This is a genomic window from Pseudocalidococcus azoricus BACA0444 (genome assembly GCF_031729055.1).
GTDB lineage: Bacteria > Cyanobacteriota > Cyanobacteriia > Thermosynechococcales > Thermosynechococcaceae > Pseudocalidococcus > Pseudocalidococcus azoricus.
Genome location: NZ_JAVMIP010000016.1, coordinates 1 through 56,657, shown reverse-complemented (window position 1 = coordinate 56,657; position 56,657 = coordinate 1). Strand labels below are relative to the sequence as shown.

Annotated in this window: 57 protein-coding genes (1 of these 57 running past the window's edge); 27 read left to right on the top strand and 30 right to left on the bottom strand. The window is 49.3% G+C overall.

Annotated features, from left to right (window positions below; genetic code table 11):
• From aspS to RIF25_RS13280, 5 genes are all read right to left on the bottom strand, one after another.
• On the bottom strand, positions 1-1,752 hold the 5' portion of the coding sequence (gene aspS / locus RIF25_RS13300) for an aspartate--tRNA ligase (protein WP_322879020.1). It extends 39 nt beyond the left edge of the window; only the first 1,752 of its 1,791 coding nucleotides appear in the window; the start codon lies at positions 1,750-1,752; the stop codon falls past the left edge of the window.
• Positions 1,753-1,878: 126 nt separating this feature from the next.
• Positions 1,879-2,760, bottom strand: coding sequence for an Rpn family recombination-promoting nuclease/putative transposase (locus RIF25_RS13295; RefSeq protein ID WP_322879019.1), 882 nt, complete (start codon positions 2,758-2,760; stop codon positions 1,879-1,881).
• 49 nt (positions 2,761-2,809) lie between these two features.
• Positions 2,810-3,376: a protoporphyrinogen oxidase HemJ gene (hemJ, locus tag RIF25_RS13290; protein ID WP_322879018.1), complete on the bottom strand. Its 567-nt coding sequence runs from the start codon at positions 3,374-3,376 to the stop codon at positions 2,810-2,812.
• Between the two features lie 164 nt (positions 3,377-3,540).
• Positions 3,541-4,467 carry a CoB--CoM heterodisulfide reductase iron-sulfur subunit B family protein gene (locus tag RIF25_RS13285; protein WP_322879017.1) on the bottom strand — a complete coding sequence of 309 codons (927 nt, stop codon included), beginning with the start codon at positions 4,465-4,467 and terminating at the stop codon, positions 3,541-3,543.
• A gap of 72 nt (positions 4,468-4,539) precedes the next feature.
• Complete coding sequence (locus tag RIF25_RS13280) at positions 4,540-4,974, bottom strand: nucleoside deaminase (protein ID WP_322879016.1); 435 nt, start codon at positions 4,972-4,974, stop codon at positions 4,540-4,542.
• 207 nt (positions 4,975-5,181) lie between these two features.
• Here RIF25_RS13280 and RIF25_RS13275 point away from each other — a divergent pair, with 207 nt between their 5' ends.
• On the top strand, positions 5,182-5,679 hold the full coding sequence (locus RIF25_RS13275) for a CGLD27 family protein (RefSeq protein ID WP_322879015.1): 498 nt from the start codon (positions 5,182-5,184) through the stop codon (positions 5,677-5,679).
• A 65-nt stretch (positions 5,680-5,744) separates the two neighbouring features.
• On the opposite strand, the gene RIF25_RS13270 is transcribed toward RIF25_RS13275, so the two are convergent.
• The 4 genes from RIF25_RS13270 to pyrE all read right to left on the bottom strand — a co-directional run bounded on the left by RIF25_RS13270 (position 5,745) and on the right by pyrE (position 8,918).
• Positions 5,745-5,993 carry a helix-turn-helix domain-containing protein gene (locus RIF25_RS13270; RefSeq protein WP_322879014.1) on the bottom strand — a complete coding sequence of 83 codons (249 nt, stop codon included), beginning with the start codon at positions 5,991-5,993 and terminating at the stop codon, positions 5,745-5,747.
• 68 nt (positions 5,994-6,061) lie between these two features.
• Positions 6,062-7,408 (bottom strand): Fe-S cluster assembly protein SufD, encoded by a 1,347-nt coding sequence (gene sufD / locus RIF25_RS13265; RefSeq protein ID WP_322879013.1) that lies wholly within the window; start codon positions 7,406-7,408, stop codon positions 6,062-6,064.
• Positions 7,408-8,190: a Fe-S cluster assembly ATPase SufC gene (sufC, locus tag RIF25_RS13260; RefSeq protein ID WP_322879012.1), complete on the bottom strand. Its 783-nt coding sequence runs from the start codon at positions 8,188-8,190 to the stop codon at positions 7,408-7,410. The genes sufD and sufC overlap by 1 nt, the downstream gene beginning before the upstream one ends.
• A gap of 170 nt (positions 8,191-8,360) precedes the next feature.
• Entirely contained in the window at positions 8,361-8,918 is a 558-nt protein-coding gene (gene pyrE / locus RIF25_RS13255) for an orotate phosphoribosyltransferase (RefSeq protein WP_407682421.1), read from the bottom strand.
• 225 nt (positions 8,919-9,143) lie between these two features.
• Here pyrE and RIF25_RS13250 point away from each other — a divergent pair, with 225 nt between their 5' ends.
• The 3 genes from RIF25_RS13250 (at position 9,144) to RIF25_RS13240 (ending at position 11,781) form a co-directional block, all read left to right on the top strand.
• Positions 9,144-10,052 carry a DUF6515 family protein gene (locus tag RIF25_RS13250; protein ID WP_322879010.1) on the top strand — a complete coding sequence of 303 codons (909 nt, stop codon included), beginning with the start codon at positions 9,144-9,146 and terminating at the stop codon, positions 10,050-10,052.
• 185 nt (positions 10,053-10,237) lie between these two features.
• The gene (cbiQ, locus tag RIF25_RS13245; RefSeq protein ID WP_322879009.1) at positions 10,238-11,062 is read left to right on the top strand and encodes a cobalt ECF transporter T component CbiQ; all 825 of its coding nucleotides are present in this window, start codon (positions 10,238-10,240) and stop codon (positions 11,060-11,062) included.
• Entirely contained in the window at positions 11,050-11,781 is a 732-nt protein-coding gene (locus RIF25_RS13240; RefSeq protein ID WP_322879008.1) for an energy-coupling factor ABC transporter ATP-binding protein, read from the top strand. Before cbiQ ends, RIF25_RS13240 begins: the two co-directional genes overlap by 13 nt.
• Before the next feature lie 18 nt (positions 11,782-11,799).
• On the opposite strand, the gene hmpF is transcribed toward RIF25_RS13240, so the two are convergent.
• Positions 11,800-13,446, bottom strand: coding sequence for a pilus motility taxis protein HmpF (hmpF, locus tag RIF25_RS13235; protein WP_322879007.1), 1,647 nt, complete (start codon positions 13,444-13,446; stop codon positions 11,800-11,802).
• Positions 13,447-13,845: 399 nt separating this feature from the next.
• On the opposite strand from hmpF, the gene speA reads away from it, so the two are divergent.
• The 6 genes from speA (at position 13,846) to RIF25_RS13205 (ending at position 19,822) form a co-directional block, all read left to right on the top strand.
• Entirely contained in the window at positions 13,846-15,849 is a 2,004-nt protein-coding gene (gene speA, locus RIF25_RS13230; RefSeq protein WP_322879006.1) for a biosynthetic arginine decarboxylase, read from the top strand.
• 119 nt (positions 15,850-15,968) lie between these two features.
• Complete coding sequence (locus RIF25_RS13225) at positions 15,969-16,193, top strand: hypothetical protein (protein WP_322879005.1); 225 nt, start codon at positions 15,969-15,971, stop codon at positions 16,191-16,193.
• Between the two features lie 161 nt (positions 16,194-16,354).
• The gene (locus RIF25_RS13220; RefSeq protein ID WP_322879004.1) at positions 16,355-16,588 is read left to right on the top strand and encodes a hypothetical protein; all 234 of its coding nucleotides are present in this window, start codon (positions 16,355-16,357) and stop codon (positions 16,586-16,588) included.
• A 39-nt stretch (positions 16,589-16,627) separates the two neighbouring features.
• On the top strand, positions 16,628-17,116 hold the full coding sequence (locus RIF25_RS13215; protein WP_322879003.1) for an RNA recognition motif domain-containing protein: 489 nt from the start codon (positions 16,628-16,630) through the stop codon (positions 17,114-17,116).
• A 94-nt stretch (positions 17,117-17,210) separates the two neighbouring features.
• The gene (locus tag RIF25_RS13210; RefSeq protein WP_322879002.1) at positions 17,211-18,401 is read left to right on the top strand and encodes an FAD-dependent oxidoreductase; all 1,191 of its coding nucleotides are present in this window, start codon (positions 17,211-17,213) and stop codon (positions 18,399-18,401) included.
• A gap of 626 nt (positions 18,402-19,027) precedes the next feature.
• A complete protein-coding gene (locus RIF25_RS13205; protein WP_322879001.1) occupies positions 19,028-19,822 on the top strand; it encodes an E3 ubiquitin ligase family protein in 795 nt (264 codons plus the stop codon).
• Between the two features lie 88 nt (positions 19,823-19,910).
• Here the strand turns inward: RIF25_RS13205 and apcB are convergent, their stop codons facing one another.
• The gene (apcB, locus tag RIF25_RS13200; RefSeq protein WP_322879037.1) at positions 19,911-20,420 is read right to left on the bottom strand and encodes an allophycocyanin subunit beta; all 510 of its coding nucleotides are present in this window, start codon (positions 20,418-20,420) and stop codon (positions 19,911-19,913) included.
• Positions 20,421-21,027: 607 nt separating this feature from the next.
• On the opposite strand from apcB, the gene glnA reads away from it, so the two are divergent.
• Entirely contained in the window at positions 21,028-22,446 is a 1,419-nt protein-coding gene (gene glnA, locus RIF25_RS13195) for a type I glutamate--ammonia ligase (RefSeq protein WP_015125643.1), read from the top strand.
• A gap of 78 nt (positions 22,447-22,524) precedes the next feature.
• On the opposite strand, the gene RIF25_RS13190 is transcribed toward glnA, so the two are convergent.
• Genes RIF25_RS13190 through RIF25_RS13175 form a run of 4 tightly spaced genes read right to left on the bottom strand, consistent with a single transcriptional unit; the run spans position 22,525 to position 26,028 of the window.
• Positions 22,525-23,718 carry a serine hydrolase gene (locus RIF25_RS13190; protein ID WP_322879000.1) on the bottom strand — a complete coding sequence of 398 codons (1,194 nt, stop codon included), beginning with the start codon at positions 23,716-23,718 and terminating at the stop codon, positions 22,525-22,527.
• Positions 23,719-23,764: 46 nt separating this feature from the next.
• A complete protein-coding gene (locus tag RIF25_RS13185) occupies positions 23,765-24,505 on the bottom strand; it encodes an RNA methyltransferase (RefSeq protein ID WP_322878999.1) in 741 nt (246 codons plus the stop codon).
• Between the two features lie 6 nt (positions 24,506-24,511).
• Entirely contained in the window at positions 24,512-25,459 is a 948-nt protein-coding gene (gene murQ / locus RIF25_RS13180) for an N-acetylmuramic acid 6-phosphate etherase (RefSeq protein WP_322878998.1), read from the bottom strand.
• Positions 25,456-26,028: a VOC family protein gene (locus RIF25_RS13175; protein ID WP_322878997.1), complete on the bottom strand. Its 573-nt coding sequence runs from the start codon at positions 26,026-26,028 to the stop codon at positions 25,456-25,458. The genes murQ and RIF25_RS13175 overlap by 4 nt, the downstream gene beginning before the upstream one ends.
• A 68-nt stretch (positions 26,029-26,096) precedes the next feature.
• On the opposite strand from RIF25_RS13175, the gene ruvC reads away from it, so the two are divergent.
• Positions 26,097-26,573 (top strand): crossover junction endodeoxyribonuclease RuvC, encoded by a 477-nt coding sequence (ruvC, locus tag RIF25_RS13170; RefSeq protein WP_322878996.1) that lies wholly within the window; start codon positions 26,097-26,099, stop codon positions 26,571-26,573.
• A 10-nt stretch (positions 26,574-26,583) separates the two neighbouring features.
• Here the strand turns inward: ruvC and RIF25_RS13165 are convergent, their stop codons facing one another.
• From RIF25_RS13165 to RIF25_RS13155, 3 genes are read right to left on the bottom strand one after another with little or no spacing between them, the layout of a single operon-like run.
• Positions 26,584-26,703, bottom strand: coding sequence for a photosystem II protein Y (locus RIF25_RS13165; RefSeq protein ID WP_322878995.1), 120 nt, complete (start codon positions 26,701-26,703; stop codon positions 26,584-26,586).
• A gap of 56 nt (positions 26,704-26,759) precedes the next feature.
• Positions 26,760-27,590 (bottom strand): EcsC family protein, encoded by an 831-nt coding sequence (locus RIF25_RS13160; RefSeq protein WP_322878994.1) that lies wholly within the window; start codon positions 27,588-27,590, stop codon positions 26,760-26,762.
• Between the two features lie 42 nt (positions 27,591-27,632).
• Complete coding sequence (locus RIF25_RS13155; protein ID WP_322878993.1) at positions 27,633-28,376, bottom strand: Uma2 family endonuclease; 744 nt, start codon at positions 28,374-28,376, stop codon at positions 27,633-27,635.
• 100 nt (positions 28,377-28,476) lie between these two features.
• Between RIF25_RS13155 and RIF25_RS13150 the strand changes: the two genes are divergently transcribed.
• The 5 genes from RIF25_RS13150 to RIF25_RS13130 all read left to right on the top strand — a co-directional run bounded on the left by RIF25_RS13150 (position 28,477) and on the right by RIF25_RS13130 (position 32,451).
• On the top strand, positions 28,477-29,004 hold the full coding sequence (locus RIF25_RS13150; RefSeq protein WP_322878992.1) for an adenylyltransferase/cytidyltransferase family protein: 528 nt from the start codon (positions 28,477-28,479) through the stop codon (positions 29,002-29,004).
• A 4-nt stretch (positions 29,005-29,008) separates the two neighbouring features.
• Complete coding sequence (locus RIF25_RS13145; RefSeq protein WP_322878991.1) at positions 29,009-29,710, top strand: GUN4 N-terminal ARM-like repeat domain-containing protein; 702 nt, start codon at positions 29,009-29,011, stop codon at positions 29,708-29,710.
• Positions 29,711-29,716: 6 nt separating this feature from the next.
• The gene (locus RIF25_RS13140; RefSeq protein ID WP_322878990.1) at positions 29,717-30,295 is read left to right on the top strand and encodes a chromophore lyase CpcT/CpeT; all 579 of its coding nucleotides are present in this window, start codon (positions 29,717-29,719) and stop codon (positions 30,293-30,295) included.
• Between the two features lie 11 nt (positions 30,296-30,306).
• Complete coding sequence (locus RIF25_RS13135; RefSeq protein ID WP_322878989.1) at positions 30,307-31,803, top strand: aminotransferase class I/II-fold pyridoxal phosphate-dependent enzyme; 1,497 nt, start codon at positions 30,307-30,309, stop codon at positions 31,801-31,803.
• Positions 31,804-31,905: 102 nt separating this feature from the next.
• The gene (locus tag RIF25_RS13130; protein ID WP_322878988.1) at positions 31,906-32,451 is read left to right on the top strand and encodes a hypothetical protein; all 546 of its coding nucleotides are present in this window, start codon (positions 31,906-31,908) and stop codon (positions 32,449-32,451) included.
• 168 nt (positions 32,452-32,619) lie between these two features.
• On the opposite strand, the gene RIF25_RS13125 is transcribed toward RIF25_RS13130, so the two are convergent.
• Both RIF25_RS13125 and RIF25_RS13120 read right to left on the bottom strand, forming a co-directional pair.
• Positions 32,620-33,771, bottom strand: a complete 1,152-nt coding sequence (locus RIF25_RS13125) for a hypothetical protein (RefSeq protein WP_322878987.1) — start codon at positions 33,769-33,771, stop codon at positions 32,620-32,622.
• A gap of 409 nt (positions 33,772-34,180) precedes the next feature.
• Positions 34,181-35,716, bottom strand: a complete 1,536-nt coding sequence (locus RIF25_RS13120; protein WP_322878986.1) for a YifB family Mg chelatase-like AAA ATPase — start codon at positions 35,714-35,716, stop codon at positions 34,181-34,183.
• 199 nt (positions 35,717-35,915) lie between these two features.
• Here RIF25_RS13120 and RIF25_RS13115 point away from each other — a divergent pair, with 199 nt between their 5' ends.
• Positions 35,916-36,386 carry a YbjN domain-containing protein gene (locus tag RIF25_RS13115; protein WP_322878985.1) on the top strand — a complete coding sequence of 157 codons (471 nt, stop codon included), beginning with the start codon at positions 35,916-35,918 and terminating at the stop codon, positions 36,384-36,386.
• 37 nt (positions 36,387-36,423) lie between these two features.
• Here RIF25_RS13115 and RIF25_RS13110 read toward each other — a convergent pair whose 3' ends face one another.
• Both RIF25_RS13110 and tyrS read right to left on the bottom strand, forming a co-directional pair.
• Positions 36,424-37,437, bottom strand: coding sequence for a sulfate/molybdate ABC transporter ATP-binding protein (locus RIF25_RS13110; protein ID WP_322878984.1), 1,014 nt, complete (start codon positions 37,435-37,437; stop codon positions 36,424-36,426).
• 158 nt (positions 37,438-37,595) lie between these two features.
• On the bottom strand, positions 37,596-38,822 hold the full coding sequence (gene tyrS / locus RIF25_RS13105; RefSeq protein WP_322878983.1) for a tyrosine--tRNA ligase: 1,227 nt from the start codon (positions 38,820-38,822) through the stop codon (positions 37,596-37,598).
• A gap of 232 nt (positions 38,823-39,054) precedes the next feature.
• Here tyrS and RIF25_RS13100 point away from each other — a divergent pair, with 232 nt between their 5' ends.
• Positions 39,055-40,968, top strand: a complete 1,914-nt coding sequence (locus tag RIF25_RS13100; protein WP_322878982.1) for a transglycosylase domain-containing protein — start codon at positions 39,055-39,057, stop codon at positions 40,966-40,968.
• Between the two features lie 200 nt (positions 40,969-41,168).
• On the opposite strand, the gene psbM is transcribed toward RIF25_RS13100, so the two are convergent.
• A complete protein-coding gene (gene psbM / locus RIF25_RS13095) occupies positions 41,169-41,276 on the bottom strand; it encodes a photosystem II reaction center protein PsbM (RefSeq protein WP_015125662.1) in 108 nt (35 codons plus the stop codon).
• A 79-nt stretch (positions 41,277-41,355) separates the two neighbouring features.
• Positions 41,356-41,652 (bottom strand): 2Fe-2S iron-sulfur cluster-binding protein, encoded by a 297-nt coding sequence (locus RIF25_RS13090; protein ID WP_407682420.1) that lies wholly within the window; start codon positions 41,650-41,652, stop codon positions 41,356-41,358.
• A 318-nt stretch (positions 41,653-41,970) separates the two neighbouring features.
• On the opposite strand from RIF25_RS13090, the gene psbB reads away from it, so the two are divergent.
• Positions 41,971-43,503, top strand: a complete 1,533-nt coding sequence (gene psbB, locus RIF25_RS13085) for a photosystem II chlorophyll-binding protein CP47 (protein ID WP_015125664.1) — start codon at positions 41,971-41,973, stop codon at positions 43,501-43,503.
• A 21-nt stretch (positions 43,504-43,524) separates the two neighbouring features.
• Entirely contained in the window at positions 43,525-43,623 is a 99-nt protein-coding gene (locus tag RIF25_RS13080) for a photosystem II reaction center protein T (protein ID WP_015125665.1), read from the top strand.
• Positions 43,624-43,742: 119 nt separating this feature from the next.
• On the opposite strand, the gene ybeY is transcribed toward RIF25_RS13080, so the two are convergent.
• From ybeY to RIF25_RS13065, 3 genes are all read right to left on the bottom strand, one after another.
• Positions 43,743-44,258: an rRNA maturation RNase YbeY gene (gene ybeY / locus RIF25_RS13075; protein WP_322878980.1), complete on the bottom strand. Its 516-nt coding sequence runs from the start codon at positions 44,256-44,258 to the stop codon at positions 43,743-43,745.
• Positions 44,258-44,485: a DUF3285 domain-containing protein gene (locus RIF25_RS13070; protein WP_322878979.1), complete on the bottom strand. Its 228-nt coding sequence runs from the start codon at positions 44,483-44,485 to the stop codon at positions 44,258-44,260. Before RIF25_RS13070 ends, ybeY begins: the two co-directional genes overlap by 1 nt.
• Before the next feature lie 116 nt (positions 44,486-44,601).
• Entirely contained in the window at positions 44,602-45,612 is a 1,011-nt protein-coding gene (locus RIF25_RS13065; protein ID WP_322878978.1) for a hypothetical protein, read from the bottom strand.
• Between the two features lie 411 nt (positions 45,613-46,023).
• Here RIF25_RS13065 and RIF25_RS13060 point away from each other — a divergent pair, with 411 nt between their 5' ends.
• Both RIF25_RS13060 and asnS read left to right on the top strand, forming a co-directional pair.
• Positions 46,024-46,797 carry an FHA domain-containing protein gene (locus tag RIF25_RS13060; RefSeq protein WP_322878977.1) on the top strand — a complete coding sequence of 258 codons (774 nt, stop codon included), beginning with the start codon at positions 46,024-46,026 and terminating at the stop codon, positions 46,795-46,797.
• A gap of 159 nt (positions 46,798-46,956) precedes the next feature.
• Entirely contained in the window at positions 46,957-48,342 is a 1,386-nt protein-coding gene (gene asnS, locus RIF25_RS13055) for an asparagine--tRNA ligase (RefSeq protein ID WP_322878976.1), read from the top strand.
• A gap of 151 nt (positions 48,343-48,493) precedes the next feature.
• On the opposite strand, the gene RIF25_RS13050 is transcribed toward asnS, so the two are convergent.
• From RIF25_RS13050 to petH, 3 genes are all read right to left on the bottom strand, one after another.
• Positions 48,494-50,431, bottom strand: a complete 1,938-nt coding sequence (locus RIF25_RS13050) for a DICT sensory domain-containing protein (RefSeq protein WP_322878975.1) — start codon at positions 50,429-50,431, stop codon at positions 48,494-48,496.
• 89 nt (positions 50,432-50,520) lie between these two features.
• Positions 50,521-51,612 carry a cell division protein FtsZ gene (gene ftsZ / locus RIF25_RS13045; protein WP_322878974.1) on the bottom strand — a complete coding sequence of 364 codons (1,092 nt, stop codon included), beginning with the start codon at positions 51,610-51,612 and terminating at the stop codon, positions 50,521-50,523.
• Between the two features lie 316 nt (positions 51,613-51,928).
• On the bottom strand, positions 51,929-53,125 hold the full coding sequence (petH, locus tag RIF25_RS13040) for a ferredoxin--NADP reductase (RefSeq protein ID WP_322878973.1): 1,197 nt from the start codon (positions 53,123-53,125) through the stop codon (positions 51,929-51,931).
• A 485-nt stretch (positions 53,126-53,610) separates the two neighbouring features.
• On the opposite strand from petH, the gene RIF25_RS13035 reads away from it, so the two are divergent.
• From RIF25_RS13035 to RIF25_RS13020, 4 genes are all read left to right on the top strand, one after another.
• A complete protein-coding gene (locus RIF25_RS13035; RefSeq protein ID WP_015125674.1) occupies positions 53,611-53,922 on the top strand; it encodes an HU family DNA-binding protein in 312 nt (103 codons plus the stop codon).
• Between the two features lie 8 nt (positions 53,923-53,930).
• Positions 53,931-55,001, top strand: a complete 1,071-nt coding sequence (cobD, locus tag RIF25_RS13030) for a threonine-phosphate decarboxylase CobD (RefSeq protein WP_322878972.1) — start codon at positions 53,931-53,933, stop codon at positions 54,999-55,001.
• A gap of 74 nt (positions 55,002-55,075) precedes the next feature.
• Positions 55,076-56,074, top strand: coding sequence for a ribose-phosphate pyrophosphokinase (locus tag RIF25_RS13025; RefSeq protein ID WP_322878971.1), 999 nt, complete (start codon positions 55,076-55,078; stop codon positions 56,072-56,074).
• 37 nt (positions 56,075-56,111) lie between these two features.
• The gene (locus RIF25_RS13020) at positions 56,112-56,645 is read left to right on the top strand and encodes a macro domain-containing protein (protein WP_322878970.1); all 534 of its coding nucleotides are present in this window, start codon (positions 56,112-56,114) and stop codon (positions 56,643-56,645) included.
• Positions 56,646-56,657: the final 12 nt, after the last annotated feature.

The window sequence follows — 56,657 nt, the reverse complement described above, 5'->3', positions numbered from 1 at the left end:
TTCTTTGAGTTGTTGACTAGCAACATTTGCAGGTGCTCCCGTAAGTAAACACCGGGCCTGTTGGGTTTTGGGGAAGGCAATGGCATCGCGAATCGAGTCTTCACCCGCCAAAAGCATGACTAACCGATCCAGGCCATAGGCAATGCCGCCGTGGGGAGGGGTGCCATATTCAAAGGCTTCCAGTAAAAAGCCAAATTTATCGTGGGCTTCTTCCGGGCTGAGGCCAATGGTTTCAAAGACCTGTTCCTGTAACTCGGCCTGGTAAATCCGTAAACTACCGCCGCCAATTTCAAACCCATTCATGACCAAATCGTAGGCCTGGGCCTTGGCGGTTTTGAGATCGTTAATATCTTCCGGGCGGGGGGCAGTAAAGGGATGGTGCAGGGCTTCGAGGCGTTTTTCGGTTGGGTTCCATTCAAACATCGGAAAATCCACCACCCACAGCAGATCGTTACGACTTGGATCAATTAAGCCAAATTCTTTCCCGACCACCTGCCGCAGCCGATCTAGGGTTTTATTGACCGTATTTGTATCTCCGGCCCCAAAGAGTAAGAGATGCCCCGCTTGGGCCCCAGTGCGTTTCAGGAGTTCCGCTTTTTGTTCCGGGCTGAGGTTATCTTTAATCGCGCCAATGGTGTCAATTTCGCCGTTTTCCCGCACCCGGATATAGGCCAGGCCCTTAGCTCCGGCGGTTGTGGCTTCTTGGAATAAATCACCACCGGGCTTAATGCGAACATTGGAGATTTGCTCATTCCCGCCAGGAATTGGGAGAATTTTGACGATTCCACCACTGGCCACGGCCTGGGCAAAGACCTTAAAACCAGAATCTTTGAGAATATCCGAGACATCCACCAACTCCAGGCCAAAGCGGGTATCCGGTTTATCTGTGCCATAGCGATCCAGGGCTTCAGCATAGGTTAGGCGTGGAAAGGGGCGGGGCAGTTTAATCCCTTTAACGGTTTCAAAAATGTGACAGACCAGGCCCTCATTCAGTCCCAGAATCTCCTCCTGATCGAGAAAACTCATCTCCATATCCAGTTGGGTAAATTCCGGTTGACGGTCGGCCCGGAGATCTTCATCCCGGAAACAACGGGCAATTTGGTAGTAGCGATCACACCCCGAAACCATGAGTAATTGCTTAAACAACTGCGGGGATTGGGGCAGGGCAAACCATTCACCTGGATTGACGCGACTGGGTACTAGATAATCCCTGGCCCCTTCTGGTGTGGAGCGAGTTAAGAGGGGGGTTTCAACTTCTAAAAACTGTTCCTGATCTTCGAGATAACGGCGCATGGCTTTGACGACTTGGTGGCGTAGTTGCAGGTTTTGGGCCATCCGTTCTCGGCGTAAGTCTAAATAGCGATACCGTAACCGCAGTTCTTCCCGCACCGATTCATGTTCCGCACTGGACACCTGAAAGGGTAGTTGTTTGCGGACGGGGTTGAGGAGTTCAATACTTTCGGCATAAATTTCAATTTCCCCGGTGGGTAGCTTCGGATTAAGGGAATCTACGGGCCGTTGCCTGACTTTGCCAATCACCTTGACAACATATTCACTGCGAAGTTTATCGGCCTGGGGGTAGGATTCTGGTGTGCGCTGGGGGTCACTGACAATTTGCACCAGGCCAGTCCGGTCGCGTAAATCTAAAAAAATCACCCCGCCATGATCCCGCCGCCGATCCACCCAACCAAATAGGGTAACAATCTGGTCAACATCGGCAACACGTAAATCAGCACAGTAATGGGTTCGCATGGGAGTTGGGGCCTGGAAAATGGAACAAGCTCAAAATCTGGACAGCCTTTCTATTATCGCAACTGAGCAAGCAAAACACGGGTAAACTCTTTAATTTATTGAAAACATCTCCAGGCCAGTAGGTTTTTAAGAATGGGGCTGCTCTAGCCAGTTGGTCAGGTCTGCGGCGGTTTGAAAGTCTAATAAGCTCTCGGCCAGGTTTTCGAGTTGGGAAATGGATAAATTGCGAATTTGCTGGCTGATCTCCTGGGACTGGGGCCCAAATTTGTGTTGCAGGAGTCGCAGGGTTAGCAAAACTTCCCCTTCTTGTCGTCCTTCTTGTCGTCCGCGCTGCATCCCTTGTAGAACACCTTCTTGTCGCCCGCGTTGCTCACTGGTCTCAACTAACTCTCGATAGGTGACGGATTCTCGCATAATTTCCTCCCGCAATAGTTGCTTTAACATCTCTTTCCTAAACTTTAGCCCACCCAACAAATAGGTGTAAGTCGTTAAACTCAGTCGCTCGTCTTGGCGTTCTAAGCTTTCTAATCGTTGGGCTACCTCCGCTAAAAGGCGTTCAGGATTTTCGGATTTTGCTAAGATTGCCAGGGGCCAGAGGGTGGGAAAGGGTAAAAGGTCTGAGGCTTCGACTTCCCATAATCGAATGACTTGATAGCGATGGATTGTATTTTCAGTTTCAAACGTGTTGACTTGGGCCTGGGGTGAAGTGGTTGCTCTGAGAAACAAGACGATTTGCTTGACGGGGCGGCGATATTGACGATAAAGCCTGGTGTAGTAGTCCAACATTCTTAAGGGCATTTCAGCATCGGCTTGGGTCTGAAATTCCAAGTGTAAGATCTGACTGCCTATGTCTAAGAAACTGACAAAATCGGCTCGGATGGGTTCTACGGAAAGTTCGGTTTTGAGAATGGTGATCTGACTGTTGCGGACAGATTGACCTAAAAGCCAAGTCACAAATGGCCTGGGGTTGCTTTCTACAAGAGACTTACAGAGGTTGTCGTGGCTCATTGAGTTATGGTTAAGTTTGATTGAGCCAGTTGTCCAGGCCTGGGGGGATTTAGGCCGGGGTGTCTAAGTTCTCAGTTTGAAGATCAAGGCGGCGTTTACGGGCATAGAGTTGGATAATCACCCCAAAGGCAATAATCGTCGCGCCTACCCCCAGAACCGTGGCATTGAGCGGTAACGTATTTTTGAAAATGGCCAAGAGGACAATCAAAAGCAGCAGAATCGTGGGAATTTCATTGATCCGGCGCATTTGAATACTGTTAAAGGGGCAAGTACCGGAGTCCAGTTGTTTGATCAGCCGTCCGCACCAGTGATGAAAGCCTAGTAATAAAACCACGAACAACAGTTTAATGTGCAGCCAAGTTTCATGGAGTAAGGAGGTTTGGATCACAATCATGCCAATGGCCATCGCAATCGTGAAAATCATCGCCGGATTCATGATCAGCTTATAGAGCCGCACTTCCATCCGGTTATATTCTTCTTTGAGGGCAGATTTAATCGGTTCCGGTTTTTCTTGGGCTTCAATGTGATAGACAAATAACCTGGGGAGGTAAAACAATCCGGCAAACCAGGCTACGAATCCTAAAATATGAAACGACTTGAACCACAAATAGGCCATATCTCAGCACTCCCAACAACACCAGCAAGACTGTTTGACTCTTTTTTAATCTGTTGATCTAAAAGATGCCCTTGGATCCTATCAAACTCGGCCTGGGAGACTTCCGGGACTCAGCAATTATTTACAGATCACCTTGAGCTTAGTATTGGCCGCCATACATAGCCTTAGAGGAGTCCCAATTTAGCTAAGACTGGTTTGGTACTGACGATGTGTTTGCCCAGGCCCAGTTCATCGGGTGAGACTCCTAAGGCCAAGGCGACTAATTGGGGTAAATGTAAAATCGGCAAATTTAGTCTTTCGCCAATGGCCCGTTCAATTTCCGGTTGCCGTGAATCTAAGTTGAGATGACACAAGGGGCAAGGCGTAACAATACAATCGGCTCCGGCAGCAATAGCAGCTTTCAAACGGGATCCGGCCATCGCGAATGATTCAGCAGTGGCATAACTGGAGAGGGGCCAACCACAACATTGGGTCCGTCCGTCATAGTCCACCACCGTTGCCCCAACTGCCCTAAACACATTCTCTAAAGACTGGGGATGAATGGGGTTATCAAAGGGTAAGGTTTTCTGAGCGCGCAGAAGATAACAGCCATAAAATGAAGCACAACGTAATCCTGTTAAGGCCCGCGTCACTTTTTGAGCCAATACCTCCAGGCCCAGATCCCCGACCAAGGCCCAGAGAATATGCTTGACTTCTGTGGCACCGCGATAGGGACTACAGCCCTGTTCTTGCAGTAAGCCATTAATTTGGGCCACATAGTCCGGTTGGCTGGTTTGCATCTCCTTGAGCCGTTCATCCACATGGCCAATCACCCCCTGACAGGTGCTGCAATGGGTCAATAAAGGCAAATTCAGATCTTCAGCTAGGGCAATATTGCGGGCATTGACCGTATCTTCCAGGAGCCAGGAGTTTTCTTTGAAAGTCCCAGACCCACAGCAGGAGGCTTGCTTCAGTTCAATCAGTTCAATCCCTAAGGCCTGGGCTAAGGAAAGGGTGGATAAATGCAGTTCTCGACAAGCCCCCTGAGCCACACAACCTGGATAGTAGGCATAACGCAGCGTCACCACAGTCGGGGTAGTCATCACAGTCATAGCAGGGGCCTGGCAGAGGAATCTTTAATTATCTTAGTCTGGCCGCTTCCCTGGAGACTTCAGGATGGGGTGCTAGAGTTCGCCAATATCCTCCGACCACAGTGCGGGATTAGCCGTAATAAAGTCACCCATCAGTTGTTTACATTCCGCTAAGTCCAAATCAATCACCTCAACCCCGTGGGCTTCCATAAACTCCCTGGCACCCGGAAAAGTGGCTGATTCTCCGGCGATGACTTTTTTAATCCCAAACTGGACAACAGCCCCAGCGCAGAGATAACAGGGCATCAGGGTGGAGTACAAAACCGTATCTCGATAATGGCCAATCCGCCCGGCATTTTGGAGGCAATCAATTTCCGCATGAATAATCGGACTCCCCCCTTGTACCCGTTGATTATGCCCCTGGCCAATGATTTCTCCATTACGCACTAGGACTGAACCAATGGGAATTCCCCCCGTTGCCAACCCTTGGCGGGCCTGGTCAATTGCGGCGGCCATAAACTTGTCCATGTCCGTAAACTCCCTCGATAAAGCCAAGATTCTAGTTGATGAGTGACAAGCAACCCTGAAATTTGTAGGAATATTTTATGACAGTCTGCGCCAACTCGGTGGTCATTTGGCTAGGGGCGATCTGCAACCTGATTGTCAGGCCTGGAACCGAACCGATACAACTAAAGTAACCCCTGCATCAATTTTAAGTAGTCTAGGAAATCATCTGTGTCTGTCACTATTTGTCCTGTCCCCCCAGATCAACGCCCGATCAACGAATTCCAGGCCCTTCAGGAATCATGGTTTTTTGGTTGGTCAACCACGGGAGATTGGAAATTTTGGCGGTGGATGCTTCTGCTCTGGATTTTACCTTGGTTAATTTCTGCACCTGTCGCGGCCAGTAGTTTTCCCTGGGAAGATTATCCGTTGATCTTTTTGTTAACAGCAGCAGCAGGGGCCAATGTGGCCTTGAGTTTGGTGGTCTTACGGCTCTATTTAGGCTGGGGCTATGTGGGTAAGCGGCTCTGGGAGGAAACGGTTATCTATGAAGAAACAGGGTGGTATGACTGCCAGGCCTGGGAGAAACCCCCGGAAGAACTTGCTAAGGATCGGCTGATTTTCACCTATCAAGTCAGTCCAATCCTGAAGCGGTTAGGGCAGGTGTTACTGAGCATAGGCGTGGTGACTTTAAGCGAAATTGGCCTGGTGTTCTGGCTTTACCCCTAATTTCTACCCCTTAAGTTCAGAACAATAATCTTTAATATGAAACACTGATTTCTTATTAATAAGTTTTAAGTTGGCTTGGATTCAATTGGCTTTACATAAACAAGCTCTTTGCCTGAAATTGAAACATACCAAGCAATTGCAGCAGCATCAGGTAAGGCCTGTGAAATACGCTGAAACGTATCGAGGTTCATATTTCCTCCATGTCGATAGCGATTCATTGTTTGCTGAGTAATTCCAGCACGCCTAGCAATAGATGCTCCGGTAATACCAAAACGCTTAAGGATAGCATCCAAGGCTAATCCGGGATTGGGCATATTCTCTCCTTGTCAATCTTTGATCCCCATATACATCGGTGAATTATTACTTGTTAATGATAAATAGATTAGGCTTCAGTTACTTGATGAATATGGCTCAAAATATTCTGAGCTAACTCTTTGGCCAGGGAGGGAATTTGGAACCCATCCAGCAATTCCACCGCAAAGGCTCGGATCAGCAAATCTCTGGCTTGTTGTAAATCTAAGCCCCGACTTTGGAGATAGAAAACATCATCTTCCGCTAATTGACTCACAGTGGCCCCGTGGGAGCATTTGACATTATCGGCGACAATCTCCAGTTGGGGTTTAGTATCAATGCGGGCCTTGGGGGACAGGAGTAAGTTGCGGCTCAATTGAGAGGCATCGGTCATTTGGGCGGCCTGGGGGACAACAATTTTGCCATTGAACACGGCTCGGCCCCGCCCGCCAACAATGCACTTATTCACCTGTTGGCTACTGCAATGGGGCGCAGAAAAGATTAAACCGGAATGGGTATCGGCCAGTTGAGTTCCGGTGGTGACTGTCAGGCCTTCCAAAATGGTTGTGGTTTCCGGGCCATTGCTGTGGACATCCCAATTGTGCCGTGAGAGTTGGCCGCCCCAGGCAATGGCATGGCCGCTGTATTGACTGTGCTGGGCCTGGGAAATGGCTGTTTTACCGATGTGGAGAGCGGTTGGGGCCTGGCGTTGGATGCGAGTGTGATCCAGTTCGGCCTGGTTGCCCAAATAAATTTCGGTGACGGCATTGGTTAAGGAGGTATCCGTTTCCCCAGAAATATAATCTTCCACAAGGGTTAAGGAACTGCCAGGTTGGAGAACAACTAACACTCTCGGATGAATGACTGTGGCCTGGGTTGCGGTACTGAGAAAAACCAGATGGATGACAAAACCCGGACAAACTTTTGCACCGACTTCAATGGTTAACACATCGCTACAGGACGCAGTATTTAGGGCGGTAAAGACTTCCTCCCGGCCGGGGAGTTGGCCCAAAAGGGCTAGGGTTTCTGGGCGAGCTTGGGCTAGATTACCGACCATTACCCCAGCGTGGGAGTTCCCCATATCTGACAAGTCCGGGGCATAAACCCCATTCACTAGCACCATCCGCAGATGTTTCTCAGCAATCCGCTGGGTGGGTAATGTGGCTAAATCTGGGGGGGAGACCGGGGGAAAAAACGGGGCCTGGGTGATGGGGCTTAAATCCGTAAACCGCCACTCTTCTTGTCGGGTTGTGGGGATAAACTGCTCATGTAAAGCATCCTCTGCCCCTTGCCGTAATTGCCTGAGGGTGGCCAGGCCTGCTTGCCCCAAAACAACTTCATCTAGCTCTTGTCGAAGCTTTAACAAGTCCCCTAATTGGGTCACGGTTTTATGGGCCGTTGTGGTTGAACTATCGGAATTAGCGATAACATGCAGCATTAGGACACCACCGCCTCTTCTTCCCGAACCCAATCGTAACCCCGTGCTTCCAGTTCTAAGGCTAATTCCTTCCCGCCAGTGAGGATAATTCGCCCTGCTTCCATCACATGAACATAGTCAGGCACAATGTAATCCAGTAAGCGTTGATAGTGGGTAATCAAAAGAATGCCATTCTCCGCTGTTGCCAGGTGATTCACCCCGTTGGCGACAATTCGCAGCGCATCAATATCCAGGCCGGAGTCGGTTTCATCCAAAATTGCCAAGGTGGGTTCTAACAGAGCCATTTGGAGGATTTCATTGCGTTTTTTCTCACCCCCGGAAAAGCCCTCGTTCACGCCCCGATTGAGGAAGCTGGGATCCAATTTCACCACTTCGAGGCGTTGACGGACTAAATCATCAAAGTCAAAAATATCCAATTCTTCCAGGCCCTGATGTTTCCGCTTGGCATTATAGGCCACCCGCAAGAAATCCAGATTGCTGACCCCCGGAATTTCGAGGGGATATTGAAAGGCCAAAAACACCCCTGCCCTAGCCCGTGCTTCCGGTGGTAGTTCGAGCAGATTTTGCCCCTGATAAATCACTTCACCACCCGTGACGGTATAGTCTGGATGGCCGGCGAGAATTTTGGAGAAGGTGCTTTTCCCAGAACCGTTCGGCCCCATAATGGCATGGACCTCCCCAGCCCGGATTTCTAGATTTAAGCCCTTGAGAATCGGGGTATCTTCCACATCTGCGGTTAACTCACGCACCGATAAAATGACGGGACTATCAGGACAAATCACGGATTAACCTCCAAACCAGGCCTGGGAAATCACTTGGCCCGCAAATTAAAGCCAGCAATAATAAATTTCCCTTAGATCATTAGTGTATCCCAAGAACTGGAGTCGTTTTCCCCGGCCGACTTTGTTAGTTTCCTGACGTTTCCATAGGTTCCATCAATGGTTACGGTGACTCAACGGGTTTGGAACTCGCCAATTGTAAACAACGCCTTAAAGTCCAGCCCATGGTTAGCAAATAGCTCTTGTCCACCACAGTCGCGATCGACAATTCCCAAAACTAGCTTGACCCCATAGCCAGCCTCCCGGAGCCGTTCTACCGCCTTCAGAGCCGATCCCCCCGTGGTGACCACATCCTCGAGCACGGCAATTTCAGTCCCCGCAGGCAAAACCGGACCCTCAATATAGGCGCGGGTTCCATGGGATTTTGTTTCTTTACGAATAATCAAGGCAGGTAATTGGGCGGCTGGGGGATATTCATAGGCCGAAACCACGCTCACCGCCGTCACAATTGGATCTGCCCCGAGGGTGAGACCTGCTACGGCCTGGGTACTAGGGGGTAATTCGGCCAACAGCAACCGGCCCACCAATAAGGCTCCTCTCGCAGAGAGTGTCACGGGTTTGCAGTTGATGTAGTAGCTACTTTTTTGTCCAGATGAAAGGGTGAAATCTCCCTCCCGATAGGCCTGGGTGCGGAGAAGTTGGAGTAGTTCGGATCGCAGTTCTGAGGTCATGGACATTGAGGATGGGGATGGGTTCAGATCTACCACGTTCTTGCCAAGCCTGGCCTGGTTTCCCTTGAGGCAGTGAAAAGTAGAGGTGGCAATTGTGGCTGTCATTGGTTCGGTAAAATGCATCCATTAAGTTATTTCTAATTTCATCAAGTTTAGTGCTGAAACCAGGCCTGAAATAATTTCCATAGGCTCTAATAAAAGTATCCTCATGACTTTCCTCTGTCTATGTCTCGCCGCGATATTCCCCTCACAATTTTGTTCGCCACTTTTCTGATTGTGACCAATATGGGAGTCGGATTAGTGGTTCAAGCCAGGCCTGGGGGGGGTGGACGGCCCTCTGGGGGAAGTGTCAATCGTGGCAGTGTCGGGAGTAGTGGCCGGAGCGCAAATGTTCGCCAATCTGGAAATTTTTCCGGCAACCTGCAAAACTCGGGTAACTTTGGTAGCCGGCCAACAACACGCCCCTCTAATCCCAGTACTGCGACTCGGCCTTCTAACCCTGGAACCATTAACCGTCCGTCTAATCCGGGAACGGCCAATCGCCCCTCTAATCCCGGAACCATTAACCGGCCTGGAACTCAACCTGGTGGGGACATCAATCGCACCCCTGGAAATATTACTAACGTTGGCAACCGTACCCCCGGCAATATTAATTCTGGTAGCGTCACCAATCGGGGCGGCAATACGGTCAATAACATCAGCGGTAACGAGGTTAATATTGATCGCACTACAAATATCAATCGCAACACAGCAGTGAATACGGGCGGGGCCTGGCGGGGAGGTGGTTGGTATGGTGGCGGCTATTATGTCCCACCGGGTTGGGGTTGGGGGGCCGCAGCCTTTGCTGGTGGGTTGGCCATTGGAGCAGCAATCAATTCAGCCCCTCCCTACTACACCAATATCTATGTGGGCGGCAATCCTTACATCTACTCGGATGGGGTGTATTTAACCCAGCAGGGCAGTTCCTATATTGTTGTTGCACCACCCGTGGGGGCCGTTGTCTCTTACTTGCCAGAGGGATGCCAGGCCTTTACCCAAGATGGTTCCCAATACTTTGACTGTAGTGGTGTGATTTATCAGCCCTATTATGACAGTGGTGCTCTTGCCTATATGGTTGTCGGTGGTGGTTCCTAGGCCCCAAGCTCTGGTGGGATTGTTGGCCAGGGTTTTAACCCTTTAACTTAACCGTTGAAGAGGGCTAGACCCGGAATTTAGAGCGGGTTTTAGATATTGACCCAGAGTTTTGGGCCAGGGACTGTATCTCTGCCTAAAGGCTCTAAACTACAATAACTTCACTCCTAGGTTGTAACTGTATTGCTGTGGGAACCCATCTCCATCTAGATACCCTGGCCCATCAAAATCGTTTACGTCATTTGCCACCCCAGCAAAAATTAGGCTTTGGCCTGGGAATTTTAATTTTAGTTTTCCTCTCCCATTGGCCGGTGCAGTTACTTTGCTTGGCCTGGGTCAGTGTTTGGATTCTGGTCTATGGGGGGATCCCAAGTTGCCTCTATGTCCGGTTACTGAGCATTGCCTCTGGGTTCTTACTGGTGGGCCTGGTGGCATTAGTGATCAATAGTGTCCCGCTGGCAGCTTGGCCCCAAGTCGGTTCAGATGCTCTTGTGGGGATGCCTTGGGGCGGTTGGTATAGTTATCTCAGCCAGCAGGGAATTACCCAGGCCTGGATCATTCTTTGTCGTTCCTTGGCCGCCATGACCGCATTTTTATTTATCCTCTGTACGACTCCCATCACCGACCTGTTACAGGTGTGGCGGGCCTGGCGGTTGCCGATGGTGCTGGCTGATTTAATGCTGTTAATGTATCGGTTTATTTTCCTGACCTTTCGGACATTGGAGGAGCTAACCCTGGCCCAACAGGCTCGCCTCGGCTATGGTTCCTGGTCTTGCCAATGGCACAGTGTCAAACTCTTGGGGGGGCAACTCCTGATCCGTTCTTTACAGAATTATCAGGCCTTCTCTTTGGGGTTAGCCACCCGAGGTTTTACGGGCGAATTTCAGGTTTGGACGGGGCGACAGTATCGGTTTTCGGCCCGCTACGGTTGGGAAGCAAGCTTGGGTGGATTAATCTTGATTGGCCTGGAAATTGGCTATCGGTATCACCGGGGGCGTGGATGGCACTTTTGACATTTCAGGATGTCTCCTATCGTTATCCCTGTACCGAGGCTGTTATCCTCAAGCACCTAAGTTTGGATATTCCTGCCCATAAAAAGACGATCATTCTCGGCCATAATGGCTGCGGTAAATCAACCTTGTTATGCCTGGCCAATGGTCTTTATCGGCCGCAAACGGGAATCCTGCTCTGGCGGGGGCAACCCTTGGGATATGGTTCACAGGAACTCCGGCAATGGCGGCAACGGGTCGGGCTGGCCTTTCAGAACCCTGAACACCAATTGGTCGCGGGCACGGTAGCCGAGGATATTTCCTATGGTCTTTGTAATCTCAAGCTGCCCAAAGCCCAGATTGTATCCCGATTATCCCAGGCCTTGGAGGATTTTGGCCTGGAAGCCCTCAGTGAGCGGCCCTTACATCAACTGAGTTTGGGACAAAAAAGACGGGTTGCCTTGGCGGGGGTGATGGCCTTACAACCAGAACTTTTGCTTTTGGACGAACCCATGGCCTTTTTAGACGGCCGCCAAATCCGCCGCCTCTTGGGGGAACTGACCCGGATTGCCCAGGCCGGAACGACCATTCTCATGGCGACCCATGATTTACACTTGGCCCAACGGTGGGCGGATTGGCTGGTAATTCTCCATCAAGGGCAGGTTGCCTTGACCGGGCCGCCCCCAGAGGTTTTCAGCAAAGTCACTGCTTTACCCGAGTTGGATCTGTATCCCCCCTATTAATCATGGTCAAGGTATGGCTTAGGCGGCCGTGAGGGCATTCACCACCTGATGAAGTTCCCCTAAGAGGTGCTTATAGTGCCCGTTACTCCGGCTTTCCTGCTCCTGCTGAAGAATTTCTCGCAGCCGATTCACTTGCTCTTGGATGTCGAGCACTATCTGGTGATAGGCTGTTGCCTGTCCTTGCCGTTCCCAAAACGTGGTTTGATCCTGATGGAAATTCTTTTCCTGTTCTTGCAGGTGATGGTGCCATTGTTCCAATTCTCCTTGACGTTGGGCATAATGGGCTTGGAGTTCCCCCAACTGAGCCTGGCTGCTTTGGCATTGTTGATAAACGGCCTCGAATAGGGTCTGGAGTTGCTGGAGTTGCCCCTTCGCTTGCTGGGATAGGGCAGGGAAATCGACTTGATGGAAGTTAGGTTGCTCTTGGCGACGATGGAGGATGTCTTCGTGTTTTTTCAAGCTATATTGCTTTTCGTAGAGGCGTTGACGTTGTCCAATTAGGGTTTGATTCAGGAGTTGATAGCTTTGCTCCTCCGATTCCAAATCCCCGGCCAACTGTAAGCGTTCAAACTCACTGACATGGCTCATTTTCAGGCGTAGTTCCTCAATGGTTTGGCGGACAACGGCCAATTCTTCTTCTTGATCATCAACAAAGGAGGTCATGTTTTTTAGTTCTTTGCGGATGACTTCCACCAGGGCCTCCAGTTCATGGAGCGGCATGTGCAGGAGTTCGGCAAATTCAGTCCCCCCCTGCTGCTCGGCGGCTTGCTGTAATTCCTGACTGAGTTGCTCCAAGGTTTGTACCTGAGTTTGTAATCGCTGTTGCCAGTCAGTCTGTTGTTGAAGGAAGTCCCGTTGACTGTGGATTTGCTGTTGGAGTTTAACCTGCTCCACCTGGGCCTGATGCCAACGTTGCCATTCTTCTTTGAGGGCTTCGCTGCGATGGTGGAGTTCTCCTTGAGCCTGATCCGGGGGGGCGTTCTCTTCGAGCCACTGCCAGGCCTGGGTGAGTTTATCCTGCTGCTGTTGAATGATCTCTAAACAGCTACTGAGGGCGGGGGAACTGGTCAAACTGGCCTGGAGTTTTTGCACCACCTGATCGACCTGTTGGATTTGCTCAGGAGATAGGCCAGTTCCTTGACTGGCTTTGAGTTCTTCCCAGCGTTGCCGCTCGGCTTGAAACTCCTGACGGGCATTGGCGAGGGCCTGCTGTTCCCGACTGATTTGTTCCTGGAGAGGGGTAATTTCTTCCCGGAGACGATCCAGTTCTTCCCGTTGTTGGACAAATTCTTGGGCCTGCTGCTCGAGATCGTAGAGTTCTTCTTCCCGCCGGGTTAGCTCCTGGGCCTGGTACACCAAAGACTGTTTCCACCCTTCAATTTCTTCTTCCTGAGTCCGAAACCGCTCCCGCAACCGAGAAAAGTTTTGGAGAATCCCCACCAAGGGTCGGCCCGCTTCTTGCAGATGCTGGACTTGGCGGTTCGCACTCACCTCAACCAAGACGAGGGCCCCTTGGGCATATTCATTACCACCGTCCACAGGGACAACATCATCACCAGGGACAGGATTCCAACTATGCTCTGCTTGCTGGCGCGCTAAAAGTTTAAGTTCTGTGCGAGTGCCCATGAAACCTGTTTTTTTCTGCACTTCTGCCAGATATAACACGCTCTATCCCTCTGTCATCCAGGTCTGCACGTCCGCTTTGATGAAAATCTCTACCCGTATCATTTAGATAGCAATCGACATTAAAGGTTGCTGCGATCCGTTGGCTTTTGTAGGTAGTGACTTCAAGTTAAGCATCTTCCCCCTGATCCTAACTTAGATGTCAAGACCTGTTAATAGTTCTTTGATGTTTTTAGTAAAAAGTAGTGATGAGGTTTGTCCAGGCCTGAGAGATCCTGGGGTAGCGCGCAAGGGAGATGTGGATTGGGTAATTTACTATTGGAAATAAAATTAAAAGATAAGCTCTTGCCATATTTAGTTTTTCCCGGTGGTATTGGAACGAGTCCCTTGCTTAAGCAAATTCGGATTAAGATAAATCCGGCTGATGAGAGGCATGATTGTATGGCGGGAAAAATTGCAGAAAAAATCAAGCAGACCTCTGACACCCCCAAACTAGAGCTACCGTTGGAGCCGGCCCTGGCCTGGACAGTGGAAGACAGTGAAAATCTTTATCGGATTACGGGTTGGGGTGAGCCTTATTTTGCCATTAATGCTGCTGGCCATGTCACAGTGTCGCCTAAAGGGGATCGGGGTGGGGCCTTGGATTTATATGAACTGGTCAACTCGCTCCAACAACGAAATATTGGCCTGCCGATGCTCCTGCGCTTTTCGGATATTCTCCAAGACCGGATTGAACGCCTCAATGCTTGTTTTGCAAGGGCAATTTCTAAATATGGCTATTCCGGAAGTTATAAAGGTGTTTTCCCTGTCAAAGTCAATCAACAACGGCATTTAATCGAAGCTCTCGTGCAGTTTGGTCAGCCCCACCAATTTGGCCTGGAAGCGGGATCAAAGCCAGAGTTAATGATTGCCCTAGCCACGTTGAATACCCCCGGAGCGTTGTTAATTTGTAATGGCTATAAAGACCAGGCCTACATTGAAACAGCGATTCTGGCTCGTCGTCTGGGTCATACCCCGATCATTGTCTGTGAGCAACCGGAAGAAGTGGAAATGGTGATTGCCGCCAGTCGTTCTCTCGGAATTGCACCCATTTTGGGAGTCCGGGCCAAGCTGAGTAGTAAAGGCATTGGGCGGTGGGGAACCTCTGCGGGAGATCGGGCCAAGTTTGGGCTGACGATTCCGGAAATTCTGACTGCGGTTTCTCAATTGCGCCAGGCCGGGATGTTGGATTGCCTACAATTGCTGCACTATCACATTGGCTCCCAAATTTCAGCGATCAGTGTAATTAAAGACGCGATCCGGGAAGCCAGCCAGATCTATGTGGAATTAGTCAAATTAGGCGCAGGAATGCAGTATATGGATGTCGGTGGGGGCCTGGGGGTGGATTATGACGGCTCTAAGACCAACTTCCATGCCTCGAAAAACTACAATATGCAGAACTACGCCAATGATGTGGTTGCGGAAATCAAAGAGGCTTGTCAAGAGCGACAGATTCCAGTACCCACCTTAGTCAGTGAAAGCGGCCGGGCCATTGCCTCCCATCAATCGGTGTTAATTTTTGATGTTCTTGGAACCAGCCACGTCCCCCAGGCCCTGCCAACCCCAGCCCAAGACTCCGAGCATTTAATTATTCGCAATCTTTATGAAACCTACCAGGCCATTGATGTCAATAACTATCAAGAAGCCTATAACGATGCAATTCAGTTCAAAGACGAAGCCATTAGTTTGTTTAATTTTGGCTATTTGAGCTTAGAGCAACGCAGCCGGGCCGAGTGCTTATTTTGGGCCTGCTGTACCCAGATTTTAGCCATTGCCCGCCAACAGGACTATGTGCCAGACGATCTCGAAGACCTAGAAAAGATCATGGCCACGATTTACTACATCAATCTCTCGGTATTCCAATCAGTGCCGGATAGCTGGGCAATTGATCAACTGTTTCCAATTATGCCGATCCACCGCCTGGATGAAGAACCAACCCAACGGGGCATTTTAGCGGACTTAACCTGTGATTCCGATGGCAAAATTGACCAGTTTATTGATCTGCGGGATGTGAAATCCGTTTTAGAACTACATCCGTTTGAACCCAGCCAACCCTACTATTTGGGAATTTTTCTGAATGGGGCTTATCAGGAAATCATGGGGAATCTGCATAATCTGTTTGGGGATACCAATGCCATCCATATCCGCCTCACCCCAAAAGGCTATGAAATTGAGCATCTTGTGCGCGGTGACACCCTAAAAGAAGTTCTCAGCTATGTCCAATACGATGGAGAAGATTTACTGGAGCAAATTCGCCGCCAAACAGAACAGGCCCTCGCCAATCAACAAATCACCCTGGCCGAAGCCCAACATTTACTCGAACACTACGACCAGAGTTTACGCAGCTATACCTATCTGAAAGTCCAGGCCCCGGATCCGACAATTGCTGTGACCCCAGAGGCTTAAGGACATTGGCTGGCCTGGAACCAGGGGCAAAGACCGGCCAAAATTGTCAAGTTTTGTGTGTTTTAGCAGCGAAATCTTAAGTTAGGATTTTAGTAATCCCCCCCTTTGCGGCCGCCCCAATGCAGTTTTTTCGTCAATATATTGCCCCCTTCGTTGCCGTCCTGATTTTTGCCCTTGCCTTGGTGATTGTCAGTGCCCGAATTTTTCTACCTGAGGATATGTCTCAACCGGCTCCAGTGGTGGAAACGGAACCTGTGCCGCAACCGGGAGATAAAATTACCCTCCTTCTCCGGGGCTTACCGCCAGAACCAGCCTGGATCTCTCTCCCCTCAATCCGGCCCTGAGCCACTGTCCCCACAGCAGTTGAGTCCCTTCATTGGCAGGTTGGTCTTGGAGAGATGGCCAGGCCCAGTCAGCATCACCAAATTAAATTGGCCTAGCTCATTGTTACCCAGGCCACCGCGATTAAAACTTAGGTTAGAATTTATCGGGTTTGACTTCCCTAATGGTGAACTTCAGTGATACCTTAAGACATGAAGCATCACGCATTTTTTCCGATTCACTCAATTGTCTTCATGCCGAACTTCTGTTTTATGCCGCTGGTTTTACCAATTCATGCTTAGACACCACGGCCACAGGTTTTTTTATCTATGAATCTTTCCATAGTTTCTGGGATAGTTCTGGCGGTTTACTGCGGTCAGACCGGGGTAATGCCAAGGTTAAGTTCGACTTGCGATAAATTTATTCTTTAGGATTTACTTTTGGAGGTTTCTTAATCATGTCTATTCGTTTATATGTTGGTAATTTGCCCCGGGAAACCAGTCGGGAAGAGTTAGATTCATTACTCACATCAGAAGTGGGCGATATTGGTTCTGCCAAGTTGATTACGGATCGCAAAACAGGCAAATGTCGCGGCTTTGGCTTTGTGACTGTGGAAACGGAAGATCAAGCTGATACGGTGATTGAAAAATTGAATGGTTTTGTGTTTAAGGAAAATACCCTCAAGCTGGAGAAAGCCAACGACAAACCTAAGGCGGAAGAAGACTCTGCCCAACCCAGTGAAGCCTCTGCTAATCCTCGCCCCAGTGGTAATCGCCGCCCCAGCAACAACAACAAGGCTAAAAATCGCCGTCCCCAAGCCAACAACAATGGTCAAGATGTGGAATTTACCAGTAACAGTACAGGTGATTTTGCTCCCGATCCCCGTTGGGCCGGTGAATTAGCCAAATTAAAGGAAATGCTCCTTGCCCAGGCCAGTAGTAAGTAGTTTCTCCTAACTGCACTGACGACCTGCAAACCTGAGTCCTACCCTGCCTCACTAACATCAAGCTGGTATACTGCCTATTGCTTCTGGTATCGGTATGCAAACAGATTGCTGCATTGTTGGCGGTGGGCCGGCTGGGGTAATTCTTAGTTTACTTTTGGCCCGCCAAGGGATAGATGTGACGCTCCTAGAAAAGCAACGGGACTTTGACCGCGATTTTCGCGGGGATACCCTCCATCCACCCACCCTGGAACTGCTGGATCACCTGGGCCTGGCGACAGAATTGTTGCAGCATCCCCATAGCAAGCTGGATCATCTTTCCCTGCAAACCCCAGGCCAGACAATAGAAATTGTCAATTTCCGCACCTTAAAAACTCAGTTTCCCTTTGTGGTGATGATTCCCCAGGCCACGGTCTTAGATTTTCTGATCCAAAAAGCCCAAGCCTATCCCAACTTTCACCTTGAATTAGGGGCTAATGTGCAAGAACTGATCCAACTTGATGGCCAAGTCCAAGGGGTAAAATATCGCCAGGCCGGGGAGATGCACGAAATTACAGCGTTGTTAACTGTGGCGGCGGATGGGCGTTTTTCCCAACTCCGGCAATTATTGGGCCTGCAACCCATCGCGAGTTCTCCGCCGATGGATGTCCTCTGGTTCCGAGTCCCGCGTCTGGTTGGGGATGAGACGATTGGCGTGGAAATTCGCACAGGTGGCGGCAAAATGCTAGTGGTTTTAGAGCGGCTGGATCACTGGCAACTGGGCTTAACAATTCCTAAGGGTAGCTACCAGGCCTTGCGACATCAGGGCATTACAGCAGTGCATGAGGTGGTTACTCAACTGGCTCCAGAATTGGGTGGTGAGCGGCTCAAAGATTTACAGCATTGGTCAGATATTGCCTTCTTATCAGTTGAATCTAATTACTTAAAACAGTGGTCTGTCCCCGGCCTGGTTTTAATTGGGGATGCGGCCCATGTCATGTCTCCCGTAGCGGGGGTGGGGATTAACTACGCCATTCAAGATGCGATGGCCTGTGCTAAATACCTGACGCAACCCCTCAAATCTGGGCAGATTACCACCCAAGACTTAGCGGCCATCCAAAAACAGCGGTTTCTCCCCGTGCGTCTGATTCAAACCCTCCAAGCCGTGATTCAAAAACAAATTATCTCCCCTGCCCTCCAACCTGGCCAAAGCGTTACGCCGCCCTTGCTGCTCAAATTGCCCTTGGTGAAGCAACTATTGGCCCAAGTTCTCAGTTATGGCCTTTGGCCTGTCCAGCTAGAAAACTAAGGGTCAGTTTTTATCACATTATTTTCTAACTGCAACCAGGCCTGGTCAAAGGATTCATCAGCGGGGAGTCAATCAACTCAAATCATCTCGCCCGCGCGCTAAAAACTAGATTAAACCCAAGCCCCTGGTGCTAACATTAGAAACTCTCCCTCTGGTCGCTCTATGCTCTCTTACTCTGGATGGGTAACATAGCCATTTGGATAGTATCTTTTAGTAGAGGACAGATAAAATAAGGGAAGAAAGAAGCAGCCAACGCCGGATTTGATCAAGCAGGAAATGGCAAAACCTAGCCCAAAATTCAAATTCTCACAATCTCAGGTTTATTGGATGGTTCCCAACAGACTGAATATTTTGATCTAAAGTATGGTCAGCCTTACCTTCAAAAAAGCCGCCATAGAAGACCCAGGCCTGGCCAGTCAGCCTTCTCTTTTCTAAGAATGGTCTAATGAAATAGCATGGCTATTGTGATCATGGTTCCTGATATAGTGTGACTCATTTCGGGTGAGAGGGAGACAAGTCAGAAAATCCTTGGTGGGCAGTCTTTTTGACAGTTCTACTCTCTCCAAACAGCCTACGTAACGCTATAGCTCTTGAAACCTAATTCAATCTAGTTTGGCGTGACATCTATGCTTTTTATCTCAGCGATTTTACTGATTGCAGCCGTGGTTTTATTTTTTGTCCAACGCCACTATCGTCTGAGATTACGGAGCCTGAAACTCGCCAACTTGGTTAACAGCCAGAGCATCCAACAACTTGCCGCTGATGTAGCCACGGAAATTGGGGGCGGAAGCCTACGGGAGTATGTCAAGCTCTACGGGCGCGTTAAATCGGAGCATCCTTTAATCTCTGAACTAAAGCAAATGCCCTGTGTGTACTACTCCATGCAAGTGATTCGGGAATATGAAGAACGGGTTCGCTCTGAAGACAGTGAAGGACGGACAGAATGGCGCACAGAACGGCGATCCGACACCATCAGCAGCAACACTCAATCCATTCCCTTTTTCCTCCAAGATGCCCAAGGAACCGTCCATATTGATCCAGAGGGCGCAGGGTTTGAAACCATCCAAGTCCTGAACGAATTTCGCCCAGAAGGTAACAGTAATCGCCTCTCTTTTGGGGGCTTCTCACTCAACCTAGACATTGCTGTAGGTTCCGGGGGAGGCCGCACCCTAGGGTATCGCTATCAGGAATCAATCTTACCTTTGGACAGACAGGTACTCATTGTCGGAGAAGCCAGCGATCAAACTGGAGAATTAGTGATTGGCAAGCCCCAGCAAAAAGGACGTAAGTTTTTTATCTCCCTTAAATCCGAAGATACCTTAACAAACCACACCCAAAACATCATAACCTACACCACCCTTGGGGCCATTGCCAGCGGCGTGATTGGCATATTGGTTGGGATACTGGGCCTGGTATCCTGAGAGGCAAAAATAAACCCCAGCCATATAGACCAGGGTAGCCCTCAGATAAACTAGGAAGTCAGGGTTCAGATAATTCAGCGATTGAACGTTAAATGCTAATTTCACTCAGTTGCCGACTCATGTGGTCAAAGGGTTGATCAATTAAACCACCAACCGTCACACCAGCCGCGCTCAACCGTTCTTGGATAATTTCCTTCATGATCTGAATCCCTCGGACTGTGGGGCCAATGGGCACGCCCAAGGAATTGTAGGTTTCCCGCAGACCTTCCAAAACCCGCTCATTCAAGACATCCACATCCCCAGCCACTAGAGCATAGGTCGCATAGCGAAGATAATAGTCCATATCCCGCAAACAGGTGGCATAACGGCGGGTGGTGTAAGCATTTCCACCGGGCTGAATTAATTCTGGTAACTCGTTGAAAAGTCGGGAGCCTGCTTCTTTGACAATCCCCGCCGCATCCGAGTTGATTACACCCGCCGCCTGCACTCGGGCAGAACCTGTAGCAAAATATGAACGCAAGGTATCTACCGCATCCCGATCCAAGTAGCGGCCGGTTAAATCATAGTTTTTAATCAGAGTGGTGACGGCATCCCGCATAAATTCAGTTGCTCCCACGATGTCAAAAATAAATTTAATCAACTTAACCTTGAATAACTACATTCAGGACAGCCTTAACCAGAATTGGGGCAAGACTTATGTGATTCAAGAAGAATCAAATCTTTATCCTAAAGTGGCTAAAACCCAGGCCTGACTGGACTTTGCAGCTAATCAAAATTTCCCCTAGTTTATCATGCGGGGTTGGCCGGATTGAAAACTCCCGACTTAAATTCCCCAGATTCATGACAAAACTTTACAAATAACTGACACGCTACCCCAGAACCTTGCGTATCCATGAACAGTTTCTATACATGGAATAATTAAATTTATCTCCATATTTGTGATCAGCATCCCCAGCCCAGCGATCCCCGCTAATCCCGGCCAACTCCGACTCATTCAGGAAAGACTGTAATACAAGGCGGTGTAGCCACAGGGTTTAGTAACAATTTATACATTTTATCTCAGCACTTGGGCCTAGATTCGTAGGGATGGAGGCTTTGGCAAAGGCTTTGAATAAAGAAACGGATTGCCTGTGTGGATGTTTGCATTAGTCAAGGCATGATCTTTGCTAGCCAAGTAAAAATGTCTCTGAGGTAAAAACTGGTATATGGCAGAAACCGCACAAGAAGTCCTTAAGTACATTGAGGATAACAATATTGAGTTAATTGACTTAAAGTTTGTTGACTTGTTTGGGATTTGGCAGCACTGCACCTTCCACAAAAGCTTAATTGACGAAGATTCTTTTGTGAATACGGGTGGTGTCGCCTTTGACGGTTCAAGTATCAAGGGTTGGAAGTCGATTCAAGCTTCGGATATGGCGATGGTCCCCGACCCAACCACAGCCTGGATGGATCCTTTCATGGAAATTCCCACCCTAAGCATGGTTTGTACCATTGTTGATCCTCGTACCCAGCAACTCTATGAACGGGATCCCCGCTCCATTGCCCAAAAAGCGGTGGATTATTTAATTGCCTCTGGAGTTGGTGACAAGGTCTATTGTGGGCCTGAGCCAGAGTTCTTCATTTTTGATGAAGTCCGCTACAAGCAATCCGGCCATGAAGCCTACTTCTTTATTGATTCCGATGAAGGCCCTTGGAACTCCGGTAAAGAAGGTGGTGTGGGTTATACCATCGGTAAAAAACGGGGTTACTTCCCAGTCTCACCTTCTGATGGATTACAGGACATTCGGACGGAAATGCTCCTGACGATGGCTAAATGTGGTGTTCCGATTGAAAAACATCACCATGAAGTGGCAGCCGGTGGTCAGTGCGAGTTGGGGATTCGGTTCTCTGACTTGGTTCACGCTGCGGACTATGTGATGACCTATAAATATGTGGTCAAAAACGTCGCTCGCAAATATGGCAAAACCGCAACCTTCATGCCCAAACCGATCTATGACGACAATGGCACGGGGATGCACAGCCATATGTCCATTTGGAATAACGGTCAACCCCTCTTTGCTGGCGACAAATATGCTGGCTTAAGCCAAACGGCCCTTTGGTTTATCGGTGGCTTGATTAAACACGCTAAGTCTCTCTTGGCCTTTACCAACCCGACGGTTAATTCCTACAAGCGTCTGGTACCTGGCTTTGAAGCTCCTGTCAACTTGGCCTACTCTGCTGGTAATCGTTCCGCTTCGATTCGGATTCCTTTGTCTGGGTCTAATCCCAAGGCCAAACGCTTAGAGTTCCGTTGTCCTGATGCCTCTAGCAATCCTTACCTCACCTTCTCGGCGATGCTCTGCGCTGGCCTGGATGGGATTAAAAATCAGATTGATCCCGGTGAGCCGTTGGATGTGGACATCTATGAGATGGATCCAGCAGAATTAGCTAAAATCCCCAAAGCCCCAGCTAACTTGGGTGAAGCCTTGCTAAACCTGGAAAAAGATCATGAGTTCCTTACCGCTGGTGGTGTTTTCCCAGAAGACTTTATCTATAACTGGGTGGCCATGAAGATGGAAGGTGAAGTCAAGCCCCTGAGCAAACTTCCCCATCCCTATGAGTTTGAACTCTACTTTGACTGCTAAAGCGAGTTGATTTGAGTTAATCTCCTCAACTAAAACATCGAAAAATAATTTTAGAAGGTGTCCAGGGGGATGCCTTTTTTATTGATGGGATGGGTTGACCCGACTATAGGCCTGGTAGGTGAGACGGGAAATTTGCCGAATTAGCTCTGTACCTTGGGGGTCATTGTAGGGACGTTTAACCATAATCCCTGCCACATATTGTTGACCATTGGGCATTTCAATTAGGCCAGCATCCCCGACAAACGTGCCAATATCCCCGGTTTTGTGGGCAATTTTCGCACCCGGCCCCAGGCCCTGTGGAAGGAGCGTATTCGTCACCGTTGTCCGCATAATCCCCAGGAGTTTTTCGCGGCTGGTTGTGGAAACTAAATCCCCTTGGGCAATCCGGGCCATCAGAATCGCAAGGTCTTTGGGGGTAGTGGTATTTGTGCCTTCCATATCGGGTAAAGGGTTATGAATGACCGTATGCTCCAGGCCCCATTGGACAAATTGATCATTCAAGATCGTGGCTCCACCAAGGCGGTCAATCAACATATTCGTGGCTGTGTTATCGCTGATAGAAATCATCAATTCGGCAGTTTCGAGGGTGGAAAATTTTGTCCCTGGCTTTTGATATTGCATCGTCCCTGCTTCTCCGGCAACTAAATCCGGCCGCATGGTTAAGGGTTCCTCAAGGGTAATTTCACCACGGTCGAGGGCCTGGAATAGAGCGACTAAGACTGGGACTTTAATCGTACTTGCCGCTGCGACAATCTGAGTTCCGTCAACATTGACACTGTTCCCGGTGGTTAAGTTCAAGAAATAGGCCCCACCTTGGAGTTGTTTTTTACCGGCAAACCAGTTCTGGATCGTTTTCTCCACCTGGGTCAAGGGTTTTTCCGGGGGTAATGGGGACAATTCGGGAAGATCTAACTGAGCTAATGCCGCTGGAGTGGTTTCGGTTTGGGCCTTGAGTTCTGGTTTTAGAACCGAGAGTCCAGTTCCAGCCATAGCCGTCAACGCAGTGGCCACAATTCCGAATTTTAAGATTAAGCTCCAAAGGGTTTGCGGTTTGCGGGGGGTGTCGGCTGGACTTGGGGCCTGGATGTGTTTAGTCGGAAAACTAACAATGTTGCTTTTGGGCCGAGATTTTATCTTGTTTTGGGGGGGGCGGGTAGATTTGGGGTGCGCTTGAGTCGTTGTAGCAGACAGGGGGGGACGGGGAGAAGCAGGAGATTGACGGACTTTGGCCTGTTGGAAACGACGATTCTGGCGAGGGGACGGTTTGGCCATGTAGTGTTACCTTGACTCTCCACACAAGAAATGAACATTAAGGGTCTTAACGCTGGCTTGGCAGGTGCTCAATGGCCCAGGAAACTTGTCGCAACATCCCCCGCAAGAGGGCAATTTCTGCTGCCGTGGGTTGGCTCCGGTTGACCAGGCCCCGTAATTTTGCCATCCGACTAGGGGCAGTATGGGGATAAAGATAACCGATTTTCAGCAGGAGTGATTGCCAATGGCCATAAAATCCCTCTAAGTCCTCAAAGGAAGCCGTTGAAGGTGATTGGCCCGACTGCTCACGTCCAAGTGCCGACTGGTCTGCCTGAGCTTGCCATAACTCATAACAACATACGCCCACGGCCTGGGCTAGATTCAAGGATGGGTAGGTTGAACTCGTGGGAATTTGGATCAGACGTTGAGCCAGCATTACTTCTTGATTGGTGAGGCCATGATCCTCGCGCCCAAATATAATCGCGGCTGGACAACGGAGAAGATCCGGCAAGGCTTGGCGGGGGGTCTCCAGAGGAATGTCCGTATCCAGATCTCGCCCCACCGTAGCCATAATCTGGGAACAACCGATGAGAGCAGTGGGTAAATCTTCGACAATCTGGGCCGTTTCTAGAATTTCAGCCCCATGAACCGCCATTAAGCGAGCCTGCTCTCCCAAGGGATCACAACGGGGATTAACCAAGACCAACTGCCCCAGGCCCATGTTTTTCATTACTCGGGCCACAGACCCCACATTCAAGGCCCCAGCCGGTTCAACCAAGACAATCTTAATTTGACCTAAAGGAGACATGAAACTTTAAGACTGGCTGACTTGAAAGGCATTCAGGGCCGGGCGGAGTTGGCCATGGTGGTGATCGAGCAGGGCCTGGGTTGCCTCTCGGTCTAAATTTGTCCAGTGCATTAACAGGGCTACTTTAACCCGTTGATCACTTTTGCGCAGGAGTTCTGCCGCTGATTCCCGCTCTAACCCGGTTAAGTCCGTAATGATGCGCACGGCCCGGTCAAAAAGTTTGCTATTGGTGACAGAAACATCCACCATCCGATTGCCATAGACTTTCCCCAGTTGCACCATCACCCCCGTGGAGAGCATATTCAAGACCATTTTGGTCACAGTTCCGGCTTTGAGGCGCGTTGATCCGGTGAGTAGTTCTGGGCCAACTAAGAGGCGAATATCAATGGCGGCATCCGTAGAGACTTGGGATTGGGGGACACAGGCCAGGAAAATTGTCAGGGCACTTTGGGTATTGGCCGCCGTAATTGCGCCTTGAACATAGGGAGTTGTTCCCCCGGCCGTAATTCCAACCACAACATCTCGGGGGCCAATGTGATGCTCATCTATGGCTGCGGCCCCATCCCTAGCCCGATCTTCCAAGGCTTCGGAACTCTTGATCAACGCCGCCGTCCCACCCGCCAAAATTCCCTGCACCATCTCCGGCGGACTGCAAAACGTGGGGGGACATTCAGCCGCATCTAACACGCCCAAACGACCACTGGTTCCGGCCCCAATATAAAACAGTCGTCCCCCTTGCCGTAAGCGATTGGCTGTTGCGGTGATGGCCTGGGCAATGACTTCTCTGGCCTGGGCGATGGCGGCTAAAACCTTTTGATCTTCTTGGTTAAAGAGGTCAACGAACTCCAGGGGCGACAACTGATCCAAATTTTGGCTGGCAGGATTGGCCTGTTCCGTGAGTAAATGCCCACGGGGTTGAATTTGACTTAGGTCTAAAGAGTAGTCTGAGGTCACTTCGGGGAAATCTCCGCCAATTCAATCACCTGTCCGGTATAGTCCTTGACCAGAAAGTTGAGGGGTTCTTCCCGCCGGAGTTTATAGCGAATGTGGTAAGTCTGGACTCGCTTCAGGAGTTGTTTGAGACATTCCCGATCAAAACAAACATGGCGCTGCCGACTTTTTTCGCCGTAGTTGGCCCCACTGATGATGTGTAACTGGGTATTTTTCTTGAGTTGATACCACAGGCCATCACTGGGCCGGGGCGGCTGATTTTGGTTGTAGCTAATGGCAGAAGGAATGTAGAGGGGATCGAGAGAAGCAACGCCTAGGGTTTGTTCATAGTTGTAGTAATAGTGCAGGGGAACATCCGCCACCGATAGACGTAATTCCTCTTCGTAAAACTTGCGGGCCTGTTCTAAGTCCGAGACCATCAGGGTATAAACCTTAGGCGCGCTGGAAAGAAATACCCACATCGCCCCACCGTAAAGGGTTAAGAGGAGAATCATCACCCCCTGAGTGGAAAAAATTCCATCCCAAGCAGCATCTAACCAGGCCAAGTGAGGAATAAAACTAGGAATCATCATGCCCGCGGGACAGTTCTTAAACCGATTATTCTGAATAAGTTAGCATTATTGTCTCATTGTAACGACCCTTGCCTCTGCCTCGCATTCTTGGTTTAGACCCTGGCCTGGCCACCATCGGCTATGGCTGTATTCAATGGGATGATTCCGCAGAACTCCGCATGATTGACTTTGGAGTGATTCAAACGCCCGCCAAGACCGAACTAGGTAGCCGTCTTGAAATGATTTACTGCGACTTAACCACCCTTATTCGTCAAACCCAGCCAACCTTAATTTCTATCGAGAAATTATTCTTCTATAAAATGGGGAATACGATCCAAGTCGCCCAGGCCCGGGGCGTGATTTTGCTCGCCATTACCCAGGCCCAGGTTCCGATTGTTGAATTCTCTCCACCCCAAGTAAAACAAGCCCTGACCGGATATGGCAGAGCCACGAAGCAAGATGTCCAAGCCGCCGTCCAACGGGAGTTAAACTTGGAAAAACTTCCCCGTCCCGATGATGCAGCCGATGCGTTGGCGTTGGCCTTGGCGGCTGGAATGCAGTTATAAAGATAGAAACCTATTTAATTTTATTCAGAGCAGTTTGAAGTTGCTTGAGGGCAGAGGGGAGGATATTTTTCACAGCCCAACCCCCAGCAAGTAAAACCGGCAGCAAGACAATTAAGACACGCCAATCCATGATTTTATCTCCTAATTGTGTCTATAAAGAGTTGTTTATGATTGCGAATACTGAACTTATGGTATCAAATTCGGGGCCGGCTGGGGGATTAGTTTTTGATGATAGACCAACCAGCGGAGTTGCCAGGCCCGGTGAGCCGTTTCTCCGACCGACTGCATTAAGTCTGTGCTGGCCCTAATTCCTAAAAATGTTCCAATCACTGGAATTGCTTCCCCCCCTAACTCTGCCGCAAAGGCGACTAAAATTCGCTCCAAAAGGGCACTCGTGGATTCTTCGGCCGCATCTTCTATAGATTTGTCTAGCAATTGGGTGACAGCCGCTTGGTACAAATCTGACTGAGATCTGGCCATCCGTTGTAAGAGTCTTTGGCGTTCCTCTGGGGAGTCAGCCAGGCTAAGGGCTAAAATTCCCCAAATACAACCTTTCCGGGCTGGGGTATCGGGGGGGAATCCATAGGCCAGCCCCATCCGTTGAATCATCGTCAAACTGAGCAAGATCATCAACCCAACATTGGCAATTTCCCCCAGGCCCTCTAACAAACTCGTGAATCCCGCTTCTAGGGCTGCTTTTCCTTGGGCAATGTTTTGAATGTCTGTAGCAATTCGATCACAGGTCTCTAAATCTCCATCACGGAGGTCTGCCCAAGTTTTAGCTTTGGTCAAGTATGTTTGCAGGAAGGCCCAATCCCCTTGCCAGTTAGCTGTGAGTTGATCACAGGCCTGGTGTAATTGTTCGATCAATTCGGCGGGGATGCTATGGATCAGTGAGTCCTCAAGGGGATGTAGTGCCGTAGCTAGGGCCTGGGAAAAGGGAGTTTCGTGATGATGGAGCCAGATTTGAATGGCCCGCAGTTGTTTTTGTTCGTATGGAGTGAGCAGAGGTGTCATCGGTTTTGCTGTCGTGAATGATGCCGAGAAACCAGGCCTGGCTTAGGAGGGTTGCCCCAACTGGGATCGGAGTTTGGCCAGTTCAGCTTCAGCAGTTTCGGCCCGTAACTTTTCTTGATCGGCCCGTTGGGTTTCTAATTCCAGTTGAGTCCGGAGTGTGTCCTGAGTTTCTTTGCTTTGACGAACTAAATCCTCCACGAAAACAGGGTCAAGAATTTCCGCCGCCCTTAAGGTCAAGTTAGGAAACAGGTTAGAGATGATCTGGTCTGTCCCTTGAAATTCTTGGCGGCTGTAACCATCGGGATTATCGGGATCCGTTAACACCCACACCCGTTGCCGTTGGGGATCCACAATCCAGTATTCGGGAATGGTGATTATGGCATACTCGGCCCGTTTGCGAATATAGTCTTCTCGCCAATTTTCACTGACAACTTCTACCACTAAGGCCGGAGTTTCCGTCAAGTCAAAGATACCGGCCCCGCCCCGCTGAGTTAAGGTTTGCCAAAGCTCCCGACTACAAACTACAACATCCGGAATTCGGGATGAGGCGGCCTCGGTTCTGACTCCCGTATCGGTTCTGGCAATCAGGTCTAGGCCGGCATTGGAGATGGCCTGCTGAAATTGATAGACCAAAAAATGGGATATGTTGACGTGTTGCGTGGTTGGGGTCGGCATTTGGATGAGGACTCCCCGAAATAACTCATAGCGGTGATCATCAGGGGGTTGAAATTGGCAGTATTCGGCAAAGGTTAATGAGTCCGTGGAGGTAGGGGGAGAGGCAACCATAGGGCTAACGCCAAGAATGACCAGTGAGAGATTCCGCTTATAGTAAATAGGGTAACAGTTTCGTTTAGGCGGCTTGCCCGGCCCCCTGCAAATCCTGCCCATGTCATCCGAAGTGATTGCCCTCAACGCCAAAATTTATTCCCTCAGTGCCTTACAAGCTGCCATTAACCAAAATCCTCAGGCCTGGCGACCGCTGGTATTTACCAATGGTTGTTTTGATCTCCTCCATGTCGGCCATGTGCGCTACTTAACTACGGCCCGGAGTTTCGGGAAAACCTTACTGGTGGGTTTGAATAGTGATCAATCTGTAGCTGGCATTAAACCCCATCAGCCCGGCCACCCCCCGCGACCGATCATTCCCGAAAGCCAACGGGCCGAAGTCTTAGCTGCCTTAGAAGCCGTGAGTGCTGTGGTGACTTTTTCTGAGCCAACCGCCACAATCCTGATCCAGGCCCTGCAACCGGATATTTATGTCAAAGGGGGCGATTATTCCCTAGAGACCTTACCGGAAACCCCCGCAGTCCAGGCCTATGGCGGTAGGATCCAGTTAGTCCAAGTCGAAGTGACCAGTTCCACCTCTGGCATTATTAACCGGATTCTCCAAGCCGCCTGTCCTAACCCCACCTAACCCTATGGCCTCAGATACCGATTTACTGACATCCCTCACTACGCAACTGACGAGCAGTAACGAAAAACGCCAACTCCAGGCCCTAGATGATCTCAGCGCACTCATGCCGGATGGGGGGGAGAAGCTGCTCGAACTCTTAAAAACCGCAACCTGGGCCTGGGGAGTCAAGGGCCGGGCCTATGAATTACTAACGGAATTGGGAGATGCCGAGATTAAATCTGCCCTCGTTGACCAGTATCCCCAAGGAATTGTCCCCTTATTATCTGAAAAAGGCTTAGATTATCAACCCCTCCAGCAGCTTTTACAGCACCATGACTACCAGGCGGCGGACGATTTAACTCTCAAGTTACTCTGTCAATTGGCAGGGCCGGCGGCACAAAAACGAGGTTGGTTGTACTTTACGGAGGTTGAACAGTTTCCCATCCCGGATTTATTAACGATTGATCATCTCTGGTTAGCCCACTCCCAAGGTAAGTTTGGGTATTCGGTACAACGGCAAATCTGGCTCGGCCTGGGTCAAAACTGGTCACAACTCTGGGAAAAAATTAATTGGCGACAGGGCAAAAAGTGGACGCGCTGGCCGGGTGAATTTACTTGGGACTTAAGTGCGCCCCGCGGTCATCTACCTCTGAGTAATCAATTGCGGGGAATCCAAGTCATCAATGCCTTACTGAATCATCGGGCCTGGTCCCAGTCTTCAACCTGAGGGATTATGAGTGATTTATCCAAGTCAGAGGCAATTGCGGCCCAACTTTACGAGTGGTTGACGGGTGAATTTCAGAATCAAGCCCAGGCCCAGAATCAGCCCACTTGGTTTGTCCATCTCCGGCTTTGGCAACGGGCCATTCCCCAGGGGATTCAGGGACAGCGGGCGATTTTTGCGGAACAGGCAAATGCCCTCTATTTAGATAAACCCTATCGGCAACGGATTTTAGTGATTCAGCCAGAGCCTCTGCAAATTCACTATTGGGCCTGCAAGTCTCCCAGTCAGTGGGCCGGGGCAGGGATGGCTCCAAGTCGTTTGCAGGGCCTGGGAGAATCTGACCTTGATCCCTTGCCTGGGTGTGTTTTGACTGTGGAATATTCTGACCAGGGCTTTCACGCCATCCTCCCCGCCACCTCCCGGTGTTGTTTTCAATATCAAGGCCAAGAACGGCAAGTTGTTTTAGGCTTTCGGGTCACGGCTGAAAAATTTTGGAGTTATGACCGGGGCGTGGATCCAGTCACGGGGCAAGGGTTGTGGGGAGCATTGATGGGGCCTTATGAATTTGAACCGGTGAACATCAATTAAATTCTGACCCAATGGCTGATTCTTTGCCGCATTTGCCCATTCTGAATGCGCTCTTACACCACTCCCAAGGCAATTATCGAGGCTTTCATACCCCCGGCCATCATAGCGGGCAAGGGATTCATCCTGATCTAGCCGATGCCTGGAGAATCACTGGCCTACAACTGGACTTATCGGAAATCCCAGGCCTGGATAATCTGGCTGCTCCCACCGCAATCATTGCTCAGGCCCAAAACCTAGCTGCCGAGACCTTTGGAGCCGAAAAGACTTGGTTTTTAATTAATGGTTCAACAGTGGGCATCAGTGCGGCGATCATGGCAACCTGTGGGCCTGGAGATCGGATCCTGGTTCCTCGCACGATCCACCAGTCGGTTTTGAGTGGGATGATTCTGGCGGGGGCCAGGCCAGCTTTGATTACACCTGACTATGATCCCGTTTGGGGCCTGGCATTGCCCTTAAATTCTGAGCAGATTCAAGCCGCCTTAAAGCAATATCCAGACACAAAAGCCGTTTTAGTCATCTCGCCAACCTATGACGGCCTTTGTCCTGATTTAGTTCAGATTGTTGAGGTTGTCCATCAGCAAAATATTCCCCTGATTGTTGATGAAGCCCACGGCAGCCATTTTCAGTTTCATCCCCAGTTGCCCATGAGTGCCATCCAGGCCGGGGCCGATGTGGTTATTCACAGTACCCATAAAACCCTGTCTGCCTTCACTCAAGCTGCAATGCTCCACCACCAAGGCAGGCGTGTATCTCCAACCCGAATCAGCCAGTGTTTACGAGTTTTACAATCCTCTAGCCCCAGTTATTTACTATTAGCATCCTTAGACGTGGCCCGCGAGCAAATGGCAACGGAAGGGGAATCACTTTGGGCCTCTGTTTTAGGGTTAGTTGATGATTTGAACCAGGCCTTAGATAATCTTCCCAGTGCAATTCAATTATCGGCTGAATTCCTACCAGCAGGTGTTACTAAAGACCCGACTCGCGTTACCTTGGGGACATGGCCATTAAAGATTACGGGTTATCGGGCTGATGACTATTTGACACAATCCCATCACCTCATTGGGGAACTCCCGACCCTGAATTATTTAACCTTTCTCCTGGGTCTGGGCCATACTCGTGCTGACATCAATGCCTTAGTCCAAAGTTGGGGGCAACTCATTGAAACGATGGCGGAAAATTATGGGCAAAAGTATTTATATACCCAAGAATGGCAAACCCTGAATCAAATGGGTCAAATATCTCCCTCTCTAGGGCCAATCACAACGCCAATTGTTGATCCCCGGACTGCCTTTTTGGGACTTCAACAACAAGTACCCCAGGCCCAGGCTATCAATCAAATTAGTGCTGAGTGGATTTGCCCCTATCCGCCGGGAATTCCGTGGCTATTTCCAGGGGAGTTGATTACAGAGCCGATCATGGCCCAACTCCTGGCAATCCAACAGGCCGGCGGCATCATTGCTGGAGCTTCCGATCCAACTCTCCAAACATTGCAAATTATAGACGCTTGAACCCCATCCTTAAGGTAGTCGCCACAGTAAAAATTAGTGGGAGTTAGCTAAAATACGTCATATCCTTTCCTTTAAGTATGAGGAATACTGATGACTAAGATAATGCCTGACCATTCCAGTAATTTAACTGACGTTACCAATATAAAAATAATTCAGAAGCGATATTTCCCAGTCGTTAATGACGTAGAAGTAGAAATCTGTGAAGATAACGGAGGGTATTTGTTTGTTCGCCATAATGTTTATTGGTGGTTAGCACATCGAAATAAAAACCCCGACCCAGTACACAATTGTGTCTTAGATAATCTATCTCTAATGACTAATAATAGATTAGATACAATACGTTGGTCTGGTTATTCCTTTAAGTATCAAACAATTTTTCTAGCTGAGAATGGTGGTGAAATTAGTACCGTCCTTCTTCCTTTAGAAATGTTTGAAGATTTCATTCGATGGTCACCTAAAAATTATGGTGGTCATCCTCCTCCTGACTATTTGGATGTAAAGCTTGGAAAATGGCTAGAAAATAACTCTCTTAAGGATTTAGTTAAGGTCAGTAATGAAGCTCTCAAAGAGAAGGAACCAAACTATAGCAATCAAAATTGTAGTTTTTTCCAATCCTTGATTAAGCTATTTGACTTGGCAAGGAAATAGTAATTTTGGCATGGATATTACTAAAATCGATCAATAGTTTATCGTTCGTTCGACATTGAATCCCTTCAGTCCCATGGCTCGGTTGATTAACACCACTCCTAGCTAAATCAGCAATTGTCTGGGCAATTGGCAAAACCTGACTGCTTCCCCTTCCCCTAGTGAATAGTCCTAGTTAACGGATGTTATTTCCAGTTGTTGAGTCGCAAGAGCAAGTTCCTGTAAGATAGCCTTCATTGGCTTTATTTGATTGACTAAATCTCGTGTGGTTCCATCTCCAACTTGTACCGCTTGGGCTAATTCTGGAAGACGTTGCCGTAACCGATTCGCCAGGCCAGACAATTGTTTGTTAGCGTCAAAGCACTGGTCACCCAACTTATTGATTTCAGATGTAATAAAACTAAAGGAATTAAACTGTCCCCCGGATCGGGCAATAATTAAACTGGCCTGCAATGCTAAATGTTTAACTTGGCGGCTAATATATTCAATTTCAGATGATGCTTTTTCCATAATGATCAGTTCTTGTTCCAATGTGCCATTAAAGCGAAACACCTGATTGAGTTCTTGGCTGAGATTGTTGGCAGAGACTGTTGTGACTTGCAGGGCGATTTGACTCTGCTGTGACACTTTCTGGACAACACTCAATAGTTGATTGTATTGATTACGAATATCATTTACTTGACTGCGTAATTCACGGTTTTGATGTTCCAAAATTTGTTGACGATAACGATCTGTCGATTCCTGGTGTTCTAATTGCGTTTGCAGGGCCTGAAATTTTTCCAAGCTTTCAGTTAATTGACTGGTTAAGTGAATGTTTTCTTGCCGGAGATGACCCATGTGAGTATGGAATGTTTGGAAGATATGGGACTGCGTCAACAAAAAAGATTGACAATCGAGTAATAAATAATCTTTATTATCAGCCAAAATAATCGGATCGAGTTGACAATGCAATGGACGAGAAAGAGCCGCCGCAATTACTTCTGATAACAAACTAGTATGGGGAAGAATAGTTGGCTTGTTATTAAAATCTTCATCTTCTAGCAAGGCTTTAACAGATCGTTTATTAAACATATCCCGCCAATAGGGCTTGATTAGTTTTGCAAATAGTTTATTCCTGGGAATAATTCCAATCGGTTGATCAACCTCTAGAACAATGATGCCGGGTAACTCGGGGCGGGCCTGGAAATAATCCAACATCTCACGACAGGTTACTTCGGCGCTGAGTTGACTTGTGCATGTTGTCAGGAGGGATAGAGCAGGGTCAGTTGTAAATAATTCGCCAGAGAAATCAGAATTTTCAGCCTGTTCCTGCAACTCTAACACTGTCCCATCCCCCAAAATTTAATTTGATCAACAGAGCGATTCGCATTAATAGCCTTTCATTTTCGATTAAAACTTAACAAGCTAAGGTTAAGCATAAGTAATGCCAAAGTTAAGCGCATATCTCAATTAAGTGATGAGTCAATGCATTTAAGATGAAAACAATCCGTTTATAAATAGAGAATGATGGAAATCAGCTAGAAACAGACAATCAATGAATTATTTGAATTTATTAAGACCTGTCAAGATGACGTTGCAAGGTGATATCCAGCGATAGAGAATAGATGGGCTTTAGATATCCTCAGGATTTAGCCGCAAGTTGAAACAAGCATTGATACTATGCAGAGAAATCAAAATAAGCCTGTCATAGTAAATTTAGGATGCTTGAATTTATTTTTTATAATCTAATACATTATTGAACTCGATCGATTGTACGGTATTGAATTGCTTCAGCCACATGGCTCGGTTGAATCAGATCACTGCCGGCTAAGTCAGCAATTGTCCGGGCGACTTTCAAAATCCGGTCGGTTCCCCGAGCAGATAATCCAAGTTTCCGAATCGCTGCTTCTAGTAAATTCCGAGATGCCTCATCCAACTGGCACCATTTCCGTAAGTGGCGGCTCTGCATTTGGGCATTACAGCGAACTTTCTTATCTTGCTCAAACCGGGCCTGGGCCACTTGGCGGGCTGTTTCGACCCGTTGGCGGATATGGGTTGAAGCTTCTCCCCCAGATTGACGGGTAATTTCTTCTGGTTTCAGGCGGCTGACGGTGACTTGCAAATCAATCCGATCCATCAACGGCCCCGATAACTTGGCCCAATATTGCTCCCGTTGTCGGGGTGAACAGGTACAGGCCTGGACTGGATCCCCAAAATAGCCACAGGGGCAGGGATTAGTGCTAGCTACTAGGGTAAATTGGGCCGGAAAGGATACGGATTGGCGAGTGCGGGAAATGGTCACGGCTCCATCTTCGAGGGGTTGACGCAAAAATTCCAAGACATCGCGCTTAAATTCCGTCAATTCATCGAGAAATAAAATCCCCTGATGGGCTAAGGAAATTTCCCCAGGCCTGGGATAGCTCCCTCCCCCCACTAGGGCTGGGCCAGAGGCGGAATGATGGGGACTACGAAAGGGCCGATCTTTAATCAATGTGCCCCGTTCTTTAATCAGGCCAGCAACCGAGTAGATTTTGGTGACTTCTAAGGCTTCCTCAAAACTCAAGGGGGGTAAAATTCCCGGCAAACGTCTCGCCAACATGGTTTTCCCACTCCCTGGTGGTCCGACAAAGACAAGATTATGACCTCCCGCCGCGGCGATTTCTAAAGCTCTGCGGGCATGGCTTTGGCCTTTGACATCCTGTAAATCTAAATGACTGGTGGGAATCAGTTGGCTGGGAGCTTCGGCTGGATGGGTGAACAACGGGGCCTGGTATTGACTCGGATCATTGAGAAAATTGGCAACTTCACTCAGATGATTAAAGCCATAGACTTTTAAGCCCGCCACGACTGAAGCCTCGTTGACATTCGCCGCCGGAAGAATCAAACCCCTAATTCCCAACTGTTGTGCCGTGGCCGCAATGGGTAAAACCCCTGCAACTGGCCGTAATGCCCCATCCAGAGATAGCTCCCCCAGAAACAGATGATCCCCCAATAACTCCCCACTCACCTGTTGCGCCGCTGCCAAAATTCCAATACTAATCGGCAAATCAAAACTGGGCCCTTCTTTTTTTAAATCGGCTGGGCTTAAGTTGACGACAATTCGCCGCATCGGAAAAGCAAACCCGGCATTCCGAATTGCCGCCTTGACCCGTTCTCTAGCTTCCTGCACGGCCGCATCCGGTAAACCAACCACCACAATCCCCGGTAATCCCCCGGAAACATCCACCTCGACCCCGACCCGCAAGGCTTCAATTCCCAACAGTGATGCACTCCAAACACAGGCCAACATAGTATTTATCTAGGGTTTCAACTGGAATTTATGATTCTGATCGCGTCTTCCGACCTCTACTCTAGTGCTTATTTTTCCATTTGGCTAAATTCAACGGCGCGGAGATCTCTCAGCAAATCTGAACTTTTTCAAAATCTTGAGAGGGGATTCTCCAGGCCCCGATAAGCTAGTGAATGATGACTTTGGATAACGCTCTCCTATGACCTTAGACCCCATAGCCCCGACTTTAGCTCCTGACTCTGAGGCTAGTCTAGAGTTGGGCTTAAATCCGCTTGAAATTATCGAAACCGTGATTTCTGGCCTGGATCAATCGGGCAATCCCCTTGTTAATCACTCAGACGACAGTTCGATTTGGAAATTTACCTACGGTAGCGCGACTGTGTTTGTCCAACTCACGGGGACTGGGGCCGACAGTACCATCACGACTTGGTCGCCTGTGCTGAATTTACCGGTCGCTAATCCTACTGGCCTGTACGCAAAACTCTTAGAACTCAACTGGTTAACGACCCTGGAGGCCCGCTTTGCCATTTTCGAGCACCAAGTGATGATTCTCACCAGTCGGACGTTGGCTGAAATTGGCCCAGGAGAAATTGCCCGGGGAATTACCATTGTGGCCACCCTGGCTGATGATTATGACGATGCACTCCAGGCCGAGTTTCCAGCGGTCTAATTTGTCCTTAGATGGTCGAGCCTAGGTCTAGGGAAATCTAAATGGAGTAATAGAGCGGAAACGCCTTAGACTCTTTCGGGGAGACGTGAACCTTTTGCTGGGGTTTCAGTTGCAGTTGATCATAGTTTTCCCGAGATAAATGGGCGGTCAACACCTGGCCATCATCCAACGTTAACTCCACCTGAATTTCCCATCCCAGATGAATAATTCGACTAACCCGCGCTGGAGCCGTGACCCCATTGGGGGAGGTGGAAATGAGAATGTCATGGGGGCGGAGGAAAATATCACATTGAGGAGCCTCGGCCTGGTGCTTAAATATTCCTGAGGAACTGGATAGGACATTGACCGGGCCAATAAAACTCATCACAAAGGGACTGGTTGGGTTGTCGTAAATTTCCGCCGGCGACCCCACTTGCTCCACCTTGCCCTGATTCATGACCACAATTTCATCCGCCACTTCCATCGCCTCTTCTTGGTCATGGGTAACAAATACTGTGGTGACATGGACTTCATCGTGTAACCGCCGTAACCAGGCCCGGAGGTCTTTCCGCACCTTGGCATCCAAAGCCCCAAAGGGTTCATCTAAAAGCAATACTTCTGGCTCCACCGCCAAGGCCCTAGCCAAAGCCACCCGCTGCCGTTGCCCCCCGGAAAGTTGGGACGGATAGCGATTCCCCAGGCCTCCCAGTTGGACTAATTCCAATAACTCATCCACACGGGCATCAATTTTCGCCTTGGGGGTTTTGCGTAGTTCCAGGCCAAAAGCAATATTTTTACGGACATTCATGTGCTTAAAGAGGGCATAATGCTGGAAGACAAAGCCGATATTGCGATCCTGGACACTTTGATGAGTCGCGTCCTTACCCGTCAGTAAAATTCGCCCCGTATCAGGCGTTTCTAGGCCGGCAATCAAGCGCAACAGCGTGGATTTACCCGACCCCGACGGTCCCAACAACGCTACCAGTGAACCACTACCAATGGTTAAGTCCACCTGCTGCACAGCCTGGAAACTCCCAAACTGCTTGGAGACGTTTTCAATTTGAATGCCCATGACTCCAATGCTTAACCCTTAAATCCGACTTTCCACATCAAGTTACCGTGGTTTTGGCAATTCGTCAAACATGAAACTGAGGCGTTGGCACGGTTGAGACCGCATTTACTGCAACTGGACAATGGCCAATCGGGCCTGGTTTGTCAAAGTCTGGGAGATTAGGGAGTAAACCGGATAAACTTTTTCTTGCCCACTTGCACAACTTTGCCCAGTAGGTCCTCAATGGCCTGGATCTGCCAATCCACATTGGTGATCTTCTCTCCGTCTAAGCGAACACCTCCCCCTTGAATTTGGCGGCGAGCTTCACTACTGTTCGTGCAAATTGGGGTTAGACCGAGGATATAAAAGAACTTGACCGGTAAGCTAATTGCTCCTAAGGAAAACTCAGGAATTAACTCACTATTTTGACTTACTCCAGAGAGGACAATCGCCTCTAGCTCGGCCTGGGTCTGATGGGCAATCTCTTCTCCGTGGTACTGAGTCACAACTTCCTTGGCCAGTAATTTTTGTTTTTGACGTGGATCTGCGGGGAGTTGCTCTAGGGGGAGATTGGTCAGCAGTTCAAAATATTGATCAATCACCGCATCGGGGACTTTTTCTAGCTTGGAGTACATGGAAATTGCATCTTCCCCCAGGCCCACATAGTTCCCCAGGGACTTTGACATTTTCTGTACCCCATCCGTACCTGGCAAAATCGGCATCAACAGGCCAAACTGCGGCGGCAATTGAAAATGACGTTGGAGGTCTCGGCCCACGGCAATATTAAACTTTTGATCCGTCCCCCCCAGTTCCAGATCACTCTGAATCGCCACCGAGTCATAGCCCTGCATCAATGGATAAAGAAACTCATGGAGATAGACAGGCTGTCCTTGGTGATATCGTTCGGCAAATCCTTCCTTCGCTAACATCTGCCCCACCGTCATCGTGGCTAAAAGCTGACCAATTTTGCTCAGGTTGAGGGATTCAAGCCAAGTCGCGTTGTAGCAAATCTCCAACCGGCCAGGGGTGGCAAAATCCAAAATGGGCCGGACTTGATCCAAATAACTGGCTACATTAGCGGCAACTTGCTCTGCTGACAATTGGGGACGCACCTCCGACTTACCCGTTGGATCCCCAATCTGAGCCGTAAAATTTCCCATAATCAAGACGGCCGTGTGACCCGCATCCTGAAACGCCCGCAGTTTACGCAACACAATACTGTGGCCCAAATGAACTTCTGCCCCAGTCGGATCAATCCCCAATTTAACCCGGAGGGGGCGATTAATCTCCTGTACCCATTGCCAAAGGTTTTCATCGGATTTTTTAGCATCTGGATTATGGGGGAAAACCTCACTCACTCCCCGTTGTAAGCGACTTAACACATCAGGCCTGGCTAGATTAAGCATGAGTCATCACACAAGTAGGAAATACAATAGCAATAGGACAAGGAGTTTTATCCGCTCCCAAAGCAGTAATTTCAGTAAGTGAGGGGCAATTAAGGGAATAAATCGCAAATGTTATGCTACCAGAGTAGGCGGAATCACCAACCGGATAAAGTGACACGCTCCGACCGGCCTGGAACGCCCCAGCTATTCCTTATCCCGACCTTCTAGATTATCTTTGATTGGGTCAGTCAACGTGCCAACCAATACCATCAGTCCCAAAAGCCAAACCAGTCCTGCCCTGCGCGGGTTTTCCCACTCTGTTCTCCAGGTGGCAGGCCAAACCGCATTACTGGTGGCGATGGTCGGTAGCGCAGTGGTAGCTGGAGGTTTACTCGGCCTGGCCATTAGTTTTCGGAACTTGCCTGATGTGCGGAGTCTGCGGGGCTATATTCCCAGTGAAACAACCCACATTTACGATGTTAATGGGACATTACTCCTGAGTCTCCATGATGAAGAAAATCGCGAAGTAGTCCCCCTGAATGCCATTTCGCCCCATCTGATTCGGGCTGTGATTGCTTTTGAGGACAGTCATTTCTATCAACATCATGGCATTAACCCGGTTGGGATTGGGCGGGCCTTGGTGACGAACTTAACCGCTGGGCGAACCATGGAAGGGGGATCAACCCTAACCATGCAGTTAGTAAAAAACCTGTTCTTAACCCCAGAGCGAGCCCTCGGACGGAAAGTTTCAGAAGCGGTCTTGGCCCTGCGCCTTGAGCAAATATTTGATAAGCAGCAAATTCTGGAGATGTACCTGAACCAAGTCTATTGGGGCCACAACACCTATGGGGTACAAACCGCCGCCCGGAGCTATTTCAATAAACCCGCCTCTGACTTAACCCTGGCCGAAGCGGCGATGATGGCGGGGATTATCCAGGCCCCCGAAGCCTTTAGTCCTTTTGTGGATTTTCAAACTGCCAAACAACGCCAAGGCCTGGTACTCGAGCGGATGCAGGAACTGGGCTGGATTACGGCTCAAGAAGCGGCCACTGCCCGGCAACAAGAGATTAAGCTTGGGGAAATTACCTCCTTTAGCGGCAGTCGCAGCCCCTACATTACCGACACAGTGATGCAGGAATTAAGCCAACGGTTTGGCCGGGAAGCGGTGATCAAGGGGGGTATGCGCGTCCAAACCACTTTCGATCTCAAAACCCAAGAAATTGCCGAAAAAGTGGTTAAAAATGCTGCTAAACGCCTAGCCGGAGTTCGGGCTGAGCAAATGGCTTTAGTGGCGGTTGATCCTCGCACTCACTACATTAAGGCAGTTGTTGGTGGTGTAGATTATCAGAAAAGTCAGTTTAATCGGGCTACCCAGGCCATGCGCCAACCGGGGTCTGCCTTTAAGCCCTTTGTCTATTACCAGGCCTTTGCCAGCGGTCGCTATACCCCAGACTCTTCCATAACCGATTCTCCAGTCACCTATCGGGATAGTGGGGAGGTTTATAGCCCCCAAAATTATGATCGGAGTTTTTCTGGTTCCATGTCCATTCGCGCCGCACTGGCCTCCTCGCGCAACATTCCAGCGGTGGTTTTAGGGCAACAGGTGGGAATCAATAAGGTGATTGAAACCTGTCGAATTCTGGGAATTAAAAGCCCGATGCTCCCCGTGATTTCCTTACCCCTTGGGGCGGTGGACTTAACCCCCCTAGAAATTACCAGTGCCTATGCCACCTTTGCCAATAACGGCTGGCAGTCAGAAACCACGTCCATTGTCCAAATTACCGACAATACTGGCCATCTCCTCTTGGACAATACCCCCCGGCCCAAATTAGTCCTTGACCCTTGGGCCGCTGCCGCCCTCAACAGTGCCATGCAAAGCGTCATTACCAGCGGAACAGGGACAGGGGCAGCGATTGGCCGGCCAGCAGCTGGTAAAACCGGAACAACCTCTTCTGAACGGGATATTTGGTTTGTCGGATATGTTCCACAGTTAGCCACCGCAGTCTGGGCCGGCAACGATAACTATGCGCCCTTGGGTAAGGGAGCGACAGGCGGGGGGATGATGGCTCCGATTTGGCGGGAGTTTATGTCCCAAGCCTTGAAGGGTGTGCCAGTAAAATCCTTCACCTCAATGTCTGAGTTTACCCGCCCAAAGCCCAATAAGTAATTGTAAAGAGAATAGGGTTTGGTACCTCTAGGAAACTGACTAAAAAACATTCCCTCGCTTTGGTAATGTACAGGATTGATCACCCCGAAAGCAAAGGAAATTTAGTGTTACGTTTATTTTTGTGAACTGCCCAGAGCCTTGAACCCAGATCTACCGTCAGTAAGTGATTACAGGCTAAAATTCTGGACTGCGAAAAATCGCTAGTTTTTTTGCTGGGCCTCGGTTTGCACAAAAAGGATAATCAAAAACACTGTTGGCACGAGGACGAACAAGGCAGTTGCAACCAGGCCTAAATCATTAACTTCCATCGTTAAAAACCTCCCTGAGAATTTTATTTTCAGAAAACACTAGGCATCAACCCAGACCTTGCTAAATACGGTAACACTTCTAGGGCTTGGTTTTGACAGTCACGGGGCCATTCACTTTAGTTTGACAAGCTAGACGAAAAGACTCCGGTTTTTTCTTGAGCTTGCGGGTTTCCACCGGAGTGCGCTCCGAGAGATTTTCCATGCCCTCGACAATTTCCACAATGCAAGTCCCACATTGTCCATAACCATTACAATTCATTAACTTACCTTTCAAAGTATAAAGATCGATCCCCGCTTCTAAGGCTCGTAAACGCAGATTTGCCCCAGTAGCGGCGACAACTTCTTTGCCTTCTTTAACAAACGTAATATTGGTCACACGGACATCCTCAATCGTACTTGCCATAGGGTCTAATGCTAGTTACACTTCTTTATACATTCTCATTCTGGCAGAAAACTCCTTGGGTATTGGCTATATTGCGGTTAGGTTGACAGCTAACTCAGCGTTAGAGCAAATGCACAGTTCCCCGTACCTCTTGTTTCAAGAGCGATGAGTGGATTGGATAGCTCCGGCCCGGCCTGTTGCGTCTGACCTGTGATAGCAGTCCCGAATGAGTCTTGATTGCTCAAAATTGCTGGTAGATAATAAAAATTCATCATGCAAACCCTTAAGTTTTGTATAGGAGGCCTGTAGTCAATGGGACTACCCTGGTATCGCGTTCATACGGTGCTGATCAATGATCCAGGCCGGTTAATTGCCACCCACCTGATGCATACAGCCCTCGTTGCAGGTTGGGCCGGCTCGATGGCTTTATACGAATTAGCCATTTTTGATCCAAGTGATCCTATCCTCAACCCCATGTGGCGGCAAGGGATGTTTGTGCTGCCCTTCATGACTCGCTTGGGTGTGTCTGGATCTTGGGCAGGTTGGAGTATTACGGGCGAAACCGGCCTTAACCCTGGCTTCTGGAGCTATGAAGGGGTTGCGATTGCCCATATCGTCCTTTCCGGCTTGCTGTTCTTGGCGGCTTGTTGGCACTGGGTCTATTGGGATTTGGAACTCTTCCGCGACCCTCGCACGGGAGAGCCAGCCCTCGACTTGCCCAAAATGTTTGGGATTCACTTGTTTTTGTCTGGTTTACTCTGTTTCAGCTTTGGTGCTTTTCATTTAACAGGGTTGTTCGGGCCTGGGATGTGGGTCTCGGATCCCTACGGTTTAACCGGCAGTATTCAACCCGTTGCCCCGGCCTGGGGGCCTGAAGGCTTTAACCCCTTTAATCCAGGGGGAATTGTTGCCCACCATATTGCCGCCGGGATTGTCGGGATTATTGCTGGGTTATTCCACTTGATTGTCCGCCCGCCCCAACGCCTCTACAAAGCCTTGCGGATGGGGAATATTGAAACCGTTCTCTCGAGTAGTATTGCCGCGGTCTTCTTTGCGGCTTTTGTCGTCGCAGGAACCATGTGGTACGGCAGTGCTGCAACGCCGATTGAACTGTTTGGGCCGACTCGCTACCAGTGGGATAGCTCTTACTTTCAACAGGAAATTAACCGTCGGGTGCAAACTTCTTTAGCCAATGGGGCAACGGAAGCCCAGGCCTGGTCTGCTATTCCTGAGAAGTTAGCCTTCTATGACTACATCGGTAATAACCCTGCCAAAGGGGGTCTGTTCCGGGTTGGAGCCATGAATAGTGGTGATGGCATTGCCAGGGGTTGGGACGGCCATCCTGTATTTCGGAATAAAGCGGGTGAAGAACTCTATGTCCGCCGGATGCCCAACTTCTTTGAAAACTTCCCGGTGATTTTGACCGATAAAGATGGCGTAGTTAAAGCGGACATTCCTTTCCGCCGGGCTGAGTCTAAATACAGCTTTGAGCAGCAAGGTGTCACGGTTAGCTACTACGGTGGTGCCTTGAGCGGGCAAACCTTCAGTGATGCCAACACGGTGAAAAAAGCCGCCCGCCGGGCCCAGTTGGGTGAGGCCTTTGAATTTGACCAAGAAACCCTCAACTCTGATGGGATTTTCCGCACCAGTCCGCGGGGTTGGTTTACCTTTGGTCATGCGGTTTTTGCGTTGCTCTTCTTCTTTGGTCACATTTGGCACGGGGCAAGGACATTGTTCCGGGATGTCTTCTCCGGGATTGATCCAGAACTCTCTGCCGAACAAGTGGAATGGGGCTTCTACCAAAAACTGGGAGATGTCAGCACCCGCCGCAAAGAACCTATTTAATCCTCACCAGCGAGTTTAACTATGGAAAGCATTGCTTACGTCTTTATTTTTGCCTGCATCATTGGCTTGTTCTTCTTTGCAATTTTCTTCCGGGAACCCCCTCGGATTACCAAAAAGTAAGATGGCTTGACTCCAGGGCCTGGGTTCCTTAAGTCAGGTTCGGGTTACGGGCAAACTGAACTAAATTATCTTGGCAATAGTCATTCTTACGGGAGTGGCTATTTTTTATGGGTTAAATTTCAAAACTCTGAACCAGGCCCCAACCCTAAGCCGATACCCTCAAGACACTTTTTTTGTTCGCTAATCATGGCGGTCAAACTGTCTGCATCAGGATGATCCCAACCCAGGAGGTGTAAAAAGCCGTGCACAGCTAACCAGGCCAGTTCGGTTAATAATTCATGTCCCTGGGCCTGGGCTTGCAGGGTCGCAGTGGCCAAGGAAATCACAATATCTCCGAGATAGATCGGTTCTGTAGGATCATTCAGTTCAGGAAAATCTGCTTCTAGGGCGGCAAAAGCCAACACATCAGTGGGTCGGTCAATCTGGCGATACTGGCTATTTAAGGCTTGAATTTCCGAATCATCCGTGAGCCGCAGGGTTAACTCATACTCTCCAGACTCAGGCATCAACAACTCTGACCATCCCTGAAACCAGGCCTGCCATTGGTCTGAGTTAATAATTTCTGGCTCAACATTGAGGCTGTCCCCAACTTGCAGATAGAGTTCTACCCGTGGCGAAATTGAACGGATATTCATTAGCGCGTCAAATAGGCCAGGCCAATCAAAACACCCAATAAGCCAATGGTTGTTAGGGCAAAGTGCTTCAGGGAGGTTCCAGATTTTTTCACCATATTCCGCATAGCCAGCTTGACATAACTATCTTGGGGGGGAGGACTATCTTGGGAAGTTGGTTGGGAAGCGGGATGATCTACAGCAGGCTCTAGGCTATCGGGGGACTGATTCTCCGGCAAATTAATAGTCACAACCATCTCCAAAATGTAAACAAAGAGCTGTCTTAGTTCAGTGTCATTACAAAAATTAATCTTTTCCTATTCTAGGGCTTGAAATTGTCCATACAGGCCAAAAGGTCTGGAGCAGCCTACTTTCCTTGTCCCTCTCTGACCATGCGTTCAATCGTCATGGCCCGAAGAAAGGGATCTGGCCCTTCAGGAAAAACTTCATAAAAATCACTTCCTGGTAAGCGCATGAGTTGAATGTAATCTTTATCGTTCTGGATTAGATATATCCCCGGCGGCCAGGCCTTGGCACTTTTGACCGGCATCGGTAGCTCTTGATGGTTTGTACCGTCAGAAACATAGCGAATCACTTGAAACGTTGGCCGATAAATGACCCGATCTTTACCCGTTTCAACATCTCGAATTTTCCGGAAAATAATTCGGTCAAGAACACGGGGAACAATTTCCGTTTCAGTGCCCCCTTGTTGCAGGTTTAACTCAATAAAAACATCCTCTAAGGTTTTCTCTTGAAATGGATTGGTCGGTTCCAAGGCAGACTGAACCGCTGCTTCGGCGGCGATGAGGGGATCTGGCTCTGGTGGTGGCATTTCTGTTTGCTTGTGCTTCATCCGGCTGAGAATATCCCCCAAGTAGGTCAGTTCAACAGCAGTAATTTTGCCATAACTTAATAACCAAGTCTGTAAACTAACTGCCACCGAAGGTTCCAGGCCTTGGATGAATTTTTTCAGATTTAATTCCTCAAACCGTATTGATTTTAAGAACAGTTCTGTTTGCCCCAGAATCATGGAAAAATCCATCAACTCCATTCGTTTGCCACTGGGATAAAGGTCTCGAATATCCAAATTCACTTCAACGGGGTGAGTGGAAATTTGATAGATCATGTCATAGAGCCAGTCGAGGGTAACAATCTCCTGATCAATCATCCAAAGGGTGAGATTAAACGCAGTTTGGGCATCTACTTCCCGAGCGAGATATTTGACAATAACTTGATGGGGATCGACTTGCAGTAACTCGAGAAAAAACTCTAACTGCTCTGTCTTGAGAGTTAATTGCGAATAGGATTTAATTTTCTTGAAAACAGCCTGATCCCGAGGGGAGAGTTGGGCAAAGGCTCGTTGTTCATTACCAAACATTGGGGTAGCTCACTGGGCTATTTTGTGATGACTGAAGACAGGACTGTTTTCACAACCAGAGATGATAAAGTGATGATCCTGATGAGTCTGGAATTAACAGGGTGAATTGAGCAAGACCACTGGCAACATCAAGGTCGGCTTAGGAGGGCAGGGGCTAGTCAGCCAAACAGAAAACTATTGAATGTTATCCTACCCTGAAGTACCCTGTTTGATAGCAATTCTTTGTGCTTATTCACCTTCTTGAGGTTCAGTCTAGGGGGGCAATTTGTTCCCAAACCTGGCAACAATTATTAACTCAGTGATCAAGATCACCGCCATGCCCTATTTTCATAGCCGAGAGTAGGGGTAATGAGGTTAGCCGCCAGGGGACTTGAGAAATTCCGGCCTGGACATTGCGGGGAAGAAGCATCAATGAATAAAGATCAAGAAGAACGCCATGTTCTCATTATTAATGGTTTGCAAGGTCGCCAGGCCATTGCCCTAGAAGCGGCTGCCTATTCCGTGGGCCGAGATTTAACCAATGCTATTGTTTTAGACTTTGACACCGTATCCCGGCAACATGCCATCTTGCTCCGGGTTCCAGTTCCTGGCACGAATCAATATCGTTATCGCCTAGTGGATGGCAATGCCGATGGGAAGCCCAGCACCAATGGCACATTCATTAATGGTAAACGCTGCCTGAGTGAGCAATTAAATCATGGGGATACGATTCTATTTGGGCGGAAAATTAAGGCAGCTTATTTGACGGTGGCCATGGCTGAAAACGAGTTTAGTAGCTATTTGGAATCCATCGCCTACCAAAGCATCAAATCCCAAACCCTTAGTCCGAAAGAAACCTTGGTTGGTACAGAGTTTTCCGGGGAACAACTGGCTCAAGAACTAAATAAACGCACCAAGGATGTTGAGTTTCAGCCGTTGGTGGCCGGCCCGAACAAAAATTCTGAGCCGGGTAGTCTGGTTGGGGAAACGACCGGACAGTTGGTGACAGAAAAAGCTGCCCCAGAGAGCAATACCTTGAAGGCAACGGTTCACGAACATGGCTTGGATCCGGCCCAACGGCTAGGTTTACAGCGAACTGTGGCAACTGTTGTAGTTGTGTTAGCTCTCGGCACTGGCATCGGACTCTATATCCAATCTCAGCAACCACAACCTGGCCTGGAAAACTCCCCAACCCAGACCCCATAGAAGCTCGCGGCGACTTTTTTACAGCCTCTCCACAGGATCAAGACCAGGGGTATCGTTGCGCGGAGAACGAGTTGGTGAATATTGACAGAATCTCTTGTCCAGAAAATATTGCCCTCATAGCCTAAAATTGGAGAATAGCCCTTATCATATCAACGCCCTATGTCTCGGATTAAAGAGCTTTTAGCCACAGGCCAACCTGGAGATGCGGTGACGGTTAAGGGTTGGGTGCGGACGAAGCGAGAGTTAAAAGACTTTGCCTTTCTAGAACTCAATGACGGCTCTTCCTTGGCTGGCCTACAGGCAGTTTTAACTCCCACTGTTCCCAACTATGACGCTTTAATCAAACAGGTGAATACGGGAGCAACAGTGTCCTGTGAGGGTGTATTGGTGGCATCTCAAGGGAAAAACCAACGGATTGAACTCCAGGCCAAGGCCCTGACCCTGTGGGGTGAAGCAGATCCGACTACCTATCCCCTCCAGAAAAAACGCCATAGTTTTGAATTTTTACGGACGTTGGGACATTTACGGGGCCGCACCAATACCTTGGGGGCCGTGTTTCGGGTTAGGAATGCCTGTGCAACGGCGATTCATCAGTTTTTCCAAGCGCGGGGGTTTCTCTGGGTACATACACCGATCATTACCGCCAGTGATTGTGAAGGGGCCGGGGAAATGTTCGGAGTCACCAGCCTGAATTTGGAAAACCTACCGAAACTAGCCAATGGGCAGGTGGATTACAGTCAAGATTTCTTTGAACGGCCAGCCTATCTCACCGTTAGTGGGCAATTAGAGGCCGAAATTATGGCGATGGCCTTTAGCAATGTCTATACCTTTGGGCCAACCTTTCGGGCAGAAAACTCCAATACCTCCCGCCATTTAGCCGAGTTTTGGATGGTGGAGCCGGAAATGGCCTTTTGTGATCTGGAGGGGGACATGGACTTAGCCGAGGATTTCCTCAAGTTTATTTTTCGCTATCTGCTTGAGCATTGCCCAGAGGATATGCAGTTTTTCCAAGACCGGATTGACCAGACTGTCTTAGCCACCGCCGATCAAATCATTCACAACGAGTTTGCCCGTGTGACCTATACGGAAGCAGTGAGCTTATTGGAAAAAAGTAGCCGTACCTTTGAGTTTCCAGTGGCGTGGGGCCTGGATTTACAGTCGGAACATGAGCGATATTTAGCCGAGGACTATTTCCAAAAGCCAGTCATTGTCACGGACTATCCCGCTAAAATTAAAGCCTTTTATATGCGTCTCAGTGAGGATGGGCAAACCGTGCGGGCGATGGATATTCTTGCCCCCAAGATTGGCGAGATTATTGGTGGTTCGCAACGGGAAGAACGACTCGACATTCTCACCCAACGCATCCAGGCCCAGGGGTTAGACCCACAAACCTATTGGTGGTATCTCGATTTACGCCGCTATGGAACTGTGCCGCACGCGGGCTTTGGCCTGGGCTTTGAGCGACTGGTGCAGTTTATGACCGGGATGGATAATATTCGGGATGTGATTCCCTTTCCTCGCTTTCCAGGTAGTGCCGAGTTTTAGTCTGAATTAGGATATTTGACATTTGACGTTGATCATCACCACGCTACCCAACCAACTGAGTCAGCCTGATTCCGGGCATATTGACTGAATCGCCACCTCCTGGCAATCCTGAGGAGTCCCTGTCTAGTCGAGGTTTGAACAAGCACCTAACCTAAGAGGCGGTTGAAGTGTTGGTAAAGTCAGCAATTGGAATGGTGAAATGAAAGGAACTCCCTTGATCCCGTCCGGCTGATTCCGCCCAAATTGTCCCGCCGAGGTTCGTAATCACTTGCCGACAAATCGCAAGACCCAGGCCTGTTCCCCCGGCTGAGCGTCTTAAAGCTCCCTCCTCCTGATAAAAGCGATCAAAAACTGCCTCCAAGCGATCCGGCTCAATCCCACGACCCGTATCCGTGACCGTAATTTCCAACATTCCGGGGGCCTGGGGCTGGGCAGCAATCCGAATTTCCCCCGTTTGTGCTGTAAATTTACAGGCATTATCTAAAAGCTTCGAGAGCACCTCCACCAACCATTCCCCATCGGCTCGGACGAGGGGCAACTCCTCCGGCAAGACCGTGACAATCTCTGGGAGTTCTTCTTTGGGGGTGCGTAAACTGGTCAACGCCAAATCGACAATTTCCTGCATCGGAATCGGCTCGGGATGCCACTGAACACGGCCACTTTCCAATTGGGAGAGGGTAAGAAAATCCTGGATTAGTTTCCGCATTCGTTCTGCATCATTCAAGGCTGTAGAGAGCATGACCTGGCGTAATTCCAGGGGCATATCCGGCTCACTGGCCAAACTTTCTAGGCAGACTTGAATGGTGGATAGGGGGGTGCGTAGTTCATGGCCGGTAATGGCAATTAAATTACTGCGGGTTCGGTCAAGGGCTTCTAATTGGCTGTTGAGGTCTTCCAAGTCGGCGTAGGATTCCGCTTGAATCAGAGCCACACCCACCTGGGTTGCGATAGCTTCCACCAAATCGACATCTGTTTCCGCCCAGGCCCCGCTCTCCTGCCGATGTAATTCCACCACCCCCAACAATCGCCCTTGGTACAGGACTGGAGCTAAGAGTAGGGCTTGAATCTGATGGGCTTGGAGCAGGTCATGGTATTGGCTACGCTCTAGCAGACGGGTATCGCTAGGAACGGACTCCACGGTCACAGGACGCTGGCTACTGACTAAGGTTTGAAAGAGGGGATTTTGTTGCAGGGGCCAGGTATGGGCGCGCAGGGAGTTAGCGGCGGGGAGAGTATATTCATGGTGCAAACGGGTACTTAAATCACTGGCTTTACAGCGGTAAATTAAGCAGCGTTGACAGCCAACGGCCTGGCCCAATTCCGTCACTGCCACTGTCAGGATCTGCTCTGGATCCAGAGAACAACGAATCGCCGCCGTCATGGAGTTAATTAGACGTTCTTTCCGTTCTTGGATTGAAATTTGCTTATAGGCCTTATTCTGTTTGTACTGCCCGGCCTGGAGATAGGTCACAAGCCGATCCGCAAAGGGAGCCGGATCGCTGCCATGGCTGCCTTGGCTCAGATGCTCTCCCACCCGTGCTAACCCTTGTTTCAGCTTCTTTTTCAGATGGGGGCAATAGTGCTGGATCCGCTCTAAGAGAATTTGGGCCGCCACCGCCGTTGTTTGACGTTCAAAAGTCCAAATCCCTTCAAAGCGGCGGGCCTGGTCGAGGTGGAGTTGCTGGGTATCCGCGAGGGCCTGGGGCGAGAGAGGGATTTCTCGACAAATTAAACAGGCGGCATAATCCCGACTCAGGGCCACCAAATGCCATTCTTGACTGAGGGCATCAGCAGGATCAAAGGCAACAGTTTCATAATGATCAGAACAATTAGTAAACTCGGTTTCCGGAGCGGCTAGGACATACACTTGATCCGATTTACTGGCAATGCGCAAATACCGATGAGCTTCTTGGCGATAGAATCGTTCTCGTTGAAAGCTAGCAATGATCACCGGCGCGTCCTGCCCCGCCAACACCTGGTCTTCCATCGCGTGGGAGAGGGCTGTCAAGGAGGACTTGAAGTACATCTGCGGCCGCAAGTGGGGCTGGGCCTGGAGGAGTTCCTGCAACACAGATGTAGAAAGAGGCATGGGTGATGTGACCCAATCAAACAGTAGTGAACTCAAGCGGTTGCCATGAAAAAATCCATGGTATTTCCTAGACTACCGGATTTATGCCCTCAGGGCTGGGGACGGCGTTTTTGGAGGAAATCAGGAATGTCTAGCTTAGGCTTGTTGGCATCTGTAGCTGACAGCGAAATATTGGGGGGAGATGGGTTAGTCACCGTGGCGGAAATGGGGCGGATGTTTTTTTGCTTATTGATGGTTTTGGACTCAATCCCCCCCGAAAACCCCGTGGCAATCACCGTCACCTTAATTTCCCCTTGGAGGGAGTCATCCACAACGGCCCCAAAGATAATATTGGCATCTACATCCACCACTTCATAGATCACCTCGGCTGCCGCATTGACCTCATGGAGTGTCAAGTCAACCCCACCCCGGACATTGAGGACAATCCCCCTAGCTCCTTCAATGGAGGACTCCAGCAGTGGCGAGGAAATGGCCGTAATGGCAGCTTCCCTAGCCCGAGACTTACCCGAGGCAACACCAATGCCCATCATGGCGGAACCCGCATCGGCCATCACCGCCCGGACATCAGCAAAGTCCACATTAATCAGGCCGGGCAGGTTAATAATGTCTGAAATACCCTGTACCCCTTGACGTAAAACATCATCGGCCACTTGAAACGCTTCTTGGACGGTGGTTTGCTCCGAGATCACTGAGAGAATCTTGTCGTTGGGAATGACAATTAAGGTGTCAACCCGACTTTGGAGAGCTTCGATTCCTTCTTCAGCCTGTTGACCCCGGCGGCGACCCTCAAACGTAAAAGGGCGTGTCACTACTGCTACGGTTAAGGCACCTTGTTCTTTGGCTACTTCCGCCACCACTGGCGCGGCCCCAGTTCCAGTTCCCCCTCCCATGCCACAGGTAATAAAGATTAGATCGGCATCTTTGAGGGCATTGGCTAGGTCTTCCCGAGATTCTTCAGCCGCTTTTTGTCCGATGGAAGGATTACCCCCGGCTCCCAGGCCACGGGTCAGCTTATTGCCCAGTTGTAAACATTGATGGGCTAAGGATTGGGACAGGGCCTGGGCATCGGTATTAACAGACCAAAATTCAACACCGGCAACCTGGCTACTAATCATCCGGTTTACGGCATTTCCACCACCACCACCGACTCCAATTACTTTGATTTTGGCTGCATTTTCCACGAATTATTCCTAGCTCCCTACCACCGTCATTGCTGATTGGTTGTGGCGTATAACTTTGATCTGTAAACAAATTCATCGTTACTTAAACTTAAAATTGTCCCAGTGTCAAGATAAACACCCCCCTAATAACGCTCTATCTTAGGGGTAAATGGCAGATTTTGGCTGGTCTTCATCATCTGTAAAACAATATTTTTAGGTTTTTAGGTTGTGATTTCAAGAAAAATGGTAGGAAAGCCCTGAGACCATGACATCTCAGAATCTCCCACCATTACTGCGGGGTTAGTAATAAGGCGAGCTTGAGTTTGAGTCCCAGGCCCTAGTAGGTTTCAACGTGCCAACGTCCTTCTTTTTTGAGAGTACCTTTTAAGAACTCAGTCCAGTCCACCCCATTTTTGGCGGCGGCTTGGGTCATGGCCTCATCAATCCCGGGTTCCATCCCCTTCAGACCGCACATATAGACGTGGGTATTTTTCTGTTGAATCAGATTCCACAGTTCGTCAGCGTGTTCGGCAATCCGGCCTTGGATGTACATTTTGCCTCCATCCGCTGTTTTCTGTTCCCGGCTGATGGCATAGGTGAGGCGGAAATTATCGGGGTATTTCGCTTGAATTTCCTCTAATTCTTCTTTGTAGAGGATGTTGGGAGTATAGGCGACACCAAAGAAGAGCCAGGCCAGGCCCTTGAATTGATAATCTGGGTTATTTTCCTTGAACATCCGCCAAAGATAAGCTCGGAATGGGGCAATTCCCGTCCCAGTTCCCATCATGACGATCGTCGCAGTCGGATCATCGGGCAGGAGCATTTCTTTACCCACGGGGCCGGTAATTTTCACCTCATCCCCGGGTTGGAGTTGATTTAAGTAGGAGGAACAGACCCCATAAACCTTCTCGCCTGTTTCCTTATTCTTGTACTCTAATTGGCGGACACAGAGGGAAATGGTTTTATCATCTACCCGATCCCCATGGCGAGTGGAGGCAATGGAGTAAAGGCGGAGTTTGTGGGGTTTACCTTTATCATCCGTACCGGCCGGGATAATCCCAATGCTTTGGCCTTCCACATAGGTGAGGTCACTGCCTTCGAGATCAAAAACAATATGTTTAACCGTCCCTTCTCCACCTTCCCGCACCAGTTCTTCATTAGAGATAACCTTGCTGATGAGCGGATTATTGGGGCGATAGGTGTTGACGGGAACATCCGCTTTTGCTTTTTTGGCCGTAGGTTCTGGGGCAGGGGTGGCGGCTTCAACGATGGGAGTTGGGGGAATTACACTGGCCTGGGCAGCGGTTTCCGCAGTGATGGGCAGAATACTGATGATCTTGCCCCCTAAGCGGGAGATTTCTTGCATGAACTGATTCATGCGGGCATAGGGGACGTTATAAAAAACACTGCCACTGCGCCGAATTGCATAATCGGATTTATCGCTTTCATTGCTTTGGCGGAGGCCGACAACTTCGTAACGGAATATCCGGTTGCCGAAACCTGTATTTCCAGTAACCGCACTCGAGTTAAACATTGGCGCAACGTTCTCCCAGACTAGACTTTCAAAAATAACTGATTCGATCTTTTAACTTATCTTAAATAATTTCATGCTCCGTAATCCTGAAAAAAGTTTAATGATTTTCCAGGCCCCGGCTCACTTTTTAAGAGTATAGGGGGAAATATTCTCTACTATCAATAAGTTTCCGTCCTGATTAATATCCACCAGCAGGTAACAGTAAAACCCATCTATATCCAGGGAACATAGGGGAATTTGAATATTCTCTGTCCTACCAGAATCCTTAGTTGATAGGCGTTAAAGCGGCTTTGTAACGAAAGAATGCGGGTTTGGGGGCAAAATCTGGATAAAAAAGGGCTGAAATCCATATAAGTTAATGGTTTTCCCGATCCAGATGCTATTTTTCTGTTCTAGAATGAGGCATTGGATTATTCAGCCCCGAAAATGTTCCACGGCTGACCAGAGTTGCTTCAGACCCCCTTAACATTTAATTGGAGAAGTCTATGAATAAGGCCGAGTTAGTTGATGCGGTTGCAGACAAGGCAAATGTCACCAAAAAACAGGCGGAAGTGGTCATCTCAGCAGCGGTTGATGTGATTATGGATGCCGTAGCCGATGGCGATAAAGTAACCCTAGTTGGCTTTGGGGCCTTTGAACCCCGGGAGCGCAAAGCACGGGAAGGACGCAATCCGAAAACGGGTGAAAAAATGGAAATTCCGGCCACCAAAGTTCCGGCTTTTTCGGCTGGTAAATTGTTCAAAGAAAAAGTCTCTCCCCCTGCCCCTCCGGCTCCAACTCCTGGTAAAAAGAAATAAATTTTCCCTTGAACTTACCACCGCGCCATGGTGGAAATCTCCGTTGGGCCGCAACTTTAGCCGGTTGTGATGCAGCGGAGATTCTTGATTTTTCAGCCAGTATTAACCCCCTGGGGATGCCAGATTCGGTGCGAGTTGCCCTACAAAATTCATTGGATAGGATTCAGCATTATCCGGATCCAGATTCCTTGAGACTCCGCCAGGCCCTTAGCCATATTCATCACCTGGATCCAGATTGGCTCTTAGTCGGGAATGGGGCGGCGGAACTGCTCACTTGGGCGGCCCGTGATTTAGAGCCGTTTCAACCCGTTGGCCTGCTCACCCCAGCCTTTGGCGACTATTACCGGGCCTTAGAGGCTTTTGGCGTGGCATCTTATCCAATTCCTTGGCAACGTTGGCAGCCACCAAAACTATCTTTATCATCCTTATGTCCCCCAGGCCTGTCCGGGCTAATCCTGAACAATCCCCATAATCCCACCGGGCAAGTTTGGCAGCAGTCCGACTTATTAGCACTATTACGAGAGCGGGCCTGGGGCCTGGTGGTGGTGGATGAAGCCTTCATGGATTTCTGCCCCCCAGATGCCAGCCAAAGTCTGATTCCTTGGGTACAAGAATTCCCCAATTTGGTCGTTTTGCGCTCTTTGACGAAGTTCTATGCCCTGCCTGGCCTGCGAATTGGCTATGCGGTTGGCCACCCCTCCCGGTTAACCCAATGGCAGCGTTGGCGAGATCCCTGGACAGTGAATAGCTTGGCCCTGATTGCCGCCGAAGTAGCCTTAGAAGATCAGTTGTTTCAAGCCCAAACCTGGGCCTGGTTACCGGATGCCCGAGAGAGTCTTTATCAAGGATTAAAACTGATTCCAGGCCTGGTTCCCTATCCCAGCGCGGCGAATTTTATCTTGGTACATTACTCCGGCGCAGTCCTGACACTGCAAACCCAACTGTTAGAAAAGGCGCGAATTTTAATTCGAGATTGTCTGAGTTTTCCAGAATTAGGGAATGGGTATTTTCGTGTAGCTGTCCGCACTCATGCTGAGAATCAACAACTCTTAACAGCATTAGCCCGAATTATTCAGTGATGGCATGGCTGTTATTCCCAGGCCAAGAGGAGAATGCTAAGATTGCTGGTGAGGCATTTTCTTGAGGACTTGTGGTGATACGCCCAGCAACCCTTCCCCTGCCCTTGCCGGCCCCAACCACCTATTTAACTGACCACAGTCGTCTTAAGCTCTTTGCTGGTTCTGCTAATCCCCCCCTAGCTCAAGAAATTGCCCACTACCTTGGGATTGATCTCGGGCCGATGGTACGCAAGCGGTTCGCGGATGGAGAGCTTTACATCCAAATCCAAGAATCTATCCGAGGCTGTGATGTCTATCTGATTCAACCCACCTGTCAGCCAGTTAATGATCATTTGATGGAATTGTTGATCATGATTGATGCCTGTCGGCGGGCCTCAGCACGTCAAGTTACCGCAGTAATTCCCTACTATGGCTATGCTCGGGCCGACCGCAAAACCGCAGGCCGCGAATCTATTACCGCCAAACTGGTTGCTAACCTAATTACCCAGGCCGGGGCCAGTCGCGTTTTAGCCATGGATCTGCACTCGGCCCAAATTCAAGGCTATTTTGATATCCCCGTGGATCATGTCTATGGCTCACCCGTACTATTAAATTACCTCCGTAGCAAAAACTTCTCGGATTTAGTCGTAGTCTCGCCGGATGTGGGTGGGGTGGCGCGGGCCCGAGCCTTTGCCAATAAACTCGATGATGCCCCCCTAGCCATTATTGATAAACGTCGCCAGGCCCACAATGTTGCGGAAGTGATGAATGTGGTGGGGGATGTGGCGGGGAAAACAGCGGTCTTGGTGGATGACATGATTGATACGGCCGGAACGATTGTTGAGGGGGCGCGCCTATTACGCAAAGTTGGGGCCAAAGCGGTCTATGCCTGTGCCACCCATGCCATTTTTTCCCCCCCAGCCATTGAGCGTCTCTCCAGTGGTGTTTTTGAAGAAGTAATTGTCACCAACACCATTCCCGTGCCTGAGTCCAGCTATTTTGATCAATTACGGGTTCTCTCGGTGGCCAGTATTGTCGGCGAAACCATCTGGCGGGTTCATGAAGATAGCTCGGTCAGTAGTATGTTCCGCTAGGGCTTGATCTGCTTGAGTCTAAGACAATGGACGGCAAATGCCCTTAGAGCGACTTAACATCGTTGAAGTTGAAACCAAGTGGGGCTATCGCAGTTTCGAGCTTTATCGAGGAGATATTACCGCCTTAAGGGAGCCGATTGATTTACTAGTTGTCTCAGCCTTTGCTAACAGTTATGCTCCGACAAGCGGGAGTGTCATTGGTGCGCTTTATGACAAGCTGAATATCAACGTTGATCACTTGGCTCGCACCCCCTACTTACAATTAAAACAGGCCTTTGGCTGTTGGGTGTCCCAGGCCCTGGATCATCCGATTTTTGCGCGAGTTTTATGTTTGGAATTTATCGGCATAGGCTTTTCGGTTGCAGAGGTTTTTGAAAATTTATTCACGGTTCTGGCAATTTTAGAATTACGCAATATTCAAATTAAAACCCTTGCATTACCGATGTTAGGAACGGGGAATCAGCAACTCAATCATGAACAAGTCACCAACTGTTTACTCAAATGTGCGATCAAATTTTTAGAGCATTCTCAATACAGCATATTCCTCGCTAAGTTGGTACACTTTTTCTGAAGCTGTGTCAAA

Bases quoted from the DNA above. Each gene is read 5' to 3' on its own strand.
- RIF25_RS13295 (WP_322879019.1), bottom strand. From the start codon at position 2,760: ATGAGCCACGACAACCTCTGTAAGTCTCTTGTAGAAAGCAACCCCAGG.
- hemJ (WP_322879018.1), bottom strand. From the start codon at position 3,376: ATGGCCTATTTGTGGTTCAAGTCGTTTCATATTTTAGGATTCGTAGCC.
- RIF25_RS13285 (WP_322879017.1), bottom strand. From the start codon at position 4,467: ATGACTGTGATGACTACCCCGACTGTGGTGACGCTGCGTTATGCCTAC.
- RIF25_RS13280 (WP_322879016.1), bottom strand. From the start codon at position 4,974: ATGGACAAGTTTATGGCCGCCGCAATTGACCAGGCCCGCCAAGGGTTG.
- RIF25_RS13270 (WP_322879014.1), bottom strand. From the start codon at position 5,993: ATGCCCAATCCCGGATTAGCCTTGGATGCTATCCTTAAGCGTTTTGGT.
- sufD (WP_322879013.1), bottom strand. From the start codon at position 7,408: ATGCTGCATGTTATCGCTAATTCCGATAGTTCAACCACAACGGCCCAT.
- pyrE (WP_407682421.1), bottom strand. From the start codon at position 8,918: ATGACCTCAGAACTGCGATCCGAACTACTCCAACTTCTCCGCACCCAG.
- RIF25_RS13250 (WP_322879010.1), top strand. From the start codon at position 9,144: ATGTCTCGCCGCGATATTCCCCTCACAATTTTGTTCGCCACTTTTCTG.
- RIF25_RS13240 (WP_322879008.1), top strand. From the start codon at position 11,050: ATGGCACTTTTGACATTTCAGGATGTCTCCTATCGTTATCCCTGTACC.
- speA (WP_322879006.1), top strand. From the start codon at position 13,846: ATGGCGGGAAAAATTGCAGAAAAAATCAAGCAGACCTCTGACACCCCC.
- RIF25_RS13225 (WP_322879005.1), top strand. From the start codon at position 15,969: ATGCAGTTTTTTCGTCAATATATTGCCCCCTTCGTTGCCGTCCTGATT.
- RIF25_RS13220 (WP_322879004.1), top strand. From the start codon at position 16,355: ATGGTGAACTTCAGTGATACCTTAAGACATGAAGCATCACGCATTTTT.
- RIF25_RS13215 (WP_322879003.1), top strand. From the start codon at position 16,628: ATGTCTATTCGTTTATATGTTGGTAATTTGCCCCGGGAAACCAGTCGG.
- RIF25_RS13210 (WP_322879002.1), top strand. From the start codon at position 17,211: ATGCAAACAGATTGCTGCATTGTTGGCGGTGGGCCGGCTGGGGTAATT.
- RIF25_RS13205 (WP_322879001.1), top strand. From the start codon at position 19,028: ATGCTTTTTATCTCAGCGATTTTACTGATTGCAGCCGTGGTTTTATTT.
- apcB (WP_322879037.1), bottom strand. From the start codon at position 20,420: ATGCGGGATGCCGTCACCACTCTGATTAAAAACTATGATTTAACCGGC.
- glnA (WP_015125643.1), top strand. From the start codon at position 21,028: ATGGCAGAAACCGCACAAGAAGTCCTTAAGTACATTGAGGATAACAAT.
- RIF25_RS13190 (WP_322879000.1), bottom strand. From the start codon at position 23,718: ATGGCCAAACCGTCCCCTCGCCAGAATCGTCGTTTCCAACAGGCCAAA.
- RIF25_RS13185 (WP_322878999.1), bottom strand. From the start codon at position 24,505: ATGTCTCCTTTAGGTCAAATTAAGATTGTCTTGGTTGAACCGGCTGGG.
- RIF25_RS13175 (WP_322878997.1), bottom strand. From the start codon at position 26,028: ATGATGATTCCTAGTTTTATTCCTCACTTGGCCTGGTTAGATGCTGCT.
- RIF25_RS13165 (WP_322878995.1), bottom strand. From the start codon at position 26,703: ATGGATTGGCGTGTCTTAATTGTCTTGCTGCCGGTTTTACTTGCTGGG.
- RIF25_RS13160 (WP_322878994.1), bottom strand. From the start codon at position 27,590: ATGACACCTCTGCTCACTCCATACGAACAAAAACAACTGCGGGCCATT.
- RIF25_RS13155 (WP_322878993.1), bottom strand. From the start codon at position 28,376: ATGGTTGCCTCTCCCCCTACCTCCACGGACTCATTAACCTTTGCCGAA.
- RIF25_RS13150 (WP_322878992.1), top strand. From the start codon at position 28,477: ATGTCATCCGAAGTGATTGCCCTCAACGCCAAAATTTATTCCCTCAGT.
- RIF25_RS13145 (WP_322878991.1), top strand. From the start codon at position 29,009: ATGGCCTCAGATACCGATTTACTGACATCCCTCACTACGCAACTGACG.
- RIF25_RS13140 (WP_322878990.1), top strand. From the start codon at position 29,717: ATGAGTGATTTATCCAAGTCAGAGGCAATTGCGGCCCAACTTTACGAG.
- RIF25_RS13135 (WP_322878989.1), top strand. From the start codon at position 30,307: ATGGCTGATTCTTTGCCGCATTTGCCCATTCTGAATGCGCTCTTACAC.
- RIF25_RS13130 (WP_322878988.1), top strand. From the start codon at position 31,906: ATGCCTGACCATTCCAGTAATTTAACTGACGTTACCAATATAAAAATA.
- RIF25_RS13120 (WP_322878986.1), bottom strand. From the start codon at position 35,716: ATGTTGGCCTGTGTTTGGAGTGCATCACTGTTGGGAATTGAAGCCTTG.
- RIF25_RS13115 (WP_322878985.1), top strand. From the start codon at position 35,916: ATGACCTTAGACCCCATAGCCCCGACTTTAGCTCCTGACTCTGAGGCT.
- RIF25_RS13110 (WP_322878984.1), bottom strand. From the start codon at position 37,437: ATGGGCATTCAAATTGAAAACGTCTCCAAGCAGTTTGGGAGTTTCCAG.
- tyrS (WP_322878983.1), bottom strand. From the start codon at position 38,822: ATGCTTAATCTAGCCAGGCCTGATGTGTTAAGTCGCTTACAACGGGGA.
- psbM (WP_015125662.1), bottom strand. From the start codon at position 41,276: ATGGAAGTTAATGATTTAGGCCTGGTTGCAACTGCCTTGTTCGTCCTC.
- psbB (WP_015125664.1), top strand. From the start codon at position 41,971: ATGGGACTACCCTGGTATCGCGTTCATACGGTGCTGATCAATGATCCA.
- RIF25_RS13080 (WP_015125665.1), top strand. From the start codon at position 43,525: ATGGAAAGCATTGCTTACGTCTTTATTTTTGCCTGCATCATTGGCTTG.
- ybeY (WP_322878980.1), bottom strand. From the start codon at position 44,258: ATGAATATCCGTTCAATTTCGCCACGGGTAGAACTCTATCTGCAAGTT.
- RIF25_RS13065 (WP_322878978.1), bottom strand. From the start codon at position 45,612: ATGTTTGGTAATGAACAACGAGCCTTTGCCCAACTCTCCCCTCGGGAT.
- RIF25_RS13060 (WP_322878977.1), top strand. From the start codon at position 46,024: ATGAATAAAGATCAAGAAGAACGCCATGTTCTCATTATTAATGGTTTG.
- asnS (WP_322878976.1), top strand. From the start codon at position 46,957: ATGTCTCGGATTAAAGAGCTTTTAGCCACAGGCCAACCTGGAGATGCG.
- RIF25_RS13050 (WP_322878975.1), bottom strand. From the start codon at position 50,431: ATGCCTCTTTCTACATCTGTGTTGCAGGAACTCCTCCAGGCCCAGCCC.
- petH (WP_322878973.1), bottom strand. From the start codon at position 53,125: ATGTTTAACTCGAGTGCGGTTACTGGAAATACAGGTTTCGGCAACCGG.
- RIF25_RS13035 (WP_015125674.1), top strand. From the start codon at position 53,611: ATGAATAAGGCCGAGTTAGTTGATGCGGTTGCAGACAAGGCAAATGTC.
- RIF25_RS13020 (WP_322878970.1), top strand. From the start codon at position 56,112: ATGCCCTTAGAGCGACTTAACATCGTTGAAGTTGAAACCAAGTGGGGC.